This window comes from Yoonia sp., from assembly GCF_017854565.1.
Taxonomy (GTDB): Bacteria; Pseudomonadota; Alphaproteobacteria; order Rhodobacterales; family Rhodobacteraceae; genus Yoonia.
Genome location: NZ_JAFMHJ010000024.1, coordinates 1 through 53,781 on the forward strand (window position 1 = coordinate 1; position 53,781 = coordinate 53,781).

Consider the following 53,781-nt stretch of genomic DNA (forward strand, 5'->3'; position numbering starts at 1 on the left):
GCACGATGTATCGCATATTGGCCGCTCAGGGCGAAGTGGCCGAGCGCCGCCGACAGCGCACACACCCCGTCTATCAAAAGCCGGAACTTCTAGCTGAAGCCCCCAATCAGGTCTGGTCTTGGGACATCACCAAGCTGATGGGGCCGGTGAAATGGTCCTACTTCTATCTCTATGTCATCCTCGACATCTTCAGCCGCCGCGTTGTTGGCTGGCGCGTCGAGCACGCGGAGAGCGCCAGCCAGTTCAAAGAGCTGTTCATCGACGCGATGGAAAAACACGAGGTCCCACGCGATCAGCTGACATTGCATGCAGATCGCGGTGGGCCCATGAAGGCAAAGACGACAGCCCTGATGCTGGTTGATCTTGGTGTGCTCAAATCCCACAGTCGGCCCCACACCTCAAACGACAACCCGTTCTCCGAAGCCCACTTCAAAACACTGAAATATCAGCCAGAGTTCCCCAAAAACTTTGAAACCATCGAACAGGCCCGCGCGTTCTGCCGCAGGTTCTTTGCATGGTATAATCAAGATCATCATCACGCTGGGATCGGCCTCATGACACCCGACCAGATTCATTTTGGCCAAGCCCAAGAAATCTACACTGCGCGACAAGCAACACTCGACGCGGCATTCCTCACCACGCCCGAACGCTTCGTACACAAGCCACCAAAACCGCCTCAAATCCCGACCGCCGTCTGGATCAACCCACCAAAGCCAACCGAAGAAACCCAAGCCTAAATTCCAAAGGCCACTGTCTCAAAGTCGTTGACACGTTCCGCTCTGAGTTCGTCCAATTTGATCACCTAACTCTATCAACCTCGAAATCATACTGGCATAGACTCAATGCGGAAGGCAGCTCCGTGCCGCACAGCTGCCTATCAACTGTCACGAATGCTGCGCGATTCACGGCTGGCCTGTGCGGTGATGCGGCGTCAGACCACTTGGCCATGGTCCGGAATGGGCCGTTCGTGACGGCGCACAGGCCTTTGGATTTCGATGGTTTGGTGCGGATGTCTAACTTTGACCGGGCCGCAAGAAACCGACCATGACAGCCGACAGCCCCACCATGACCGCAGCAGTGCCAAACATCAGGGTCAGCCCACCGACTTGATAGGTCAGCCCCGAGAGCAGCGTGCCGGCCAATCGCCCAGCTGCGTTGGCCATATAGTAGAAACCCACGTCCATCGTCACGCGTTCGGCTTTGCTGAAGGACAGGATCAGATAGGAATGCAGCGATGAGTTCACGGCAAAGATCGCACCGAATGCCAGCAACCCTGAAACGAGCGTCAGGGTCAACCACATCTGCGGCCCGGTCGCGAACATGGAAGACAACGTCAGAACCAATGGCACCGCAGCAAGGGACCAGGCCCACCCGCGTGCAGCCGCGATCAGATCAGACTCCGTGCGGGTCCTTGCGCGCAGAATGCGCGGCGCGTTGGCCTGAATCAGACCATACAGGATCACCCACCCCGCCATGAAAATCCCGATCAGAAAGAACGCGGAGCGGTTGCCTTGCGTTGTTCCATCCGACAGCACTGCATAGAAATAGATCGGAATGCCCACGACGAACCAGACGTCGCGTGCGCCGAACAAAAAGACCCGTGCCGCACTCAGCCAGTTCACGTTGGCCGATTTGGAAAACACTTCGGAGAATTTGGTGCCCTTGCGTCCCTTCGGCAGACCCGGTGGCATGGCAAACAGGACGGCCAGCAGGATCACAGCCAGGATCGCGGCCATCCCCAGAACGGCCCATACAAACCCCAGCGTGGCCAGCAGTGCCGCGCCGACAAGAAAGCCCAGGCCCTTTACGATATTCTTGGAGCCGGTCAGGAGCGCAACCCAGCGGAAAAGCCCCCCGTCTTCCGACGGTGCCAGCAGCTTTACTGCGGATTTGGAGGACATCTTGGCGAGGTCCTTTGCAACCCCGCTGGCACCTTGCACCAGCATGACATAGACAACCGACACGCCGACCGCCCAATTCGGATCAAGCTGCGTCAACGCCAGCAGCGCCAGAATTTGCAGGCCAAGGCCGGCATAGAGTGTCGATGTCAGGCCGAACCGCACGGCGATCCAGCCAGCAGAAAGGTTGGTCACGATGCCTGCAATTTCGTAGAATACGAAAAGGTAAGCGAGCTGGACAGGCGAGAATCCAAGAGTGTGAAAGTGCAGCAGCACCAACATGCGCAGCGCCCCATCCGTGAGCATGAAAGCCCAATAGGATGCGGTGACTGCAATATAGGCCGACAGGCCCTCTGGGCGCGCGGACGTGTCGGTCACAAACTGTCTCCAACCATGCAGGCCACATCGACCAGCCGATGCGCGTAGCCCATTTCGTTGTCATACCAGACGTAAATCTTGACCTGTGTGCCATTCACAACCATGGTTGATGGCGCATCAATGATACCGGACCGTTCGTCATTGGTGTAATCGGTCGAAACCAATGGGCGCTCCTCATAGCCCAGGATGCCATTCAGCGGTCCTGCGGACGCGGCCTTGAACATGGCGTTGACCTCTTGCGCTGTTGTTTCACGCTCCACCTCGAACACGCAGTCCGTCAGCGAGGCATTAAGGAGCGGCACGCGGATGGCATGGCCGTTCAGGCGACCGGCCAGTTCGGGGTAGATCAGTGTGATGGCGGTCGCGCTGCCGGTCGTGGTCGGGATCAGGGAGTTCAACGCAGACCGAGCCCGGCGAAGATCTTTGGCGGGGCGGTCCACAATGGTCTGTGTGTTCGTCACATTATGGATCGTCGTGATGGAGCCATGCTTGATCCCCAAATTCTCGTGGATGACTTTTACGACCGGCGCGAGGCAATTCGTCGTGCAACTTGCGGCGGTCACGATGCGGTGGCGGTCAGGCGCGTAGATATCGTGATTGACCCCGTAAACGATATTTGCCGCCTCGCTGTCCTTGACAGGGGCCGACACGACCACCTTCTTGACGCCAGCATCAAAATAGGGTGCGAGCTTGGCCGCCGTTTTGAATACGCCCGTGCAATCAATCACGACATCGACACCGCTCAACGGCAGTTTGGCGATATCACCTGTGCCGATGAACGGCAGGCGCACGCCGTCAATTGTGACGCTGTCCGCGTCATGCGCAAAGTCAGCTTTCCACCGCCCATGAACCGTGTCGAATTCGAACAGATGCGCGTGCATCTCCGGATTTCCGACGGCATCGTTAATCCAGGCGATCTTTGCCCCACGGTCCAATAGTGGCCTGAGCGCGAGCTTGCCGATGCGACCAAGGCCGTTCAGGGCATATACTGTCATGTGGAGGGTCCTTCTTCTTTGGATTGGCCAATTTCATCGACGGCCTTTTGCAAGGACATGCGGTCCAGCGAAGCAAGCGGGAGGGCAGTAAAGCCGATCATGCGGTTGCGCAGCGCGCCGTAGGTCTGGTGAAACGCCAGGCTCTTTTCCGCATCCGAGCCCTCAACTTTGACCGGATCGGGAAGCCCCCAATGCGCACTGACGGGCTGGCCCTGCCATGAGGGACATTCCTCATTTGCGGCCTGATCGCAAACGGTGAAGACAAAATCGAAACACGGCGCGTTCGAAGCCTGAAACTCTGAAATATTCTTGGCGCGCAGAACCGACACGTCATGTCCTTTTTGTTTCAAGACGTCGATCGCGAACGGGTTGAGGTCCGAGCGGGGCTTTGTGCCAGCCGAATGGGCGACAAAGCGGTCACCGGAAATGTCACGCAGGATGGATTCCGCAAAGATCGAGCGGGCAGAGTTTCCCGTGCATATGAACAGGACGTTATACTTCCGGTCTGTCATCGAGCTGTCTCCGTTTGGGGTGGGATTGGCATTTGATACGCAAATATCAGGGCGCCCCCTGCAGCAGTCATGCAGGAGGTAGGCGATGGTTTCGCGCGCGGCATCAAGGTTGATGCCATAGCGAAGGGACGTTCCGACACGCTCTTGCGATATCAACCCGACTTGCTTGAGTGCGTTCACATAGGTCGAAAGCGTGTTTGGCTTTAACCCAAGCGCCTGCGCCAGTTCAGTCGCAGGAACGCGGTCAGGATAGCGTCGCATCAGCAGCCGGAACAGCGCGAGCCGTTGCGGATGACCAAGGGTTGACAGGCGGCTGGGGATCAGTGTTTCCATAATTCATGAATATATGAATTATCAACGGCTGAAAAGTGAAGTTTTTGTAAAAATCCGTCTCTCGGTTCAAGATGAGAATGGAAAGACTGACATTGCGCAAAGGTCTGTCGTGTCCGGGCTGCTGCCACAGGTGCAGATCGCAGCGAATGGCAGGCTAGGATTTGGCCCGATGTCCGTCTATTAGTAGGCAAACGAACAAGGTTACATCATGCGCTGCAACACCCTTCCTGTTATTTTGATTTTCATGCTCGTCGCCAGCTGCGGCGATCTGGCCGCTGACCGGGCGCTGGTCGCGGGGGCCGGGCCGGACGAATTGCTGAAGCTGCGGGCAGGCCCCGGGCTTGGCTATAACGTGATCCTGGGCCTGCCTGACGGAACATCGCTCAATCGCGGTGACTGCGTGACCGAAGTAGGTCAGCTATGGTGCCGGGTTTCTTTGACCGCCGCGCCGCAGATGACGGGTTACGTCTCCGCCGACTACCTTTCGGCACGCTAGCCGCGACATCTGAATGCCGCAGCGACCCGCTTGGCGGTGGCCCCCCCATCAGGTTCCCGGCGGTGGCGGCGCGCAGGACTTCGCCATTCGCACCGCATGGACCATGCAATCAGAGCCACCCCAAGCGACGCACGCAGCGTTCAGGCGCTGTGATGCCGTATCGATTCAGCCGAGGCGATAAGCGCTTCCTTGGCCGGGATGAACGTGAAATCGAATGTCGCCTCTGCCTTCGCCCCGGACACCGCCAGATTGCGGCCGACATTGGCGACGACAAGCCTTGCATCGGCCATGAAGACCGCGAGTATCCGCAACAACCAGACAGGCGCCTCTTTTGTTGCGGTTTTCAGGCTCGGGTCCCAATCCTTGAGCAGTCGGCACATGTCGACAAAGCGCAGTGTCTCAGAGGTCGCTGAAAACCTCTCGCCTTTGGCCGCCTCGAGAACGATTGCCGCGACATGCATCATCGCCACATCCCTCACGTCCACCAGCGGCAGTTGCATCGGTGGCGCGACAGGGTCCTTGCCGCTCATCATCCGTTCGACAAGTTCCAGAGACGTGCCATAGCGCGCATCCATCGCCGGCCCGAAAACCGCGCCGGGATTGATCGTCGTCAGCGCCATGTCGGGATTCTCGGCAACGAAATCCCAAGCCGCGCGCTCGGCCAGGGTTTTCGAAGCCTCGTAGGCACCCACCCAGCGTTCGTCGACCGAGGTCCAGTTGCGCTCGTCCGACGCCGCTTCCTTTGGCTTTTTCACGTCCTTGTAGATAGCAGCATTTGATGACGTCAGGATCACACGGTTGATGCCCGCGGCACTGGCCGCCTTCATTGCCCGCAACGTGCCGTCGACCGCTGGGCGAATGATGTCCTGCGGATCCTTGGGTTCGGCCAACGGAAACGGAGAGGCTGTGTGCATCAACACGTCGCAGCCCTTCATCGCATCGGCCCATCCCTCATCTTTCGACAGGTCGAGAAACGCGAATTCCATTGATGCGTCCGGGAAAAGCGCCTCAAGCTCGGCCTTGCGCGTCTCGGAACGTACAGAGGCGCGCACTGCGTAACCCTTCTCGAATAGCTCGCGCAGAATGTGCTTGGCGATGAACCCGGACGCGCCGGTCACGAAAACTTTGGTCATTTGGATAATCCTATGGAGTGACAGAGCATGTCGAATGCAAGGGCCTCGTCGTTGCCGTCGAGTGCCATTTCGATGGCAAGATCGAGGTGAAAAAAAATGAGTCGCGCAATGTAATCGACGCTTGGCCCACGGATGATGCCCCGGTCCAGCGCGTCGTTAATCCAGACCCCGAACCACGCGCCAAGGCGGTTCACCGCCGCCCGCATCGTCGGGCTGACAAGGCCCGCATCCACAAGCAGATGCATGACTTGCCGATGATGCGGATTGCCCCGCGCCCATTTCAGATAATCGCACCAGTTGCGATGCAGCGCGTCATGGGTCAACGGCGCATCGTCCGAATGGGTCAGCGCATCGAACATGCGGGTCTTTGCCGCAAGATAGATGCTGTCGATCAGGTCCTGCTTGGTTGCGAAAGCGTTGAAAAGGGTCCCGTTTGATACACTGGCAGCTTTGGCGATGGCCGCTGTCGAAACCCCCACGCCCTCCCCCAGAATAAGCGGAATCGCGGCTTCGATGATCTGGTTCTGACGGTCATTCATGACCTCAACCTAGCTAGAGTGACCAGTCAGTCAATCCCTTTCGTGGCGTGCTTGTGCCCGCAGGCTTGAGGCCCTCATGCGCGCCTACGATCGCACCGCGCCGCCGGCAAGCCCCCGCGTTATCCCCGGGGGCCCTTTCGTTTCAGAAGTCCACTTCTGTCGCCACGCCTCTTTCGATCGCCAGGTCGACAATGGCTGACGCCACGGCAAGATCCTGCAGACCCACCCCAGTGCCGTCGAAAATGGTGATTTCGTCATCGCTGGTCCGGCCCGCATCGGTGCCGTTGATCACAGCGCCCAGTTCGCGAATATCGCTTTGCTTGATCAAACCGGCGGCGATGGCATGCTGCGCCTCGCCAATGGTGACGGACTGCGCGATCTCGTCGGTAAACACCGATGCGCGGGCCAGCAGCGACGCTTCGACTTCTTGCTTGCCTTTGGTATCGGTGCCCATGCAGGCGATATGCGTGCCGGGGGTCACATGTGCATCCATCAGCGATGGCGCAAACGCCGACGTGATCGAGATGATAACGTCCGCTTCGGCCCCCATTCGTTCAAGGCTGACGGCCTCGAACGGGATATTCAGCTCTGCTGCAAGGTCGGCCAGACGCGACAGCATTTCGGGGTGGTAGTTCCAGCCGACGATCTTTTCAAAATTGCGCTGCTCGACGGCCGCGCGCAGTTGGAAAACCGACTGGTGGCCAGCGCCGATCATGCCCAGAACCGATGCGTCCTTGCGGGCCAGATGATTGATCGAAATCGCCGAGGCGGCAGCAGTCCTGAGCGCGGTCAACAGATTGCCGCCAACGACGGCGCGGCATTTGCCGGTGTCTGCATCAAACAAAAACACGGTGGACTGGTGGTTGGTCAGCCCCTTAGCCTCGTTGCCGGGCCAGTAGCCGCCGGATTTCAGCCCAAGCGCCAGACCGTCGCGATCGAAACCCGATTTGAACCCATAAAGCGCATCCGCATGGCCAATCGCCTCGCGGATCACCGGAAAGTTATAGGCGGTGCCCTTCGACATAGAGGCAAAGACCTGCGCGACCGCATGATAAGCATCAGCGCGGGTCAACAGACCTGAAATTTCTTTCTCTGGTACGATAATCATCTGTTATTCCTTGTAAAAACGGGCCGGCCCAAAAGACCGACCCCGCATTTCTTATGTCCCGAAATACTCCCCCCGGAGGGGCCGCACTCAGTAAGCTTTGCCGCGTGCCGAAACAGGCCACAGCGTTTCGACCTTGCCGTCGCGCACGCCGACGTACCAGTCGTGCACATTGCAGGTCGGGTCGCAGTGACCCGGCACCAGCTTCAGCTTGTCGTTGACCTTGAGCACGCCATCAGGGTCGGCGACCACGCCATGCTCATCGGAACATTTCACGTATTGCACGTCCTTGCGGCCATAGATCGTGGGCAGGCCGCTGTCGACCGATTGCGCCTTCAGACCGGCATCGACAATGGCTTTGTCTGCTTTTGCGTGGCTCATGACGCTCGTCAGGATGAACAGCGCATTCTCCCATTCGTTTTCGTCGATGCGGTTGCCGTCCTTGTCCAGAATACGGCCATAGTCGGCGTCCATGAACGCATAAGACCCGCATTGCAGCTCGTTGAACACGCCCGAGTTGCTTTCGAAATAATACGATCCGGTGCCGCCACCGCCGACAATGTCACATTCCAACCCGGCAGCCTTGAGCAGATCAACGCTTGTCCGGACCTGATCCACGGCAATGGCCGTCTTGGCCTGACGGTCGTCATATGAATCAAGGTGCTGCATCGCGCCCTGATAGGCTTGGATGCCTGCAAATTTCAGGCCGTCCGCCGCGTCGATGGCCAGTGCAAGATCGACGACGGGTTGCCCGAACTGCACGCCGCAACGGCCCGCACCGACGTCGATTTCCACCAGACATTCAATGGTCGTGCCGTGCTTCATCGCGGCGGCTGACAGGTCGGCCACGTTGTCGATGTCGTCCACACAACAGATCGTGCGCGCGCCCAGCTTTGGCAGCCGTGCAAGGCGGTCAATTTTTTGCAGGTCGCGGACCTGATTTGACACAAGCACGTCTTTGATCCCGCCACGGGCAAACACTTCGGCTTCGGACACTTTTTGGCAGCAGACGCCGCAAGACCCGCCCAGCTTTTCCTGCAGCAGCGCCACGTCCACCGATTTGTGCATCTTGCCGTGGACCCGGTGGCGCATGCCGTGGGCTTTGGCAAAGTCGCCCATTTTCTTGATGTTGCGTTCCAGCGCGTCCAAATCCAGCACAAGGCAAGGCGTTTGAATGTCTGCCTCGTCCATACCGGGCAGGGCGGGGACGTCAAAACCCACTTCGAGGTTCTTGAGGTTGCTCATATCGTTCATCTATTCGCTCCTTTAGCCCAGCATCCAGGGCAGTTTATCGAGGTCGACATTGCCGCCGGTGATCACAACACCGACGCGCTTGCCTTTAAATAATTCAGGGTTTTTGAGGATGGTCGCCAGCGGCACGGCACAGCTGGGTTCCATCACGATTTTCATGCGCTGCCACGTCAGTTTCATCGCGTCGATGATTTCCTGCTCTGACGCCGTCAGAATATCCGTCACATAGGTGCTGACGAAATGCCATGTCAGGTCTTTGAGCGGCACCTTCAGCCCGTCCGCAATCGTAACCGGCGCGTCATCGGCAATGATGTGTCCGGCCTTGAAACTGCGATAGGCGTCGTCGGCCTGTTCGGGTTCGGCTGCGATGATCTGCACTTCGGGGGCAATATTGGACAGGGTCAGGCAGGTGCCCGAAATCATCCCACCACCGCCGATCGGGGCGACCATCATGTCCAGACCGTCGGTCTGTTCCATGAATTCACGGCTGCAGGTGCCCTGGCCGGCAATGACGCGCGGATCATTGTAGGGATGGACAAAGTTGCCGCCGGTCTGCGCCTGCACCTGTGCGAACACTTCCTCCCGCGATGTGGTCGATGGCGCGCATTCGGTGATGATCCCGCCATAGCCGCGTACCGCGTCTTTCTTGGCCTGCGGCGCTGTGCGTGGCATGACCACATTGCACGGAATTCCGCGCCGCCCCGCAGCATAGGACAACGACAAGGCGTGGTTGCCCGACGAATGTGTGCAGACGCCTTTTGCTGCGTCTTCCGGGGATAGTCCAAAGACCGCGTTTGACGCACCGCGCACCTTGAACGCGCCCGCTTTTTGAAAGTTCTCGCACTTGAAGAACAGTTCCGCGCCTGTCAGCGCATTCAAATAGCTTGAGGTCAGGACCGGCGTGCGGTGGATATGAGGTGTGATCCGCGCGTGGGCGTCGATCACGTCTTGATAGGTTGGGATGTACATGTCGCTATGGTCTTTCATCACGCTGCGTCCTTGAGAGCCAGGCCGGTGCTGTTGCGATAGTAGTCTTGTGCCGCAGCCACGCCAGAGCCGAGTTGAATATCCAGCCCCAGATCGACCATGCACATTTCGGCTGTGGCCAGACCAGAAAGCGTCATGACATCGGTCAGGCTGCCAAGGTGGCCGATGCGGAACACCTTGCCCGCCACTTCGCCCAAGCCGACACCGAATGCCACACCGTATTTGTCGGCGGCGTGGGTCACGATGCTGGTCGCATTGAACCCTTCGGGTGTCACAATTGCGCTGACCGTATCAGAATAAAGGTCCGGTGTCGCGGCGCACAGGTTCAGGCCCCATGCATCGACAGCCGCGCGCACACCTGCGGCGATCCGGTGATGACGGGCAAATACATTGTCCATCCCCTCCTTGAGAAGCGTTTCTGTCGCCAGCAGCAGCCCGTTCATCAGACCGACCGCAGGGGTATAGGGATAGGCGTTGTTGGCGTAGCCTTTGGTCATGTCGTTGATGTCAAAGAACGTGCGCGGCAGTTGCGCGGTCCTGGTTGCGGCCACGGCCTTTGGGCTGAACCCCAGAATGGCAAGCCCGGCAGGCAGCATGAACCCTTTTTGCGAACCCGCAACGGCCACATCGACGCCCCATGTATCGAATTGAAAGTCCATCGAGGCAATCGAGCTGACACCATCGACGAACAGCAAGGCGGGGTGGTTGGCGGAGTCCATGGCGGCGCGCACAGCGGCGATGTCGGACTTTACGCCGGTCGCGGTTTCGTTGTGCGTGGCAAGAACGGCTTTGATCTTGTGTTCCTTATCAGCGGCCAGCGCCTCTGCATAGCGGTCAGCCGGGATGCCCTGACCCCATGGTGTTTCTACAATCTGGACGTTCAGCCCATGGCGCTGGCACATGTCGATCCAGCGGTGACTGAACATGCCGTTGCGTGCGGCAAGAACGGTGTCGCCCGCTGACAGCGTGTTGGTCAGCGCCGTTTCCCAGCCGCCGGTGCCGGTGGACGGAAAGATAAAGATTTCAGCTGTTTGCGACTTCAGGATCTCTTTGACGCCTGCCCGCGCGGGGTGCAGTATCTTTCCAAACAACGGTGACCGGTGGTCAATTGTCGGCATGTCGCATGCCTTGCGGATCGCCTCGGGCATGTTTGTCGGGCCGGGAATAAACACAGGGTTCTGAAAGCTCATAGCCATTTCCTCCATTGGGTTGAGCCTGTTTTGGCAGAGGTCGCTCTGGCACTCAATTTTTTTGAAATGTTTTTTCAGGGCGGCTGTATTTCAGAAAAATGTTTATTGTCAGGGGCTTGTATTTTTCATAAAGTGAAATGAATTTTCAAATGTGGAAAATATGATGGAAAATGATGCCAAACGTGGGCGTGGGCGCCCCAAGGACTGGGATGACAAGACCGCGCAGAACACAATCAAGTCGCTGGATCGTGCGCTTGAGGTGCTGGTCGCCCTGGGCGAGATGGATGGCGGCACCCTGTCAGAGGTTGCCGGCGCGTTAGAACAGTCACCCGCAACGGTCTACCGTGTTCTGACCACGTTTCAGGGTCACGGCTTTGTCGATTTCGACGATCAGAATCAGGTTTGGAACATCGGTGCGACGGCGTTTTTGACCGGTTCGCGGTTTCTGCGCCGGTCGTCACTGGCCGAGCGGGCGCGCCCGATCATGCGCGATCTGATGGAAGCAACGGGCGAGACGGCGAACCTGGGGATCGAACGGGACGGGCAGGTCCTGTTCTTGGGGCAGGTTGAAACACACGCGACGATTCGCGCCTTTTTCCCGCCGGGCACCGTGTCGGCGATGCATGCCTCTGGCATTGGCAAGGCACTGCTCAGCCGGATGGACGACACCCGCCAGCGGCGCGTGCTCGCGGCTGGACAGCTTGCGCGGTTTACACCCTATACCTTGACCGACCCCGAGGCGATGATTGCAGATTTGCATGCCGCCAAGCTGCGCGGCTATGCGATTGATGGGGAGGAACGGAATCTGGGCATGCGCTGTATCGCGGCCCCCGTTTACAACGTCTTCGGCGAAACGGTTGCCGGGATTTCGGTGTCCGGCCCCACGACCCGGATCACCGAAGATCGGATTGCGGCGCTGGCCCAGCCGGTGATGGATGCGGCGGCGCGCCTGACGCTGGCGATTGGCGGAAACGGGCGGCCCGCAGGGTAAACCCCATTGCCGATGATCCCCATCGCCGATGATCAGGTGTCATGCTGCGCAAAGGGCCCGACTGCCCCCGCAGAAGGGTGTCTTAAAGCGCAAAGCGGATGATGAAAGTATTGCATGCGGCACCTGATCGACGCTAGGGCTGATACACAAATTCATTAACAGTTGGTAAACAGTATGCATATTTTTCACGTGGTTCGTCAGGTCGGTATTCGGCAGCGCAGTGTCGTGCCGAAATTTGGGCGGGCCACCGTGCTTGCACTTGTTTTGGCGACAGGGGCTGTCGCCACACTGCCCGCAGCCGTCACGGCGCAGGATTTGTCGTGGGATACCACAGCAGGCAACACGGTCGTGGATGGCGGCACAGGGAACTGGGATGGCGCCACCGCGAATTGGACGGGCGACGCAGGTGCAACCAACGAGGTGTGGATTGCCGGAAACACCACGGCATTTGGCGGAACAGCGGGAACTGTCACCGTCGTTGGCACGCAGGAAACCGATTACATTACGGTGCAGACCGATGGCTATACGCTGCAAGGCGGTGCGCTGACGTTCAGCGCGACCGGTTCATCAGGCGTCACGGTGGAAACCGGCACCACGACGATTGCAACCGACCTGACATCCACCAACGGTTTCAACAAGGCCGGGGAAGGCACGTTGATCTTGTCGGGGACAAATTCGCTTGCCGGGGCGCTGAACGTATTGCGCGGCGATCTTGTTGCCACGAACGCAGATGCGCTGGCCGATATCAGCAATCTTTACATTCAGGCTCCGGACCTTTCGCCTGTGACTGCCGATCTGGGTGGTGGCACCGTCAGCATCAGCAACTTCATCGTACAGGGAAACGGGGCGACCGGCATCAGCAATGGCACAGTATCGTTCACCGGTCTGGGCCAGATAGGCAATGCAATTGTCGACACGACACTAACCGGCACTGGAAATCTGTCTGCAGCCGGTGGCGGTCGGGCGACTTTGAACGCGGTAAACACCTATTCTGGTACAACAACAATTTCCGCTGCAACACCTTCCAGCTCTGCCAATAATGTAGTCGTTTCTGCAACTGGCGCTATCCGCAACAGCGCGATCATCACGAACAATGGCACGCTGAATGTCAACGGTGGCGGCGGCAACGCGATCGGCGATACCGCCACGATCAACAACAGCGGCAACTTCATCCTGACCGGCAGCGATGAAACCGTGGGGTCGGTCTTTGGCGCTGGCAATATCAACCTCAACGCCAATACGCTGACGACCGGCGATGCGACCAACGTCGAGATTTCGGGCGTGATTTCGGGCGCTGGTGATCTGGTCAAGCAGGGCACAGGCACGCTGACCCTGTCGGGAACGAACACCTATGCGGGCGGCACGGCGATCAATAACGGTGTGCTGACGACCAATAACACGACAGCGCTGGGCACCGGGACCGTTGCCGTCAATGGCGGGACGCTGAACCTTGGATCGGCCTTGACGATTGGCGCGCTGACAGGTGCAGGGGATGTGACACTGGGTGCAAACCTGCTGACGACGGGCGGCAACAATGCGTCCACCACCTATGCGGGCGTCTTGTCCGGTACGGGCGGACTGGCCAAGACCGGCAGCGGCGAGATGACCCTGACCGGGACAAATACCTATAGCGGGGAAACCGCCGTTTTTGACGGTACGCTGACGGCTGGCACTGCGGATGCCTTTGGAACTGGGGGCACGTTGCGCCTTGGTGGGGGCGATGTCGATCTGGGTGGTTTTACGATCACCAAGAATTCCCTGATCGCGCAGAATGGCACGCTGCGCAATGGCACGCTGAATATGACGGCATCCGGTCAGTTCCAGAACGCGACGATCGATGCGGTTCTGACCGGCGTTGGCGGTGTCACCAGTGCCGGTGCCGGAACCACTGTCTTGTCGGCTGCGAATACCTTTACCGGGGATATCATCGCTAATAGCGGGACGTTCGACATTACAGGGTCCACCGTTTCGACCACCGTCAATATCCGCAACAACGGCGCTGGCATCATCGTTCGCGGCAACTCGCTGGCGGATACAGCGGCTGTGACAATTTCGAACAGCGGCGTGCTGACGGTGGCGGCGGATGAGACGATCGGGTCACTTGCCAGTGCATCGGCGACGGCTTCGGTCGTGCTGAACGCGGATCTGACGACGGGCGACGCGGGCGATGATATCTTTGCGGGCGTGGTTTCAGGCGCGGGCGATCTGATCAAGCAGGGCGCTGGCACCTTTACATTAAGCGGGGTCAGCACCGGCACCGGCACGCTGGTCAATAATGCGGGCACTGTCGACTTGACCGGCACCTGGGCCGGAGATGTGGACAACACGGCGGCGGGCACATTCACGACGACGGGAACTGTCAGCGGCGCGGTGACGACTGCAGGCATCATGAACGCCAATAGCGGCGCCAACCTGAACGGGCTTGTCACCGTGACTGCGGGAACGCTGAATGCCAATGGGGCCCTGTTCAACGCTGGCCTGACGGTTGAAAGCGGCGGTACGCTTGACCTAGATGCCGACACGGATGTCACTGGCACGGTCAACCTGTCCGGTGCAGTCACCAATACCGGTGGTGGGAACAAGGTGCTTGCCGGTGGCCAGATCGATGCGGGCGGGACGATTGCGGCCGGTGCCGGAAACACCGTGACGCTTGAGGCGGGCCTGATCGTGGTCGGCAACGGCTACAGCATCCTGAACGGTGGCGTCATCTATGATGGCGATCTGCGCAACGCGATCACGACCGGCCCATTCACCCTGAGCGGGGCAATGCTGGGCAATGTCTATACCGCAGCAGGTGCAACGACGCAGTTCACCGCCAATACGAATTTCGGCGGCTTTGATCTTGATGTCGAGGCGGCAACCGCGAATGTCGATATCGACGCCGGTGTCGCCGTGTCGAATGTGGGCCAGTTCATCAACACCGGCACGACCGATATCGGGGCTGGCGGTAGCCTGACCGCCGTGTCCCTGTCCAACGAAGGTGGCGCGATCATCAACCTTGGCACCGATGCGACCCTGACGGGCACCGGAAACACCACCGATAACGCAGGCACCGTCAACGTGGCTGGTGGCGGCGCATTGGTCGAGGTGACAGGCGATTACAACAACCTGACCACCGGGATCGTGAATTTCAACGACGCAGCGGCCAAGGATTTCGACGTGCAAGCCGGTGTCATCACCAATGATGGCACGCTGAACTTCAACGCAGGCACCACGGTCGTGAATTCCGGTGGCGGCGCGATCCAGAACACCGCGACCGGCGACATCAATATCGCAAATAATGCGACGATGGATGCGACGGGTGACACCATCAACAACGCGGGCACCATCGACATGCTGGGGGGCGGGTCGGTCCTTACAGTGGATACGCTGACCAACACCACAGGTGGCATCGCGAACGCGCAGGGCGCGCTGAATGCCGATGTGGTCAACACCGGCACCGGCGATTTCAACGCCTTGGGCACCCTGACCGGGATCGGGTCCTTCGCCAACGAAGGCACTGCGACATTCGATGTCACCAGCATGGCCATGGCCACGGTTGATAGCCTGACCAATACCACGACCAGCGGAACCGGCACGACAATTGCGACATTCGGCACGCTTTACGTGAACGGCGCGATCGAGAACGGTGTCGCGGGTGGCACGGCGGCATCGCTGATCTCCAATAGCTGGAACCTGATCGGCGGCGGGATACTGATCAACCACGCGGGCGCCACGCTGGACTCGGACGCGATCGCCAGCACGCTTGCCGCAACTGATGTGACCAACAACGGCACCATGAACATTCAGGGCCGTATGGATGTGGACAGCATCACCAACAGCGGCTCCGGGGCGACCTTTATGGTCGTCGGCAATACCTATGGCGGTGGCGCGCCGTCGGGTACGTCGCCTTCGCCGACGCCGGTCGGGACGTTCCTGAACCAAGATGGCGCCACCATAAACATCACCGACGGCGAGATCGAACTTGCTACATTCACCAACACGTCAGCCGGAACCGGCACGACCCTTGCCACAGCGGGCGTGCAGGTCGCGGCGACAGGGGTGCTGGATGCCAGCACTGTTGCGAACAACGCGATGGGCACGATCAACAACGCCGGGGTGATCCGCGCGACGACGATCACCAATGCCGCGACGCTGACCAATACCGGCACGCTGACGACATTCGCGGCAACAGGCACGGGCATTTCCAACGTCGCCGGGGCGACGCTCGATAGCACGGGCCGGATCAATGCCGCAGCAAGCGCGGATGCGGCCGCGTTCCTGAATGCCGGAACAGCCAGGGTTTCAGGCACTGGCAGCAATGGCATTGTCGGGAACGTGACGAACACGGGGACGTTTACGGCGACCGGCGCTTTGGCCGTTACGGGCGCAGTCGTGAACGCAAACGCCGGTGTGATGATCACGCAGGCGGGTGACACGACTGTCACAGGCAGTTTGACCAACAACGGCACCGGCACGGGGAATGCGATCACGACGGCGGGTGTGCGGGTGAACGCGGCGACGACGTTGCAGGCGCTGGACATCATCAACAATGCCGGCGCGACAATGGCCGTTGCAGGCACGCTGGATTCAACGTCTGGCGCGGTGAACGCGATCGGCAACGCCGGCACGCTGACAATCGACAGCACCGGCGTGGTGCTGGGTGCGGTGAATAACACCGGTACGCTGATCTCGGTCGGGCAGATCAACGAAGGTCTGGTGAACACGGGCGGCGCGACGGTCAGCAATCAGGTGCTGGGTGCCATACAGAACAACGCAGCCGGGCAGTTGACCGTTGACGCCGATCTGGCGCTGAACAGCACGCTGACCAATGCCGCAGGTGGGTTGGTCGATGTGGATGCGGGCACGGTCACCGGGTTGACCACGCTGAACAACGCGGGTCAGGGCGCAGGCTCCGGGGCAGCTGCTGCCGGGTTCGAGATTGCGGCCAGTGCCGCGGTCAATGCAACCGACGTCGATAACACCGGGACGATGTATGTTGCGGGCACGTTGAATGCCGCCAATCCGATCACCAATAGCGGCACGCTGACCGCGACAGGCGCGATCAGTGGCGGTCTTGCCAATAGCGGCACCGCAAATCTGGCGGGGATTTTTGACGGGAATATCGTCAATGATGGCGGCATCACGACCATCACCGCCAATCTGGCTGGCACCGGTGGTGCTGCCAGCGGTAACTTTGACAACCAAAATGGCGCTGTGATCACGTTGTCGCCTGCGGCGGCGTTTACGCTGGGCACGCTGGACAATGATGCGACGTCGCAGGTCAATCTGAATGGTGGCACGATTGACGGCGCCGTCACCAACGCGGGCACGGTGATGCAATCGGGCACCGTGACCGGGGCGTTTACGAACAACGGCGTGGTTGACCTTGTCGATGATATCACCGGGGACGAAGTGCGCGCCCAAGGCGGTCTGATCAGTGCGGGCAGCTACAACCTTGATGTTGATCTGGCCATTGGCACGCAGTCCGCAGATTTTCTCACGATCACAGGCGCGACGACTGGTAATCTTTTGCTGCAGTTCAACCTGTTGCCCACGACGCCGGGCTTGCTGACCGACGCATTGCTGGTCGTTGATGTCGATGACGCAGCGGCGAACGACTTCAGCTTTTCCAGCACGGGGCTGGATTTTGATGCCGGTCCGGTGTCGATCTTCGTAGCGCAGCAGGTGCCCAACGGCGATGTTACGATCCAGACCGGCGCAAGCCTGACCCTTGGGTCGATCCTCGAAGGTGTGGCCCAGCTCGAGGCGTTGACCAGCCAGCAAAGCAGGCGGTTGGTGCCGCACACCGCTGATATATGCGGGGGCGCCGGCGCATGGGGCCGTGTGGTCGGAGGCGAGGCCACGACGACCGCCACAATCGACAACATGGGCCAGCAGGGCACCGTCGATGTGGTTAGCAGCTACAACGGGTTTCAGGTTGGGGCCAATCTGGGCTGTGCCAGTGAACTGGGCGGTTGGGATATGACATATAATGTGCTGGCCGGGATGCTCAGCGGATCATCGGCGCAGGACATGACCCGTGACGGCACGGCGACGGCGATCACCACCGCGATGGACTTTGACCAGATATACGCGGGTGTCAGTGGCACCGCGACGAATGGTGCCGTTACGGCAGATGTGCAGTTGCGGTTCGCGCAGACCGACTATGACATTGATGACGGGATCGGCACCTATGCTGCGGATCTTGGCCTGACGGATTCTGCATTTGCGACACAGACGTTCAGCTTTGCAGGAACGCTGAACTACCGGATGCCAGTCGGTCAGAGCGGCTTTGCCGTTGTGCCGGGCGGTGGCTTGATGTTGGCCAAAACGACGGTTGATGATCTGCGCTTTGCCACGGATCACGTGTTCAGCACCGATGACTATACGACAACGACCGGGTTCGCGGGCGTGACCGTCAACTATGAAAACGCCAGCGACGACGGCGCCACGACGCTGCATTCCTTTGTTGCCGCTAACTACTACACCAGTCTGAGCGTGGGGCAGAATGCATCACTGGTCGAAGCGAGCGGCGCGTCAGCCGCGCTTAGCACATCAGGTGTCGATGGGTACGGCGAGCTGAGCGTTGGCTTTGGCTATAACCAAATCATTGATCCAAACCGCCAGTTCAATGCCAGCCTGCGCGCCGATACCCGTGTGGCCGATGGTGTTGAAGGCTACAACCTCGCGCTTGAAATCGGCCTGCGGTTCTAGGGGGCTTTGCCGATCATGGGGCGCGCCGACTGTGCGCCCCATGATCGGAAAATCGTCACAAAAGGTTCTTGTTGCTGATACAAATCTGAAAACTGAACCTGTCAAATAGCCGCTAACCTCAGGAGGGTAGCGATGCTGTTGATAGATAATCTGACCAAGTCGTTTGGTGGGAGCCCCGCCGTGAAATCCGCGACAATCGCGGTGAGTGAACCCGCGATGATCGGGATCATTGGCCGCTCCGGTGCCGGCAAATCGACGCTGCTGCGGATGCTGAACCGGCTGACCGATGCGACCTCCGGGGCCATCACATTCGAAGGCCGCGACATCACCAACCTGCGGGGGTCGGCCAAGCGTCAGTGGCAATCGCAATGCGCGATGATTTTTCAGCAATTCAATCTGGTGCCGCGAATGGATGTCGTGTCCAACGTGCTGCACGGTACATTGAACCGCCGGTCCACCATGGCGACGATGTTCAACCTGTATCCGACCGACGATATCCACCGCGCAATCGAAATCCTTGATCGGCTTGGCATCGCGCAGCATGCCCCGAAACGCGCCGAGGCTTTGTCCGGCGGTCAGCAGCAGCGCGTCGCGATTGCACGCGCATTGATGCAGGACCCCAAGATCATTCTGGCGGATGAACCCATCGCATCGCTTGACCCGATGAATGCGCAGGTCGTGATGCAATCACTGCGCCGGATTCACGAAGAAGACGGGCGCATGGTCATCGCAAACCTGCACACGCTCGATACCGCCCGTCGGTATTGTGACCGGGTGATCGGGATGCGCGATGGCAAGATCGTGTTTGATGGCACGCCTGCCCAACTGACGACCGGTGCCGCGCGCGACATCTACGGCGCCGACGACACGTTCTCAGAGGCGGCGACATCGACCGAAATCGAAACGCTGGATGCGGCAACTGTGCTGATCCGGCAGGCCGAAACTGTCTGACAACCCAAGATTTAACCCTGCGCCCCGCTGCTCGGGGCCGCATAACGAGAGAGAAGACAAATGAAAAACCTGATTGCTGCGGCACTTGCCACGACCGCGCTGACTTCGGCCGTCGTCGCAGAGGGCCACGCCGTGACGGAATTCCGGATCGGTATTCTGGGCGGTGAGAACGCACAGGATCGTATGAACTCCCACGAGTGTCTGCGCGCCTACACTCAGGCCGAACTGGGCGTCGAGACGCGTCTGTTTGCCCCTGCCGACTATAACGGTGTGATCCAGGGCCTGCTGGGCGGGACCCTTGATATGGCTTGGCTGGGGGCATCGTCTTATGCCGCCGTCTATCTGCAGGACCCCGAAGCGGTCGAGCCGGTTTTGGTCAAGATCAACCTTGATGGATCTTACGGCTATCATTCCATCGGGTTCGCCCGTGTCGACAGCGGCGTCACATCGCTGGCTGACATGCAGGGCAAGGTGTTTGGCTTTGGTGATCCGAACTCGACGTCGGGCTATCTGATCCCGTCGATCGAAATTCCGCAGGCTGCTGCCAGTATCACGATGGAATCGGGCGAATATTTCGGTGAGGTCAAGTTCACCGGCGGTCACGAGCAGACCATCGTAGCCGTCGCCAATGGCGATATTGACGGCGGCGTGACATGGGCCGACGGTCAGGGCGCATGGGAAGACGGCTATAACTCCGGTGCGCTGCGCAAGGCGGTTGATGCGGGTCTGGTCGATATGAATGATATCGTGGAAATCTGGCGGTCAAAGCCGATCCCAGAGGGTCCGGTCGTGCTGCGTACATCCCTGCCACAGGACGTCAAAGACCGCATGACAACGCTGGTCGATGGTCTTTTCGAGGCCGATCCAGAGTGTGCGTATGGTGTGGCCGCCGGTGACAGCCTTGGCTTTGATCCCATCACGCATGAAGCCTATGTGTCCATCGTCGAAGCGCGCCGCGCAAAGTCGAATTGATCCAAGTAATTTCATAACGGTCTGCAGGTCCCGGAGTGTGTTCCGGGGCCTGTAATTTTATGTGGGGACACGACGATGGCAGAGTTGCAAAGCGCGGGCGACATCAAGACTGAATATTTGGCGCAGATGCGTTCAAAACGGGTGATGAACCTGATTTTGCTTCTCGTTTTCGTGGCGCTGATGCTGGCGGGCTTTCAGACCGCGAATGACCGCAATGCGGGCGGGTTCTGGGATGGGCTGCCCAACATCTTTGATTTCCCCGCCGATGTCATTGGCGAAGCGATCGCGCGCGCGCCTCTGCTGCCGGGCTATTTCGTCAAATACTTCCCTTCGCTGATCGAGACGATCAATATCGCCGGTGCCGCGACCCTGCTGGGGGCGATGATCGGCTTGGTGATGTCGCTTTTGGTGACCCGGGGTCTGGCGCCGGTGCCGTGGCTGGTTGGCCCGTTGCGCCGGATTTTGGATATCTTGCGCGCCGTGCCCGAAATCGTGATCGCGCTGGTCCTGATCTTTTTGCTGGGCGGTGGTCCGGTGCCTGCGATGATTGCAATCGCGCTGCATACAGTGGGCGCGCTGGGCAAGCTGTTTTCGGAAGTGAACGAAAACGCATCGCTCAAACCCATTGAGGGGCTCGCGTCGGTTGGGGCGGGCTGGGTGCAGCGGATGTGGCTGGGCGTCGTGCCGCAGGTCGCGCCCAATTACCTGAGCTATGCCCTGTTGCGGTTCGAGATCAACATTCGCGCTTCGGCCATTCTGGGGTTCGTCGGCGCGGGTGGTATCGGCTACGACCTGCGCAACACGATGAGCTGGGGACAGGGCAAGTTCGACGAGGCGGCGGCGATCTTCTTGTTGCTGTTTGGCACGATTGTCGTGGTCGATCAGGTTTCAAGCTTCTTACGCAACCGCCTGACTCACGGCGCAAAAAACCAAGAGGCGCACCCATGACCGTTATGCTTTTGCAGCCGCAGACAATCGCCCGGTTCCGCCGCAAGCGGCTGACCGCCATGGCCGTGCCGGTGGTGATTATTGCCTATTTCACCTACATCTTTGTGGCATTCGACATGGCCGGTCTGGCGGACCGGGTCAGCGTGGAGAATGCCCGCACGTTGGTGTCCGACATCTATAGCTACAAAACCCATGTGGCCCGCGACAACCGGACCGGCGACGTAATCGTGTCGATCGAAGGCGAACGCAAGGGCGAATACCCGCAGGGCAGCGCCCCTGACTGGGTCACCTTGGGCGATGATACGGTGATTGATCTTGGCGCCGGCCATGTCGTGACATTTGGCGCGCAGGTGACGTATGACGTGCCGGGCTACGGGCGTATCGTGACCACACCGGGCAGCAGCGGCGTGAATGCGGTGCTGCCTGCGGGTGATCTGCCTGACTGGATCAGCGCGTCCAAGAACCGGATATCCGTGACCACCGATGCGGGCCGCGTCACCGTCACCCGCAACCGTGCAGAGGTGTTTCGCTATGCGCTGGGATGGGAGTTGTTCTTTTTCACGCTCGACAGCCCCTACTACGGCCTCAGCCTTGGCGAGGTAACCAGCCGGGCATTCACCGGCGAGGCGGGCGCGATCTGGGATGCGTTTTGGTCCAACAAGATGTGGCGCCACGGCGATGTTGCCTGGGCCTTGGTCGAGACGATCCTGATGGCGTTTCTGGGCACGTTCGGCGCGGCGATCGTGGCCTTGCCGCTGGGGTTCCTCGCGGCCAAGAATTTCACCCCATTGGGCAGCTTGCGGTTTGTGGCGCGGCGGCTGTTTGATTTTCTGCGCGGCGTTGACGGGTTGATTTGGACAATTGTGTTGTCGCGCGCCTATGGCCCCGGCCCATTGACGGGGGCGCTGGCGATCCTGCTGACCGATACCGGGTCCTTCGGCAAGATGTTCTCCGAGGCGCTGGAAAATGTGGATGACAAGCAAATCGAAGGGATTACCTCGACAGGGGCCAAGCCGTTGCAGCGCTATCGCTTTGGGGTGATCCCGCAGATCACGCCGATATTGCTCAGTCAGGTTCTGTATTATCTGGAATCCAACACGCGCTCTGCGACGATCATCGGCGCCATCACGGGCGGTGGCATCGGCTTGCTGCTGACGCAGGCGATCATCACCCAAAAGGACTGGGAAGAGGTGACGTATTACATCGTCCTGATTATTGTGATGGTCATGATGATGGACACCTTTTCGGGGTGGCTGCGGCGCAAGCTGATCAAGGGCAAAGAGGGTGGACACTGACCATGGCGCGATTAACCAAAGATGCACCGTTCGTGCATCCCGACTGCGATATCACCGACAGCACATTTGGCCGCTTTACCGAAGTCGGGCGCGGGACCCGGATGGCGCATGCGCATATGGGCGACTATTCCTATTGCGACCGATATGCCGACATTGCCAATGCCGATATCGGCAAGTTTTCGAATATCGCCAGCTATGTGCGTATCGGGGCCACGGATCACCCGATGGACAAGGCAAGCTTGCATCACTTTCACTACCGCTCGGCTGATTATTTTGATGATTCGGCGCAGGACACGGCATGGTTCGCCCATCGCCGCAGCCGGCGTTCCGTCATCGGCCATGACACGTGGATCGGCCATGGCGCGCAGATCCGGCCCGACGTGACGCTGGGGCATGGCTGCGTCGTGGCCGGTGGCGCGATCGTCACCAAAGACGTGCCGCCCTACATGATCGTGGCGGGCATTCCGGCGGTGCCGCTGCGCGCGCGGTATCCGGACGGTATTGCCGACCGGATGATGGCGCTGGCTTGGTGGGACTGGTCGCACGACCGTTTGCACGCGGCGCTGGATGATTTCCGCGCGCTGGAGGCCACGGCCTTCCTTGAGAAATACGCCTGATTATTCTGCGGCAAGCCGAAAGTCTTGGTGCGTCTGGCAAAGCCGGTGGGCCACGCCTGCTGCCAGATACGACCAGCAACCAGCGACCATGGTCCCTTCGATCTGGCGGGTCTGTGCGTTCACAATGACCAGATCCGCGCGCCGTCCGGCGGCCAGCGTGCCCCGATCCTTCAGGCCCATGATCCGCGCCGGATTGGCGGATATCATCGCCCATGCCTGCGCAAGATCAATCACCCCGGTGTCGGCCAACACAAAGGCCGCCTGTGCCAGCGTTGGGTAATGATAGTCCGACACCAGCACATCGCACAGCCCGTCCCGAATCAACGTGCTGGCCGCGATATTACCCGCCTGCGATCCGCCTCGCACGACGTTTGGCGCACCCATGATCACCGGATCACGCCATGTCTTGGCAAGAGCGGCCGCACTGCGGTGGGTCGGGAATTCGCATATCTTGGCGCCGATCATCGCGTAATATTCACGCGTGCGCCCGTCCGCATCGTCATGGCTGCCATAGCGAACGCCCAAGCTGTCAAAGGCGCTGGCAAGGTTGCACAGATGGCGGGGCACCTGCGGCGTCAGGTCCTGCGCGGCGGCGACCAGCGCCATATGCGCGGCCAGACTGCGGCCCGTGCGCGCGGCCCAATGCGCCGCCCGTTCTGGATGGGTGCGCGCCATATCGACAGCTTCATCAAGGTGGTTGTTGAAGATGACATAGTCGATGCCATAGGTCCGTATCGCGGCGATCAGCCGATCCTGGGTATCGACGGTATGGGTTTCACAACGAATTTGCACCCGCAGGTCGGTCAACATTAGGGCCTTGTAGGCCTGATGCGCCGCCAGAAACGTTTCCGCAAAATCGGGCCCGCGCGTGCCGCCTTCCCATGACCAGCTTTGCGCCATCCACGCCGTTGTCACCCCATTGGCGGCAGCATCACGGTCAGTGCCCGCCAGACCCAGCGAGATCGGAAAAGGGGCGGTCGGGCGCGGCGCGATATGATGTTCGAACGCATCGCCATGCAGGTCGATAATCCCCGGCAGGACGTAGTAGTCGGTCAGATCAAGTTGCGTGTTCGCCGCGGCAGGGTCGTCACTGACGTAGCCGCCCGTGACGGTAATATCGCCCGCTGCGATCTGACCACCGCGCAAGACCTGTGCGCCGGTAAAGGAAAGTTGGGAAATCGGATAAGTCATTTGAATGGCCACCTGAGAATTCTTTCAGGTTGTATGCCAGCGCGATGTATCGCCCTTGTGACAGTGCCGTTTACTGTTCGTTAACAATAAGGCTCACCCTGTCGCCGGCAAACCATGTGTGGCCGTATTCGACAGGCGCGCCGTCGGGATCAATGTTGATGGCGACTGTGCGCAAGATCGGTGCGTGTTCGGCGATCCGCAGGTGCAGCGCCTGCGTCGCGGTGGCCAGTTTCGCGGTCAGCCGTGTCGTGATGCGAGTATAATCCGATACCCCCTGACGCGCCAGCGCCGCCGTCACCGATTTTGTCTCGTCAAGATCGGCCAGCAGTCCGGGGAAACGTGCCGCAGGGAAAATACTGCGAAAAACTGCGATGGGCTGCGCATCGGCGAGCGACAGACCCTCGCAGGCATGCACCTGCGCCCCAGGTGCCAGGGCCAGGGCATCTGCTTCGCGCGTGTCGGCGGTACGGGTTTCCAGCGTCAGAATCGTTTTCGCGGCAGTGCGCCCGGCGGCGGCAAGGTTCTGGTGAAACCGCACCCGCCGTCCGATAGGGTAATCTGTCGGCGTCTGCGCCACAAAGACCCCCGAACCGCGCCGCGCGTGCAGCAACCCATCGTCGGCCATCGCCCCCAAGGCCCGGCGGACCGTATGCCGGTTCACGCCGAAACGATGCGCCAACTCTGCCTCGGTGGGCAGTTTGTCGCCCGGCCCATACCGCCCTTCGGCGATGTCGTGGGTCAGGGTGGCGGCGATGGATGTCCAGATTGCGGTGCGGGCCATGGTGTCACGAAAACTTCACACTAAGGGGGATTGCGGCGGCGGGGTCTTACGCTCTAAGAGTTGTCTAGTTGTATATTAAAGTAGACAAACCTGCAAGGTGTCTAGATGAACATGATGATTGATCCAAATACCGACCGCAAAGCCTGGATGGGCCTGTTGGCCAAAGCCTGCGCCGCCGATCTGGCCCGCTACTGGGAAAGGTTCGGCGCGATGCCGGACCATGTTCTCTTGCGCGCCCCTGAAATTGGCGGCGTCATGGTGCGTGGCCGCGCCGGTGCCGTAGGCGCCGCATTTAATCTGGGCGAAATGACCGTCACCCGCTGTTCGGTCAAACTTGCCGATGGCGCGGTAGGCCATGCCTATGTGCAGGGGCGCGACAAGGACAAGGCGCTGCAGGCCGCGTTGATTGATGCGCTGATGCAAACCGCCGCCGCACCCCAGATAGAGGCCCGGATACTGGCGCCGTTGCGCGACACTATTGCCGCCGTCAAGGCGACGCGGGCAGCCAAGGCGGCCGCGACCAAGGTTGAGTTTTTCACGATGATGCGAGGGGAAGACTGATGCAAGTCACAGCACTTGAAGGTGGATTTGGCAACGCGCCTATTGATTCCGCCCACGCATTTCGGGGCGTGATGAATGCCATGGCGCGACCCGGCACGATCCATGATCTGGCTGGCGCGACCCCACCGGCCCCTTTGTCCGTCGCCGCTGGCGTGGTGTTGCTGACGCTCTGCGATCCCGATACGCCGGTCTTTCTGGCCCCAAGCCGCGACACGCAGGCGTTGCGCGACTGGATCACCTTTCACACAGGCGCGCCGTTTTCGGGGCCGGATCAGGCCGTCTTTGCCGTTGGCGCATGGGACGAACTGCCGTTGACCAGCTTTCCGATCGGCACATCGCAATACCCCGACCGGTCCACGACCCTGATCGTCGAGCTTCCTGCGCTGGATAACACCGGTGCAACCCTGCGCGGTCCGGGCATCGCAGAAAGCGCACAGCTTTCCTTGCCTGATCTTGCGCCACTTCAGGGCAACGCGACGCTGTTCCCGCTGGGGCTTGATTTTATGTTCACCTGCCAAAGCCGCCTTGCCGCTTTGCCACGCACGACAAAGGTGTCTTGATGTATGTTGCGGTAAAGGGTGGCGAAAAGGCCATCGACAATGCCCATGCGTGGCTGGCCGAGGAACGGCGCGGCGATACCGCCGTGGCCGCATTATCCGTCGCGCAGATCCGGCAGCAATTGGCGCTGGCTGTGAACCGTGTCATGGCCGAAGGCTCGCTTTATGATCCTGATCTTGCCGCCTTGGCGATCAAACAGGCGCGCGGTGATCTGATAGAGGCGATCTTTTTGATCCGGGCGTATCGGACGACGCTGCCCCGGTTTGGCGGCTCTGCCCCGGTGGATACGGATGCGATGGTTTGCGACCGGCGCGTGTCCGCGACGTTCAAGGATGCGCCGGGCGGTCAGGTTCTGGGGCCGACATTTGACTACACGCACCGCCTGCTGGATTTCAAACTGGCCGCTGATGGCGAGGTGCCTGCAGTGCCGCAAGCCCCGATTCAAACCGCGCCGACGCCGCATATCATGTCATTTCTGGACCGCGAGGACCTGATTCAATCCGAACCCGTCGGTCCCGAAACTCCACCGGATCTGACCCGGACACCGCTTGAACTGCCAGCGGACCGGGCGTTGCGGTTGCAGGCGCTGACGCGCGGCGACGAAGGGTTCATCCTTGGCATGGCCTATTCAACCCAGCGCGGTTATGCGCGCAACCATGCCTTTGTCGCCGAGCTGCGGATTGGCGCGGTCGCGGTTGAAATGGACATCCCTGAACTGGGCTTTGCCATTGAAATCGGCGAGGTGACGTTGACCGAATGTGAAACCGTGAACCAGTTCCAAGGCTCGAAAACACAGCCGCCGCAGTTCACACGCGGATACGGGCTGGTCTTTGGGATGACCGAGCGCAAGGCGATTTCGATGGCGCTGGTGGACCGCGCCCTGCGCTGGAAGGAACTGGGCGAAGACAACCTTGGCGCGCCGGCACAGGACGAGGAATTCGTGCTGTACCATGCGGATAATATTCAGGCGACAGGGTTTCTCGAACACATCAAGCTGCCCCATTATGTCGATTTTCAATCGGAACTGGAACTGATCCGCAAACTGCGCCGCGAGGCACAGACCATGCAGGAGGCCGCACAATGACCGACTATAACTTTGCCTATCTGGACGAACAGACCAAACGGATGATCCGGCGTGCGATCCTCAAAGGGCTGGCGATCCCCGGCTATCAGGTGCCGTTTGCCAGCCGCGAAATGCCCATGCCCTATGGTTGGGGCACCGGTGGCGTGCAGGTCAGTGCGGCGGTATTGACCCCCGATGACGTGTTCAAGGTGATTGACCAAGGCGCAGACGACACGACGAACGCGGTGTCCATCCGGCGGTTCTTTCAAAAGACCGCAGGCGTTGCCGTGACCGAGGCCACGACCGAAGCCAGCGTTATCCAGACCCGCCACCGCATTCCCGAAGAGGCGCTGCGCGAGGATCAGATTATTGTCTATCAGGTGCCGATCCCCGAACCGCTGCGTTTTCTGGAACCGTCCGAGGTGGAAACCCGCAAGATGCACAGTCTGGAAGAATACGGGCTGATGCACGTGAAGCTATATGAAGATATCAGCCAGCACGGGGCGATTGCCACATCCTACGCCTATCCGGTCAAGGTTGAAGGGCGCTATGTCATGGACCCGTCACCGATCCCGAAATTCGACAATCCGAAACTGGAAATGGCCGGGATACAGTTGTTTGGTGCCGGGCGGGAACAGCGGATATATGCGCTCCCACCTTATACCAAGGTGGTCAGTCTGGACTTCGACGACTTCCCGTTCGAAGCAACCAAGGCCGACCATGCCTGTGACTTGTGCGGGGCCGACGACAGCTATCTCGACGAATTGATCGTCGATGACGCAGGCGGGCGCATGTTCATGTGTTCCGACACCGATTATTGCGGCAAGCGTCGCAAGGATGGCCATGTGGGTGCCCAAGGTGTCCCCTATCAGGAGGACGCGGCATGACCCCGCTTTTGCAAGTCAGCAATATTGCGAAATTCTATGGGCACCGGATTGGCTGCACGGATGTGTCATTCGATCTGTACCCCGGCGAGGTGATGGGCATTGTCGGCGAAAGCGGATCGGGCAAATCTACCTTGCTGAATTGTCTGGCGGGGCATCTGACCCCCGACACCGGCGCTGTGCGTTTCGACACGCGCACCGATGGTCTGCGCGATACCGTCACAATGAGCGAACCCGAGAGGCGCATGTTGTCGCGCACCGACTGGGCGTTTGTTCATCAACATGCGCGTGATGGGCTGCGGATGAACGTTAGCGCGGGCGGCAATGTGGGCGAACGGCTGATGGCCGTGGGCGCACGCCACTACGGTGATATTCGCGCGACCGCGACGGACTGGCTGGGCCGGGTCGAGATCAGCGAAGACCGGATTGACGACCGCCCGACCGCATTTTCCGGCGGCATGCAACAGCGGCTGCAGATTGCGCGCAATCTGGTCACGGGGCCGCGGCTGGTGTTCATGGATGAACCCACGGGTGGTCTGGATGTCAGCGTTCAGGCGCGGCTGCTTGACCTGTTGCGCGGTCTGGTCCGCGAGATGAACCTGAGCGCGATCATCGTCACCCACGATCTTGCCGTTGTACGCCTGCTTGCGGATCGGCTGATGGTCATGAAAGACGGTCATGTGGTTGAAACCGGCCTGACGGATCAGGTGCTGGATGATCCGCAACACGGGTACACCCAACTTCTTGTTTCCTCTGTCTTGCAGGTTTAAGCTTATGATCTCTGTCGAAAATGTCTCGAAATCCTTTACGCTGCACAATCAGGGCGCGGCGGTTATTCCGGTAATGCGGGGTGCGTCGCTACAGGTGGCGCGCGGTGAATGTGTCGCGCTGGTGGGCGCGTCCGGTGCCGGGAAATCGACGCTGATGCGGATGATTTACGGTAATTATCTGGCCGCCGCCGGGCGCATCATGATCGGCGATGTGGATGTGGCGGTGGCCCAGCCGCGCGATATTCTGCAACTGCGGCGCTATACACTGGGCTATGTCAGCCAGTTTTTGCGCGTCGTGCCGCGTGTGCCGACGGTCGCGGTCGTGGCCGAACCGCTGCTGGCGACAGGCACCCCACGGGATGCGGCGTTGGCGCGGGCAGAAGTGCTGCTGGACAGGCTCAATATCCCGCAGCGGCTTTGGTCGCTCAGCCCGACGACCTTTTCTGGCGGCGAACAGCAGCGGGTCAACATTGCACGCGGTTTTGCCTATGATTATCCGGCGCTTTTGCTGGACGAACCCACCGCCAGTCTGGATGGGACCAACCGCGAGGTTGTGATGTCGATGATCGAACAGGCCAAGGCGCGCGGCGCGGCGATCATTGGTATCTTCCATGACGAGGCGGCCCGCGCGCGCGTCTGTGACCGCGAAATCGACGTGACCGGCTTTACCCCCAAGGCCGCCGCGTGACGGGGCGCTTTATCGCTGTTGTCGGCCCATCGGGTGTTGGCAAAGACAGCGTCATGGCGGCCATGGCCAAAGCCGAGCCGCGCCTGACGCTGGCCCGCCGGGTGATTACCCGCCCGTCCGATGCGGGCGGCGAAGATTTTGATGGCGTGACGGTGGACCAGTTTGCGCGGATGCGCAGCGCGGGGTTCTTCGCGCTTTCATGGCCTGCGCATGGGCTGTCCTACGGCATTCCGCTCTGCGTCGAAACATGGCTGAATGCCGGCCAGGATGTGTTGGCCAACCTGTCGCGCACTATGCTTGGGGCCGCAAAAGCGCGGTTTGCGCGCAGCGAGGTCCTGATGTTGACCGCATCGCATGACGTGCTTGCGGCGCGGCTGGTCGCGCGGGGGCGGGAAGATACCCACGACGTCGCCCGCCGCCTGAAACGCGCGGACTATGCCTTGCCCGCCGATATCATGGTCCATGTGATCGACAATGGCGGCGCACTGGACGACACGGTGCGACATGCGCTGGACCTGCTTTATCCGGCCAACGCATAGCGATGGATTTCATGGAACAAACCCGCCGTGTCCTGACCCAGAAGCGTCAGGTGATCAATGACAAAGGGCTGTGGGATCAGCGGCGTCAGGACCGGCGTCAGCTGGTCTGCAACGGACTGCGCCGTTGCGTCGTCGACGCGCCCGGTCAGCGTCATGTGAAACGCGAAGTCGTCCATCACATAGGGATAGCCCCACTGGATCAGGTTCAGGTCCTGCTGCGGCGTCAATCCGCGCCGCCGTCGCTTGGCAATATCGCTGGGCTTGGCCGGTGCGCGAAACGGATCAAGGTCGCGCACGATACATGCGGCCAGCGCGCGCAGCGCGGGCACATCGCCGACCGGGCGGATCGCCATGAAGCCATGATGCTGCTGCAATGTCATCTGTTGTACGGTGACCGGCGCAGTGCGGGCAGCCAATCGCGTGATGGCCGCAGACAGCCCATCGGCGGTTGTCCCGCTGTGCAGCCCAAAGGGCGCCTTGAGCGTTGCATGAAACCCGTATTGACGCGGTACATCCGTCAGGGCCGCGACATCCAGATCGCCCACTGCCGGGTGATCGACCCTGCGGCTTTGGTGACTGTCCCAGCCCAACCAAGCCGCGCAGAAATCAGCGAAAGCCCCAGCTGGCGGTGTGTAGAAAACTGCATATCTGATAAACATAGCACCCCTTGCCAAGACAGCGTGACAAAGCCATGACACAAGACATTATTTTCGCCAATGCCCGGATTATTCTACCTCAAGAGGTGGTTCAGGGCAGTTTGCGCGTTCGCGACGGCGTGATTGTCGACATCGCCGCAGGCGGCAGTGTTCCGCAGGGGGCCATGGACTGCGAAGGCGACTTTGTCAGTCCGGGACTGATCGAGCTGCATACCGACAATCTGGAGCGTCACATGGCGCCGCGACCCAAGGTGGATTGGCCGCATCGCGCGGCGATCATCGCGCATGACCGTGAACTGGCGGGCACCGGCATTACGACGGTGTTCGATGCGATCCGGGTCGGGTCCATCGTGTCTGACAATGGCAAACGTTATGGCAAATACGCCCGGCAGATGGCCGACGAAATTCTGGGTATGCGCGACGCCGGGGCGCTCAAGATCAGCCACCACATCCACCTGCGCGCCGAAGTCTGCTCGGAAACGCTGGTCGATGAACTGGCCGAGTTTTCACCGGCGGATCGGATCGGGATTGTATCGCTGATGGACCACACACCGGGCCAGCGCCAGTTCACCGACCTGCAAAAGTTCGAAGATTACGTTTGCGGCAAACACGGGATGGATCGGGTCAGCTTCACCGCCTATGTGGATTTTCTGTACGGCCTGCAGGATCGGCTGGGGGCCACACATGAGACCGCAACAGTTGCCGCCGCGCACCGCTATGGCGCGGCATTGGCCAGCCACGACGACACGACCGCCGCACAGGTCGCGGCCAGTCATGCGCATGGGATAACGCTGGCCGAATTTCCCACGACGGTGGCGGCCGCCGATGCGTGCCACGTGTCGGGTATTGCCACGATCATGGGGTCGCCGAACCTTGTGCGCGGCGGTTCGCATTCCGGCAATGTGGCGGCGCATGAATTGGCGGCGCTGGACCGGCTTGATATATTGTCATCCGACTACGTGCCGGCGTCATTGCTCTTGGGGGCGGTGCAGTTGGGTGACATCTGGGGCAACCCCGCGCGCGGCATTGCGGCTGTCACGGCGAACCCCGCACAAAAGGTGGGGTTGACCGACCGGGGCACCGTGGCGATTGGCAAGCGCGCCGATCTGATCCGCTTTGCGCGCCGCCATGACGTGCCGATAATACAGTCGGTCTGGTCGGCGGGTAGCCGGGTTGCATAGCGTCCAAGGGCGGGATCGCCAAAAACCTTGCGCGGCGTTCACTGTTTTGATGTAACAATACCCCACGGGCCGCATGGGCCGCGCATGGTACGGGCTGGCAACCCCGATGCGATTGCCCCATATCTGTTACGAAAGCGCCATGTCGTGGCCTTGGCGTGGCAAAGGATATGGTGTGACCCAGACAAACTTGACGGCAGAATGGATCGAACGGTTTCCGGGCCTCTCCCGGCTGAAACCGGAGACCAAGCAACAGCTTTTGCAGCGCAGCGCGATTGTGAACGTGGCGCGCGATACGGTTGTATTCGGCCCCGGAAAGTCGCCTGAAAACATGTTGTTCCTGCTTGATGGCACGGTGCGGGTGCAACAGGTGTCCGACACTGGCCGCGAGATTGTCCTGTACCGGATTCATGCCGGCGAAAGCTGCGTGCTGACCACGGCCTGCCTGCTGGCCTATGATGATTATTCCGCCGAAGGCATCGCCGAAACCGACGTGCAGGCCGCCGCCGTGCCCCGCGACGTGTTTGACGATCTGGTCGCGCAGTCGAAATCATTTCGCAGCTTCGTGTTTGCCGCGTTTTCCAAGCGGATCACCGATCTGTTCTTGATGGTCGACGAGGTGGCGTTCCAACGTATCGACGTCCGTCTGGCGCACAAGCTGATCGAACTGTCCGAAGGCCGCGACACGATCGCCACCACACACCAGAAACTGTCCGTCGAACTGGGTACGGCGCGCGAAGTGATTTCGCGGCAGCTACAGGAATTCCAGCGACGCGGCTGGATCGAACAGTCCCGTGGCACCGTTGCCATTCTCAGCCGGGCAAAGCTGGAAAATCTGGCCGACAAAAACCTGTAACGCTTTCTTCTTGGCTCGGTGACAATGTCACCGACGCTGCGACTCATTATGTGTAGTAAGGTCGCAGAGTTTTGAGGAGTAGCAGAAATGACCGTAGATATCGGGCCGCTTGACCGCTTTGTCCGGCTGACGCTTGGGCTTGTGTTGATCATGCTGCCGCTGGCAAGCGGCGCGGCGGTGTTCGCAATGACATGGATCAACTACGTGTCTATCGCCGGGGCTATTGTGATATTGGTAACTGCAGCGACGCAGTTTTGTGTCATTTATCGAATTTTTGGCATTCAGACGTGTAAGGAACGATGATGGAAACTTTATTTACGCCTTGGCAGTCCTTGGGCGGCGGCGCCTTGATCGGCGTGGCTTCCGTGCTTTTGATGGCGACGATGGGCCGGATCATGGGTGCGACCGGCATTCTGGCGGGGCTTTTGTATCCGGCGGGCTGGTCTGACTGGTCATGGCGTGCTGCCGTGCTTGCGGGCATGGCCAGCGGGCCGTTGGCGGTGTCGCTGCTGACGGGGCACATGCCTGTCGTGCAGGTGCCGGTATCCACGCCGATGTTGATTGTCGGCGGCTTTATCGTCGGCGTTGGCGTGACCTTTGGGTCGGGCTGCACGTCCGGGCATGGGGTTTGCGGCATGGCACGGCTTTCGCCGCGGTCAATTGCGGCTGTCATTACATTCATGATCACGACGGGCCTGACGGTCTATGTCGTGCGTCACATCATCGGAGGGTAAGCCATGCGTCTTGTCATATGCTATATCATCGGTCTGGTTTTCGGTGTCGGCATCTCTATCTCCGGGATGGCCAACCCTGCAAAGGTACTGAACTTTTTCGACGTTGCCGGAATCTGGGACCCCAGCCTGATCTTTGTGATGGGCGGGGCGGTTGTTGTCACCTTCATCGGCTACCGTGTCGTGCTGCGCCGTCCGGCCCCGTTGCTGGGGCAGGGGTTTCAACTGCCGACGCGGCGCGACCTTGATCTGCCGCTGATCGGTGGCTCTGCGGTCTTTGGTGTGGGCTGGGGTATTGCCGGGTTCTGCCCCGGTGGTGCGTTGCCGGTCCTTGGCACCGGACGCTCAGAGGTGTTCGTGTTCGTTGCGGCACTGCTGGTGGGTATCTTCGCGGTTAATACTCTGCGCCGCTCGTTGGCTGCGCGCAGTGCAACAGTATGATTTTTAGGGAAAAGAGGAACTGAAATGACATATCCAGTCAACATGGACGTCAAACCCGACGTTTCGGCCCATTTCGACGAGGCCACAAATACCATCAGCTATATCGTCAAGGACCCGTCCAGCAATCATTGCGCCATCATCGACAGCGTGATGGACATCGACTATGCCGCTGGCCGCATCACCTATGACCATGCCAATGCGCTGATCGCCGAGATCGAGCAGCGTGGCCTGACCTTGGACTGGATCATCGAAACCCATGTCCACGCCGACCACCTGAGCGCTGCGCCCTATATTCAGGAAAAGCTGGGTGGCAAGATCGGCGTCGGCGACAAGATTATGGTCGTGCAGGAAACCTTTGGGAAAGTGTTCAACGAGGGCACAGAATTCCAGCGCGATGGGTCGCAATTCGATGCGCTTTTCAAGGAAGGTGATACCTACAAGATCGGCAATATGGACGCCTTTGCGATGTATACGCCGGGCCATACGCCGGCCTGCATGGTCCATGTGATCGGCGATGCGGCCTTTACGGGTGACACGCTGTTCATGCCTGACGGCGGTTCGGCCCGTGCCGATTTCCCCGGCGGCGACGCAGGCGAGCTTTACGACAGTATCCAAAAGGTGCTGTCCCTGCCTGACGATATGCGTCTGTTCATGTGTCACGACTATGGCCCCAATGGCCGCGATATTCAGTGGGAAACCACGGTCGCTGATGAAAAGGCGCACAATATCCATGTGGGCGGTGGCAAGACCCGCGAAGAATTCATCAAGTTTCGCACCGAACGCGATGCCCAACTGGACATGCCCCGGCTGATTATCCCGTCGTTGCAGGTGAATATGCGTGCCGGTGCCGTGCCGACGGACAAAGACGGCAAGCCGATGCTCAAGGTGCCGGTCAACGGCCTATAATCGCAAACTGGGATACGCAGATGGAAATCAAGACGCTCACCTCTGGCCTGTCGGTCAGTCCGCAAATCACGGTCGCCGATATGCAGGCGATCAAGGATAAGGGGTTTCGCTCGGTCATCTGCAATCGCCCGGATGGCGAAGGCGCCGATCAGCCGGGCTTTGAAGAAATCGCCGCTGCGGCCAAAAAACTTGGGCTGGAGGCGGATTATCTGCCAATCGTCGCCGGTAAAGTCGGCGACGATGATGCGGTGGCCTTTGGTAAATCCCTGTTGGATTTGCCGGGGCCGACGTTGGCCTATTGCCGGACCGGGACCCGCTCGGCCACGCTTTGGTCGTTGGCCGAGGCCGAGACACGCAGCGTGTCCGATATCCTCGCCATCACCAAGGCGGCGGGCTATGACATGGGCGGGGTCGTGCGCCGGATCGCCAATGGCGGCAAGACACCTACCGACCGCGCCGATGCCAGCTACGAGGTTGTGATCGTGGGGGCGGGGGCCGCCGGGATCGCGGTTGCCGCCAGTTTGAAGGCGCGCAAGCCGGGGCTTGAGATTGCGATCATTGATCCTGCCGATATCCATTATTACCAACCCGGCTGGACCATGGTCGGTGCCGGTGTTTTCGACGCCCCTGAAACGGCGCGCACGATGGGGTCGCTGATCCCGCGCGGCGTGCATTGGATCAAGTCGGCCGTCGCCGCGTTTGAGCCAAAGGACGACGCGGTCATTCTGGATGGCTGCCGGGTCGTGAAATACAAACGTCTGATCGTCTGTCCGGGGCTGAAGCTGTATTGGAACAAGGTCGAAGGTCTGGTCGAGACGTTGGGCAAAAATGGTGTCACCTCCAACTATCGCTATGATCTTGCGCCCTACACATGGGAATTGGTGCAAGGCCTCAAAAAAGGCCGGGCGATTTTCACCCAGCCGCCGATGCCCATCAAATGTGCCGGTGCGCCGCAAAAGGCGATGTACCTGTCCGGCGATGCATGGTCCCGGCGCGGTGTTCTCAAGGATATCGACATCCACTTCAACAATGCCGGTGGCGTGCTGTTCGGGGTCAAGGATTACGTGCCCGCGCTCGAGCAATACGTGGAAAAATATGATGTCACGCTGAATTTCTTCCACAATCTTGTGGCGGTGGATGGGGATGCCAAAAAGGCGTGGTTCGATGTGATCAGGCCCGACGCGCCGGTTGAACGGGTCGAGATGGCGTTTGACATGATGCATGTCTGCCCACCCCAGACCGCACCTGATTTCATCCGTGTCTCGCCATTGGCGGATGCGGCTGGCTGGATTGACGTCGATCAGGCCACGCTGCGCCATAAAACCTACGAAAACATCTGGTCGCTGGGCGACGTGATGAATGCGCCCAACGCCAAAACGGCTGCCGCGGCGCGTGTGCAGGCACCGGTTGTGGCCGAAAACGTGGTCGCTGACATGCGGGGCCGCGCCCCTGTGGCGCAGTACAACGGCTATGGTTCGTGCCCGCTGACGGTCGAGCGCGGCAAGATCGTTCTGGCCGAATTCGGCTACGGTGGCACGCTCTTGCCCAGCTTCCCCAAGTTTCTGGTCGATGGCACAAAACCCAGCCGCGCGGCGTGGTTCCTCAAGGAAAAAATACTGCCACCGATCTATTGGAAGGCCATGCTAAAGGGCCGTGAATGGATGGCCAAACCGGAAAAAGTGACGGTTGACTAAACCGTGTGTCCCGCCTCTGCCCGGTCCTGCGGGCCGGGGCCAACAATCACCTCACAATAATCGAGCCTGTCATGTCGGCATATCTTTCGCGTTTTCTGCCCATCCTGTCTTGGGGGCGTAGCTACAACGCTAGGTCATTTGGCAATGATATGGTCGCGGCTGTCATCGTCACGATCATGTTGATCCCGCAATCGCTGGCCTATGCGCTGCTGGCGGGATTGCCGCCAGAGGCCGGGCTTTATGCGTCCATCGCGCCGATCATTCTTTACGCGGTGTTCGGCACCAGCCGCGCGCTGGCGGTGGGTCCCGTCGCGGTGGTGTCGCTGATGACCGCCGCCGCCTTGGCCAATATCGCCGAGCAGGGGACGATGGGCTATGCCGTGGCCGCGCTGTCGCTGGCGGCGCTGTCGGGTGTGATGTTGCTGGCCTTGGGGGTGTTCCGTCTGGGCTTTATCGCCAATTTCCTGTCGCATCCGGTCATTGCGGGTTTCATCACGGCGTCCGGGATCATTATCGCGGCCAGCCAGTTGAAACATGTGCTGGGCATCAATGCAGAGGGTCACAACCTGTTGGAGATCGGCGGATCGCTGATCACACATCTGACGCAAATCCACTGGATCACGGCCCTTATCGGCGTCAGCGCCACCGCATTTCTGTTTTGGGTCCGCAAGGGGCTGAAACCATTGCTGCGCCGGATGGGGCTGGGGGCGGGTGCCGCCGACGTGATCGCCAAGGCCGGCCCTGTTGCGGCGGTCGTTGCCACGACCCTCGCCGTCTGGGGGCTGGATCTGGCAGCGCGCGGCGTGAAGATTGTCGGCGATGTACCCCAAAGCCTGCCGCCGCTGACCCTGCCGTCCTTCTCACCCGAACTTCTGGGGCAGTTGTTGCTACCCGCGTTCCTGATTTCGATCATTGGCTTCGTCGAATCCATTTCCGTTGCCCAGACACTGGCCGCCAAGAAGCGTCAGCGCATTGACCCCGACCAAGAGCTGATCGGCTTGGGTGCCGCAAATATCGCCGCATCCCTGACCGGCGGTTTCCCGGTGACGGGTGGCTTTTCGCGATCCGTGGTGAATTTTGACGCCGGCGCCGAAACGCCTGCTGCCGGTGCGTTCACCGCTGTCGGTCTGGCCATCGCCGCCGTCGCACTGACGCCGCTGATCTTCTTTCTGCCCAAGGCCACGCTGGCCGCCACGATTATCGTCGCCGTGCTGAGCCTTGTGGACTTCAGCATCCTCAAACGAAGTTGGGCGTATTCGAAGGCGGACTTTTCTGCGGTTCTGGCGACAATTCTGCTGACCCTTGGTGTCGGTGTCGAAGCAGGCGTTTCTGCGGGCGTCGCCTTGTCGGTGCTGCTGCATCTCTATAAATCGTCACGCCCTCACATTGCCGAAGTCGGCTTGGTGCCGGGTACCGAACACTTTCGCAACGTCTTGCGTCACAAGGTGCAGACGGATCCGCATGTGCTGACCCTGCGGGTGGACGAAAGCCTGTATTTCGCCAATGCCCGCTTTCTTGAAGACAGCATTCACGACCGCGTCGCCGCCAACAAGAATATCCGCCATGTGATCCTGCAATGTACGGCGATCAATGAAATCGACCTCAGTGCGCTGGAATCGCTCGAGGCGATCAACAACAGGCTGGCCGAGATGGACGTGAAACTGCATCTGTCCGAAGTCAAAGGCCCGGTGATGGACCGGCTGCAACGATCGCATTTTCTTGACCAGCTGACCGGCAAGGTTTTCCTGACACAGTTCGAAGCCGCAGGGGCGGTCAGGGCCTACACCGCCGCCGTCTGATCGGCTTTCCCAGGCGCGCCCGTTGCCCCGGTACATGCACACCGCGCCGGCGCTGTTGTCTTGCAAACCCGGTCTCGGGCCACGCCAAACGACAATGCGATTTGCGTGCAGACGTACGTACGCAGTCTGTACGGGTTGTGGACAGGTTCCGGCTGTGCATTTGTGACGTTTTCCCAAGGTTTCAGCGCGTTTTTACGTCATGGCCCGCGAAACCGTCGCCAGCCCCCACCGCGCGTTGCGCCGCCCTCTTGATCCGCCCGGTGCATCCGTCTATACGCCGCTGGTCGGAGGTCATAAATCCGACTCATATGTAACGCCGTGTTTGGCCGCTCCCGTCGCTGGGGGCCAATTCCGGCAGTAGGAGAAGCGACATGAAACTGAATGAACTGTCTGACAACCCAGGCGCCACCAAATCCCGCAAACGCGTTGGCCGTGGTGCCGGTTCGGGCATGGGTAAAACCGGTGGCCGTGGTATCAAAGGTCAGAAATCCCGTTCCGGCGTTGCCATCAAAGGCTTCGAAGGCGGCCAGATGCCCCTCTACCAGCGTCTGCCAAAGCGCGGCTTTAACAATATCAACCGCAAGACGTTTTCCGTTGTTAATCTGGGCCTTATCCAGAAATTCATCGACGAAGGCAAAATCGACGCCAAGGCCGACATCACCGAGGATGCACTGATCGCATCAGGTCTGGTGCGTCGCAAAAAGGACGGTATCCGCGTTCTTGCCAAGGGCGATCTGACAGCGACAGTCAACATCATGGTTACCGGCGCCTCCAAGGGTGCGGTCGATGCTGTGGCAAAGGCTGGCGGCTCTTTGACGGTCACAACACCGGCAGCGGCTGAGTAAGACCTTGTGAGCGGCGGCGCCGTCGCTTACATACCTCCTCAAGTTTACCCAAACGCCGCCACTCGGGGAACCGTCTGGCGGCGTTTATCATGAAAAGAGACCCAAATGGCTTCAGCAGCAGAGCAAATGGCATCCAACATCAGTTGGAGCGCGTTCGGCAAAGCAACTGAACTGCGTCAGCGCATCATGTTTACGATCGGACTTCTGATCGTCTACCGCCTTGGCACATTCATTCCCGTCCCCGGCATTGATGGCACCGCGCTCAAGCAGTTCATGGATGAAGCGGCGTCCGGGATCGGTGGCATCTTGTCGATGTTCACCGGTGGCGCGCTGTCGCGTATGGCGATTTTCACGCTTGGGATCATGCCGTACATTTCGGCGTCGATCGTTGTGCAACTGCTTGGCTCCATGTGGGAGCCGTTGAAAAACCTCAAGAAAGAGGGTGAGCAGGGGCGTCGAAAGATCAACCAATACACCCGCTACGGCACCGTGGTGCTGGCGACGGCGCAGGCCTACGGTCTTGCTGTCAGCCTCGAGGCTGGGGGTCTTGCCGCCGATCCGGGCCTGTTCTTCCGCGTGGCTTGCGTCGTTACGATTGTTGGCGGCACGATGTTCCTGATGTGGTTGGGCGAACAGATTACCGCGCGCGGTATCGGCAACGGCATCTCGCTGATCATCTTTGTGGGCATCATAGCCGAAATCCCTGCTGCTGCGGCACAGTTCTTGTCCCAAGGCCGCTCTGGCGCGATCAGCCCGTTGGTCATCATCGGCATCCTTGTCATGGTCGCAGTGATACTGACTTTCGTGGTCTTCATGGAACGATCATTGCGCAAGATACACATCCAATACCCGCGCCAGCAGCGTGGCATGAAGGTCTATGATGGGTCCTCCAGTCACCTTCCGATCAAGGTGAACCCCGCTGGCGTTATCCCTGCGATTTTCGCCTCTGCGCTTTTGTTGTTGCCCACGACGATCAGCACATTCAGCGGCGGAACCTCGGGTCCCGTCATGTCGACTATTCTGGCGCTTTTTGGGCCAGGTCAGCCGCTTTACCTGATTTTCTTTGGCGCCATGATTGTATTTTTCACATATTTTTACACGCGTGAAGTCGCCTTCAAAACCGAAGATGTCGCCGAAAACCTCAAGAACCAAAACGGCTTTGTGCCGGGTATTCGTCCGGGCAAGAAAACCGCCGAATATCTGGACTATGTGGTGACCCGCATTCTGGTTCTCGGCTCAGGGTATCTGGCACTTGTGGCGCTGCTGCCGGAAATCATTCGGGCACAATTGTCGATACCGTTTTACTTTGGCGGCACATCAGTTTTGATTATCGTGTCCGTTGGGATGGACACGATCCAACAGATACAGTCACATCTGGTGGCGCATCAGTACGAAGGTCTGATTGAAAAGTCGCAGCTGCGCGGTAAGCGGAGTGCAACCAAACGTAAGGGGCCAACGCGTCGATGAATATTATACTGCTGGGGCCGCCGGGGGCGGGCAAGGGAACACAGGCGCGCAAGCTCGTGGAAGAACGTGGCATGGTGCAGTTGAGCACCGGCGATATGCTACGTGCCGCGCGCACAAGCGGCACGCAGATGGGCAAGGTCGTAGCGGATGTCATGGACCGCGGCGAACTTGTGACAGATGAGATCGTGATCGGTCTGATCCGTGAACAGTTGACCAGTGGCAATGCCGCAGGCGGCTACATATTTGATGGTTTTCCCCGCACGCTGGCACAGGCTGATGCCTTGGGTGATTTGCTGGCAGAGCTGGGCGAAACGCTTGATTGCGTGATCGAAATGCAGGTTGATGATGAGGCGCTTGTCACCCGGATCACCGCGCGTTCGACATGCGGTGCCTGTGGCGAAGTCTACAACGACAACACAAAACCAATCCCTGCTGATGGCAAATGCATCAAATGTGGCGCATCTGATTTCCAGCGCCGTGCGGATGACAACGAAGATAGCCTGCGGACGCGGCTGATGGCCTACTATAAGCAGACCAGCCCTCTTGTTGGGTACTACTATGCCAAGGGCGATCTGAAAACTGTAGACGGTCTGGCAAGCGTCGATGAAGTCGCAGCATCAATCAGCGCGGCACTGAAATAGACAGCCATCGCCTGTTGGGACCGGCGTCGGGCAGATGGATTTTCCAGAAAGTTCATCGCGGCCTTGTGGGAGTGTTGACCATTCCCTGAATGCCCCCTAAACAGCGCCATCCCTAAAGGGAATCGCTTCATGATGAAGGGGTCGCCCCCCGAAATCATTGATCACCTCGATATGACGCAGCCCGGCGCTCAACGCTCCGGGCTTCCGTTGTGAAAAAAGGGTCTGGTATGACGGACCCGCAACGAAAAGGAATTGCACACGTGGCACGTATTGCCGGCGTAAACATCCCGACTGCAAAGCGGGTTCCAATCGCCCTGACTTACATCACCGGTATTGGTAACACCAAAGCCGAAGAAATCTGCGAAGCTGTCAAGATTGACCGCGCACGCCGTGTTAACGAACTGTCCGACGCAGAAGTGTTGGCCATTCGCGAATACATCGACGCGAACCTGACCGTCGAAGGTGACCTGCGTCGCGAGACACAGTTGAACATCAAGCGCCTGATGGACCTTGGTTGCTATCGTGGTCTGCGCCACCGTCGGAACCTGCCGGTTCGTGGTCAGCGGACACACACAAACGCACGCACACGCAAGGGCCCTGCAAAGGCCATTGCCGGCAAAAAGAAATAAGGAGGGTCTGACAGATGGCACGCGATACCAAACGCACCAAAAAGAAGGTCTCCAAGAACATCGCCGCAGGCGTTGCTCACGTGAACTCTTCGTTCAACAACACAAAAATCCTGATTTCCGACGTGCAGGGCAATGCCATTGCATGGTCATCCGCAGGCACCATGGGCTTCAAAGGGTCGCGTAAATCGACACCTTACGCGGCACAGATGGCGGCTGAGGATGTGGGCAAGAAAGCACAAGATCACGGCGTCAAGACGCTTGAAGTCGAAGTGCAGGGTCCCGGGTCCGGTCGTGAATCGGCGCTGCGTGCGCTGGCTGCTGCTGGTTTCAACATCACCTCGATCCGTGATGTGACACCAATGGCGCACAACGGCTGCCGCCCACCAAAGCGCCGTCGCGTTTAATTACCACCCAAACGCTTTGGGGTCGCGCAATTTTGCACGGCCCCAATCCGTCATTTTGAAACCTCGGGCGTTTGCCTTTCGGACATGAAGGCAGACAGGAATGGAGGGACGCATGATCCACAAGAACTGGGCTGAATTAATCAAGCCAACACAACTGGACGTCAAGCCGGGCAACGACCCGATGCGTCAGGCAACTGTGATTGCCGAACCGCTTGAGCGTGGCTTTGGCCTGACGCTTGGCAACGCGCTGCGCCGCATCTTGATGTCGTCGCTGCAAGGTGCCGCCATTACGGCTGTGCAAATTGACAACGTGCTGCACGAATTTTCCAGCGTTTCCGGTGTGCGTGAAGACGTCACCGATATCGTGCTGAACCTCAAAGGCGTCGCCATCCGTATGGAAGTCGAAGGGCCAAAGCGTTTGTCCGTTCAGGCCAAAGGCCCGGGCGTTGTGACCGCTGCTGACATCTCCGAGACCGCCGGCATCGAGATCCTGAACAAGGACCATGTGATCTGCCACCTCGACGAGGGTGCCGATCTGTACATGGAACTGACGGTGAACACCGGTAAGGGCTATGTCGCCGCTGAAAAGAACAAGCCAGAAGATGCGCCCATCGGTATGATGGCCATTGACGCGATATATTCGCCTGTCAAAAAAGTCAGCTACGACGTGCAGCCAACCCGTGAAGGTCAGGTTCTGGACTATGATAAGCTGACCATGAAAGTTGAAACCGATGGGTCGCTGACACCTGACGATGCTGTGGCGTATGCCGCGCGCATTCTTCAGGATCAGCTGTCGATTTTCGTCAACTTCGATGAACCTGAATCAGCGACCGCTGGTGCAGACGATGATGGTCTGGAATTCAACCCGCTGCTGCTCAAGAAAGTGGACGAGTTGGAACTGTCTGTCCGTTCGGCAAACTGCCTCAAGAACGACAACATCGTCTATATCGGCGATCTGATCCCGAAAACCGAAGCAGAAATGCTGCGCACTCCGAACTTCGGCCGCAAATCTTTGAACGAGATCAAAGAAGTGCTGTCCGGCATGGGTCTGCACCTTGGCATGGACGTCGAGGACTGGCCACCGGACAACATCGAAGATCTTGCGAAGAAATTCGAAGATCAGTTTTAAGACAATGTAGGGCGGGGTTTTCCCCGCCTTGCCGCACGACCCTGGGCAATCCTGCCCCAATAATACGGCTGGCACGCATCAGACCGTTGGACAAAGTATAATTCTTTAGGAGACTACAAAATGCGTCACGCAAGCGGTTATCGCAAGCTGAACCGGACCCACGAACACCGCAAGGCGTTGTTCGCGAACATGGCTGGTTCCTTGATCGAACACGAACAAATCAAAACAACGCTGCCAAAGGCCAAGGAATTGCGCCGGATCGTTGAAAAGCTGATCACACTTGGCAAGCGCGGCGACCTGCATGCCCGTCGTCAGGCTGATGCGCGTCTCAAGCAGGACATTCACACAGCAAAGCTGTTTGAAGTGCTTGGCCCACGCTATCAGGACCGTCAGGGTGGCTATGTCCGCATCATGAAGGCCGGCTTCCGTTACGGCGACATGGCGCCGATGGCGATCATTGAATTCGTCGACCGCGACGTCGACGCCAAAGGCGCGGCTGATAAGGCACGCTTGGCCGAATACGAAGCCGCCGAGGATTGATCCCGACGCCACTTCGCTAAAGTTTTGTAAAGCCTCGCTACACTAGCGGGGCTTTCGCTTTTCCAAACAAGGCATATGTTGACCCCATGGCCGATCTTTTCGACACTGGACCCGCGACTGCACCGACAGGCTCCCGCCCGTTGGCCGACCGTTTGCGCCCGGCGAAGATCGCGGATGTCATCGGTCAGGACCAAGTTTTGGGGCCTGACGCACCACTGGGCACCATGTTGGCATCCGGTTCGCTGTCATCGCTGATCTTCTGGGGGCCACCCGGCGTCGGCAAAACCACAATCGCGCGTCTTCTGGCCGCGGAAACTGACCTCCATTTCGTCCAGATCAGCGCGATATTCACAGGCGTTCCTGACCTGCGAAAGGTGTTTGAGGCTGCCAAGATACGCCGCCAAAATGGCAAGGGGACGTTGCTGTTCGTCGATGAAATCCACCGCTTTAACAAGGCGCAGCAGGACGGTTTTCTACCCTACATGGAGGACGGCACGATCCTTTTGGTTGGTGCCACGACGGAAAACCCCAGCTTTGAATTGAACGCCGCCGTATTGAGCCGGTCGCAGGTTCTGATCCTGACCCGGTTGACGCTTGTCGATCTGGAGCGTCTTGCGCAACGTGCCGAAAAAGAGCTGGACCGCCCACTGCCGCTTGAAGGTTCTGCTCGCGAGACACTGCTTGACATGGCCGACGGCGACGGGCGCGCGCTGCTGAACCTGGTCGAACAGATCATGGCCTGGAAGATGGACAAGAAGCTGACGACCGATGACCTGACCAAACGCCTGATGAAGCGGGCAGTCAAATATGATAAATCTGGCGACGAGCATTATAACCTAATCAGCGCGCTGCACAAATCCGTGCGCGGGTCTGATCCGGACGCGGCCCTTTACTGGTTCGCGCGGATGCTGGCAGGCGGCGAAGACCCGCGGTATCTGGCGCGCCGGATCACGCGGATGGCTGTCGAAGACATCGGCTTGGCCGACCCGCAGGCCCAAGCGGTTTGCCTGCAATCGTGGGAAACATACGAACGGCTTGGCAGCCCCGAAGGTGAACTGGCGTTGGCCCAAGCCGTCACCTATCTTGCGCTCGCGCCTAAATCGAATGCGGCTTACGTGGCGTATAAGGTCGCCGTTGTTGCGGCTAAACAGACCGGATCAGAACCACCGCCCAGCCATATTCTGAATGCGCCAACGAAGTTGATGAAGGAACAGGGGTTTGGCGCGGGCTACAGCTATGATCATGACGCCGAAGATGGATTTTCAGGGCAAAACTATTTTCCGGAAACCATGAAGCGCGGGGTCTATTATCTGCCCGTGGACCGTGGCTTTGAACGCGAGCTGAAGAAACGGGTTGATTTCTTTGCGGGCCTGCGGGCCAAGCGTCAGAGTTGACAACAGCCCGTCGTCGGGCGATGGCAGGCCCTATGTATATGACCTTTCTTTATGTGGCTCTGGGTGGTGCAATCGGTGCCTCCGCGCGTTTGGCGACCGGCATGGCGCTGATGCGCGCGTTCGGCGCGGGGTTTCCTGTGGCGACACTGTCGATCAACGTGATCGGTTCGTTCCTGATGGGGGCTGTTGTCAGTTACGGCACCGCGCGCGACATCGGGGTTCTGCAACCGCTGGTGATGGTTGGTATTCTTGGCGGCTTCACGACGTTTTCGGCGTTTTCGCTTGATGCAGTGCGGCTGCTGGAGCGCGGGCAATACTGGGAAATGGGCGCATATATGGTCCTGTCGGTCGTTTTGTCGGTTGCGGCACTGATCGCGGGCATGGCTCTTATTAAGGTGATTTACTCATGAGTGGCGTACAAACACGTATTATCGGCCCGGACGACGGCGACCAACGGGTCGACCGTTATCTGCGCCGCCTGTTTCCACATCTGACCCAGGGGCGCATCGAAAAGCTGTGCCGCAAGGGCGAAATACGCGTCGATGGCGGGCGGGTGAAATCCGCGACCCGGCTTGAGGTCGGCCAAAAGGTGCGAATCCCGCCGCTGCCCTCGGAAGAAGAAGTCGCGGCGCAGACAAGTCTGGCCAAATCTGGTGTGACCAAGGCGGATGCCAAGCTGATCCAATCTTGCGTGATCTACCGCGACGATCACATCATTGCGATCAACAAACCGGCTGGGCTGGCCACGCAGGGCGGGTCCAAAACCACCCGCCACGTTGATGGCATGGCCGAGGCCCTGACGTTTGACTACGATGAAAAACCGCGTCTTGTGCATCGGCTGGACAAGGACACTTCTGGTGTTTTGCTGCTGGCCCGGACCCGGACGATGGCCAAGCAACTGACGGAAAACCTAAAGCATCGCGAGACGCGCAAGATCTATTGGGCCGCCGTTGCCGGTGTGCCGCATCCACGCGCCGCCACGATCAAATACGGTCTGGTCAAGGCGCCGGGCCACGGCAAAGGCGGCGAGAACGAAAAGATGCGCTGTGTTCACCCACGCGAGGTGGACAGTACCGAAGGCGCCAAGCGGGCAACGACGGATTATGCCGTCATGGATACACTGGGTTCGCGGGCGTCATGGTGCGCGTTGGTGCCGATCACGGGCCGCACCCATCAGCTGCGGGCACATATGGCCGAAATCGGGCATCCGATCATTGGTGACGGGAAATATGGTGGTTCTGGTCAGGAAAACCTTGGTGACGGGTGGGGCGCTGGTATGGGCGGCGAGATTAGCCGCAAGATGCATCTGCACGCGCGTTCACTGACCATCGAACACCCTGTGACCGGAGCGACCCTGCACCTGACCGCGCCGCTGCCAGAGCATATGCAGAACACTTGGGACTATGTAGGTTGGGTCGTGGGGCATGCGCCCGTCGATCCGTTCAATATGCCAGATGCGTGATTTGCGTCTGGTAATCTTCGATGTCGACGGCACGCTGGTCGATAGTCAGGCCGAGATTATGGCAGCGATGATCTTTGCCTTTGGGGCCAACAGCTTGGCGGTGCCGGAACGCGCGGCTGTGTTGTCCATCGTTGGGTTGTCGCTGGACGAAGCTTTTGTAAAATTGTGCCCCGAGGCGTCGCCGCCGGCGCGCGCCCTGCTGGTGCAGGCCTACAAAGACGCGTTCAATGATCTGCGCGGCGCCGACGGGCAGGGGGAACGCAGCCCGCTGTTTCCCGGCGCCCGCGATGCGCTGGCGTTGCTGCAGGCGCAGGATCATACGTTGCTCGCCGTGGCCACAGGAAAATCGCGGCGTGGCTTGGACAAGATGCTGGAAAAGCATGGGCTGACCGGCATGTTTCACAGTGAGCAGGTGGCCGATCACCATCCGTCCAAGCCGAATCCTTCGATGATCCTGACTGCGCTGAATGAAACCGGTATCGCGGCGCGCGCGGCGATCATGCTGGGCGATACGACCTATGACATGGATATGGGACGTGCCGCAGGTGTGCGGACCATTGGTGTCAGCTGGGGCTACCACCCCGCCGAGGCTTTGCAGCCCGATATTCTTATTCACGACTTTGCGGCGCTTGGTGGTGCCGTTGATCAACTGACAGGATCACAGCCATGAGCGATTGGAAGCCAAAACGGTTTTGGAAAGCCGCAACACCTGTCCCTTGCGACGGGGGACATACCGTGCAGTTGGATGGCCGCCCGGTCAAGACCCCGGCCAAGGCGGCGCTGGTGGTTCCGACGCTTGCCATGGCCGAAGCGATTGCAGCCGAATGGGACGCACAAACCACGCTGGTTGACCCCCGCACGATGCCCGTCACACGTGGGGCCAACGCAGCAATCGACAAGGTCCGGACGCAGCGCGAAGAAGTGATCACGCTGTTGGCCGAATATGGTGACAGCGACCTGCTATGCTACCGGGCCGAAGGGCCCGATGGGCTGATCGAACGGCAGGCTGGCGCATGGGATCCGGTTCTTGAATGGGCAGCCGAAGCGCTGGACGTGCGGTTGAGCGTGGGCGTCGGCGTTATGCATGTGACACAGGATCCGGCGGCGCTGGCACGTCTCACGTCCGAACTTGCGACGCTCGATGATTTTGCACTGGCGGCGGCACATGACCTAATTAGTATTACAGGGTCACTGATTCTAGCCTTGGCTGTGACCCGCGCGGCGCGTCCGCCAGAGGAAATCTGGCTACTGTCGCGGATAGATGAACACTGGCAGATCGAGCAGTGGGGCGCGGACGACGAAGGTAGCGCTAACGAAATGATCAAGCGTGCCGCATTTTTGGACGCCGCGCGATTCTATAGGTTAGCGCTAGCATGAAAAAATCGGCGTGCTTTATTTTGCCTGCCGAGATTTCTGCACTTTTATTGAGCATTTACACTTTGTTTTGCAATTGGTGGCCTTGACGTTGTAGACGGATTGCGCACATTCTACGCGCGTTAGGGCGGGCTCCCGCCTATACATAAATGACTGTCGTAAAAGGCAGGACAAAAATTGGCCGTCTCCGAATCGGAGATGGAAACTCAGGAAGAGGTAAAAATGAATAAAACCGTATTCTTCGGCGGGCTTGCTATTGCTGGTTTGGCTGCTGGTGTGGCTTCGGCTGCAACGCTTGATGACGTAAAAGCGCGTGGCTCGCTGAACTGCGGCGTGACCACTGGTCTTGTCGGCTTCGCTGCACCTGACGCGAACGGCGTCTGGGCTGGTTTCGACGTTGACATGTGTCGCGCTGTTGCCGCCGCCATTTTCGGCGACCCAACCGCAGTTGAGTTTGTGCCAACAACAGGCCAGACTCGGTTCACGGCTCTTGCGTCCGGTGAAATCGACCTTTTGGCACGCAACACGACTTGGACATTCAGCCGCGATACCGACCTTAAGTTCGACTTTGTCGGCGTGAACTACTACGATGGTCAGGGCTTCATGGTCCCTAAGGCGCTTGGCGTGACATCTGCCAAGGACCTGGACGGTGCGACGATATGTATTCAGACCGGTACAACAACAGAGCTGAACCTGGCAGATTTCTTCCGTACCAACAACATCAGCTACGAGCCAGTTCCGATCGAAACCAATGCTGAAGCACAGCAGCAGTACCTAGCAGGCGCTTGTGACGTGTTCACAACAGACGCGTCTGGCCTGGCTGCGACACGTGCGACTTTTGAAGTTCCGGGCGATCACGTTCTGCTTCCCGAAATCATCTCCAAAGAGCCACTCGGCCCGCTTGTTCGCCACGGCGACAACGAATGGGGCGACATTGCGATGTGGACGCTGAATGCGCTGGTCGCAGCCGAAGAGCTGGGCGTGACATCGACCAACGTTGCTGAACTTGGTGCAGCTGCAACCGACAACCCCGAAGTGAACCGTCTGCTGGGCACCGAAGGCGAACTGGGCGCAATGATCGGTCTGTCAGCAGACTGGGCTAAGAATGCGATTGCTGCTGGTGGTAACTACGGCGAGCTGTTCGAGCGGAACATCGGTGAGAACACACCAATCGGTCTGGCCCGTGGCCTGAACGCAATGTGGACTGAAGGCGGCTTGGTCTATTCGCCACCTTTCCGTTAAGTTCTAAAATAGATGAAGGGCCCGACATTGTCGGGCCCTTTTTCCAATAGCTTTCACGCTACCAAAAATGCGCATCCCGCGTCAGTTGACATTCGGACCAACCGAAGCGCTGGCAGATCGAACGGGAGCCACGGGGAGAATTATATGTCGACGTTGACCGACCCGCCGAGAGCTTCGTTCCGGCTGAGCCAACTAATCTATGATACGCGTTATCGCTCGATTACCATTCAGGTTGTTGCGTTTATCCTGATCCTTGCAGGGTTTGCATGGCTCATTAATAATACGGTCCAGAACCTTGCGGCCCTAGGCAAAGATTTTAACTTTGGCTTTCTGAGCAGTGCAGCGGGCTATGACATCAACCAGATGTTGATTGAGTATAACAATCAGATGTCGCACGGACGCGCGGCGCTGGTGGGTATTTTGAATACACTGCTGGTCGCATTTCTGGGCTGTATCACCGCGACGCTGCTTGGCGTCATCGCAGGGGTGCTGCGATTGTCCAAAAACTGGGTCGTGAGCCGCCTTATGGCCGTTTATGTCGAAGGTTTTCGCAACGTACCGCTGCTTTTATGGATCATCCTGATCTTCGCGATCATGACCGAAAGCATGCCGCAACCCAATCAGTTCCGTGGTGCCGAACCCACTGCCAGCATGATCCTTGGTGATCATGTTGCCGTAACAAACCGGGGCATCTGGATACCGCGGATCGGTTTCACCAGCTCGATCAGTGGCAACGAATCGGTTGCACCCATTGATGGGGCGGCCCCCTTGGCCACGGGCGGTTTGGACTGGTTGCTGATCTTTGGAACGCTCGCGCTCAGCCTTATCACAATCCGCTTTGTACGGCGCCGCTCGGACCGCATTCAGGAAGCAACCGGCGTGCGACCGAAGACATGGTATCAGCAGGTCGCAATTCTGGTAATTCCCGTCGGCGTCGTGCTGATCGCGCTCGGAGTGACAGTTGTTGCACCCTACCTCAAAGGCTTCAACTTTATCGAAGGCACTCATCTGCGCAACTCCTTGATCGCGCTTTGGATCGCTCTGTCGCTCTATACCGGGGCGTTCATCGCCGAGATTGTACGTGGCGGTATTCTGGCGATTTCAAAGGGTCAGTCTGAGGCGGCCTTTGCGCTTGGCCTGCAACCGGGCCGGACGATGAGCCTGGTGATCCTGCCGCAAGCGATGCGGGTCATCATTCCGCCGCTGATTTCGCAGTATCTGAACCTGACCAAGAACTCTTCGCTGGCGATTGCGGTGGGCTATATGGATGTGCGCGCTACGCTGGGCGGCATTACCATCAACCAAACCGGACGCGAGTTGGAGGGGATGCTGCTACTCGGTAGTTTCTATCTGCTGTTGTCGCTGGTGATTTCCGGGGCGCTCAACTTCTACAACCGATCAACCCAGCTGCAGGAGCGTTAAGATGTCAGATACACACGCACAAACCGTATCTTACGTCCGCGATACGATGTTGCCGCAGCAGGCCCCGCCACTGACCGAAGTCGGGGTCATCAAATGGATACGTGAAAACCTGTTCCCAACACCACTCAATGCAATTCTGACATTCCTGTCACTGTTTGTTGTCTATTGGGTGGTCAGCCATATCGGGCCTTGGCTGTTCAACGGTATCTGGAACGCGGATTCTCTGTCGGAATGCCGTGAAATTCGCAACGCGACGCTGGGTCCGGATGCATCGGCTGCATGCTTTGCCGTCATTACAGAGCGGTGGCCACAGCTGATCTTTGGGTTCTACCCAAGTGATGCATACTGGCGCCCTGTGGTGGCATTGATGGTGTTCTTCGTGGGTATTTCGCCAGTCTTGTTCGACAAACTGCCGCGAAAAATGCTGATTGGCACGCTTGCCGCACCCTTCTTGATGTACATGCTGCTTTGGGGTGGGTCGATCTGGGGGCCAGTCGTGATTGGCCTTGGGTTCGTTGTGGGCTTGGTGGGATTCAAATACCTCGCTCCGATCAATTCGCTCTTGGCAACCCTGAGCGCAATTATCCTGCCCATACTGTTCTGGTTGGTTCTGGCGGGACCTATCATCGGGGTGTTGAACGCAATCGCGCCGATCGGCTTTGAGTTCATTCAGTCCAAGGACTTTGGTGGTTTCACATTGTCGGTCGTCATTGGTATCGCTGCGATTATCCTGTCGCTGCCATTGGGTATCTTGTTGGCTTTGGGTCGTCAGTCCGACCTGCCGATCATCAAATACTCGGCTGTGGTCTTTATCGAGGTGATCCGGGGCGTGCCGTTGATTGTGTGGCTGTTCACAGCGTCATTGCTGTTGAACTACTTCCTGCCACCGGGCACAAACTTTGACCTTATGCTGCGGGTCATCATCATGGTGACACTGTTCTCGGCGGCCTATATCGCCGAGGTGGTCCGGGGTGGCTTGGCCGCCCTGCCAAAGGGCCAGTATGAGGCGGCCGATGCGCTTGGCCTTGATTACTGGAAATCCATGCAGCTGATCATCCTGCCGCAAGCCCTCAAAATCTCGATTCCGGGGATCGTCAACACCTTCATCGGTCTGTTCAAGGACACGACACTGGTGGTGTTTATCGGTCTGTTCGACCCTATTGGTCTGGCCGGTGCGATCCGTGCCTCGACTGAATGGAACGGCATTTATTGGGAACTCTTCCTCTTCATCGGCGTCATGTTTTTCATCTTCTGCTTCAGCATGGGCCGCTACTCACTTTACCTGGAGAAAAAACTCCAGCGTGAACACCGTTAAGGAGCCAGTGATATGGTTGAAATGACAAACGAACGCACCGTTGACCGTAGCCAGATGAAAGTCTCGGATGAGGTTGCCATCGAAATCCACGATATGAACAAGTGGTACGGCACCTTCCATGTGTTGCGCGACATTAACCTGACGGTGCAACGCGGTGAACGGATCGTGATCTGTGGCCCCTCCGGGTCCGGCAAGTCAACGCTGATCCGTTGCATTAACCGTCTGGAAGAACACCAGCAGGGTCAAATCATCGTGGACGGGACTGAACTATCCTCGGATCTAAAAAACATCGACAAGATACGTTCAGAGGTTGGCATGTGCTTTCAGCACTTCAACCTGTTCCCGCATCTGACGATCCTCGAGAATTGCACACTGGCCCCGATTTGGGTGCGCAAAACGCCCAAAAAGGAAGCCATCGCAACGGCGATGCATTTCCTGGAGAAGGTAAAAATTCCCGAGCAGGCTGACAAATACCCGGGCCAGCTATCGGGCGGTCAGCAGCAGCGTGTTGCCATCGCCCGGTCGCTCTGCATGAAACCGCGCATCATGCTGTTCGACGAACCGACATCGGCGCTTGATCCTGAGATGATCAAAGAGGTGTTGGATACAATGATCGAACTGGCCGAAGAAGGCATGACCATGCTGTGTGTCACGCATGAAATGGGCTTTGCGCGTCAGGTTGCCAACCGGGTGATCTTTATGGACCAAGGCCAGATCGTTGAACAGAACGAGCCAGAGGAATTCTTCCTTAATCCGCAGTCCGAGCGGACACAGCTGTTCCTGAGCCAGATCTTGGGTCACTAAATCACATAATGCCCCGACATTGCGCCGGGGCATTATGCTTAATCTGCGTCCCGCCCGGCAGTGCCGATCAGGTCGCGCGGAACGACGAACTCCACACATTCCCCCTGATGGTGCCGTAATGCAGACCAATCGTCGATCGCAAAGTCGATAACGGTTGTCGCGCAGGTTGGGTAGCCGCTGAACCTGTGATGCTGTGGGGCCGTTGCGACCAGTTCATTTGCCAAGGTTCCGATGCCAGGATTATGGCCAATGACGGCAATCGTTTCAGCCGTCTCGCGGCGTAGCATATCCAGGACCGTGTCTGGGGCGGCATGATAGATCGCACCAGACAGCCGCAGCATCGTTTCGCCAAGCAGCATAGGCATAATCAGTTCTGCTGTCTGCTGGGTCCGTATGGCGTCTGAGCATAGCATCAGGTTTGGTATGTATCCGTGCAACGCGAGCCAGTCACCAACAGCGACAGCAGACGCCTGGCCCCGGGCGTTAAGAACACGTGCATGGTCGTCCTCGAAGGGGTCATCCCAGCTGGA

Annotated in this window: 53 protein-coding genes; 40 read left to right on the forward strand and 13 right to left on the reverse strand. The window is 59.1% G+C overall.

From position 1 onward, the window contains the following. Window positions 1-737, forward strand: a 737-nt coding sequence (locus tag QZ196_RS10800; RefSeq protein WP_296426291.1) for a DDE-type integrase/transposase/recombinase, incomplete at its 5' end; no start/stop codon positions are given. 276 nt (window positions 738-1,013) lie between these two features. Here QZ196_RS10800 and arsJ read toward each other — a convergent pair. Genes arsJ through QZ196_RS10815 form a run of 3 tightly spaced genes read right to left on the reverse strand, consistent with a single transcriptional unit; the run spans window position 1,014 to window position 4,116 of the window. Beyond that, window positions 1,014-2,276 (reverse strand): organoarsenical effux MFS transporter ArsJ, encoded by a 1,263-nt coding sequence (gene arsJ, locus QZ196_RS10805; RefSeq protein ID WP_296426292.1) that lies wholly within the window; start codon window positions 2,274-2,276, stop codon window positions 1,014-1,016. Then, the gene (locus tag QZ196_RS10810; protein WP_296426293.1) at window positions 2,273-3,271 is read right to left on the reverse strand and encodes an ArsJ-associated glyceraldehyde-3-phosphate dehydrogenase; all 999 of its coding nucleotides are present in this window, start codon (window positions 3,269-3,271) and stop codon (window positions 2,273-2,275) included. Before QZ196_RS10810 ends, arsJ begins: the two co-directional genes overlap by 4 nt. Then, window positions 3,268-4,116: a helix-turn-helix domain-containing protein gene (locus tag QZ196_RS10815; protein ID WP_296426295.1), complete on the reverse strand. Its 849-nt coding sequence runs from the start codon at window positions 4,114-4,116 to the stop codon at window positions 3,268-3,270. The genes QZ196_RS10810 and QZ196_RS10815 overlap by 4 nt, the downstream gene beginning before the upstream one ends. 244 nt (window positions 4,117-4,360) lie before the next feature. On the opposite strand from QZ196_RS10815, the gene QZ196_RS10820 reads away from it, so the two are divergent. After that, entirely contained in the window at window positions 4,361-4,612 is a 252-nt protein-coding gene (locus tag QZ196_RS10820) for an SH3 domain-containing protein (protein ID WP_296426378.1), read from the forward strand. Between the two features lie 140 nt (window positions 4,613-4,752). On the opposite strand, the gene QZ196_RS10825 is transcribed toward QZ196_RS10820, so the two are convergent. From QZ196_RS10825 to bhcA, 6 genes are all read right to left on the reverse strand, one after another. After that, window positions 4,753-5,745: an NAD-dependent epimerase/dehydratase family protein gene (locus tag QZ196_RS10825; protein ID WP_296426297.1), complete on the reverse strand. Its 993-nt coding sequence runs from the start codon at window positions 5,743-5,745 to the stop codon at window positions 4,753-4,755. Continuing rightward, complete coding sequence (locus QZ196_RS10830; RefSeq protein WP_296426300.1) at window positions 5,742-6,284, reverse strand: TetR/AcrR family transcriptional regulator; 543 nt, start codon at window positions 6,282-6,284, stop codon at window positions 5,742-5,744. The genes QZ196_RS10825 and QZ196_RS10830 overlap by 4 nt, the downstream gene beginning before the upstream one ends. 142 nt (window positions 6,285-6,426) lie before the next feature. Continuing rightward, window positions 6,427-7,392, reverse strand: a complete 966-nt coding sequence (bhcD, locus tag QZ196_RS10835; protein WP_296426302.1) for an iminosuccinate reductase BhcD — start codon at window positions 7,390-7,392, stop codon at window positions 6,427-6,429. An 87-nt stretch (window positions 7,393-7,479) separates the two neighbouring features. Beyond that, window positions 7,480-8,643: a 3-hydroxy-D-aspartate aldolase BhcC gene (gene bhcC / locus QZ196_RS10840; protein ID WP_296426304.1), complete on the reverse strand. Its 1,164-nt coding sequence runs from the start codon at window positions 8,641-8,643 to the stop codon at window positions 7,480-7,482. 12 nt (window positions 8,644-8,655) lie between these two features. Beyond that, on the reverse strand, window positions 8,656-9,627 hold the full coding sequence (gene bhcB, locus QZ196_RS10845; RefSeq protein ID WP_296426305.1) for a beta-hydroxyaspartate dehydratase BhcB: 972 nt from the start codon (window positions 9,625-9,627) through the stop codon (window positions 8,656-8,658). Next, window positions 9,627-10,817, reverse strand: coding sequence for an L-aspartate--glyoxylate aminotransferase BhcA (gene bhcA, locus QZ196_RS10850; protein ID WP_296426307.1), 1,191 nt, complete (start codon window positions 10,815-10,817; stop codon window positions 9,627-9,629). Before bhcA ends, bhcB begins: the two co-directional genes overlap by 1 nt. Before the next feature lie 163 nt (window positions 10,818-10,980). Here bhcA and bhcR point away from each other — a divergent pair, with 163 nt between their 5' ends. The 7 genes from bhcR (at window position 10,981) to QZ196_RS10885 (ending at window position 23,287) form a co-directional block, all read left to right on the forward strand. Then, on the forward strand, window positions 10,981-11,808 hold the full coding sequence (bhcR, locus tag QZ196_RS10855; RefSeq protein ID WP_296426309.1) for an HTH-type transcriptional regulator BhcR: 828 nt from the start codon (window positions 10,981-10,983) through the stop codon (window positions 11,806-11,808). A gap of 174 nt (window positions 11,809-11,982) precedes the next feature. After that, on the forward strand, window positions 11,983-18,504 hold the full coding sequence (locus tag QZ196_RS10860; protein WP_296426311.1) for an autotransporter-associated beta strand repeat-containing protein: 6,522 nt from the start codon (window positions 11,983-11,985) through the stop codon (window positions 18,502-18,504). A gap of 132 nt (window positions 18,505-18,636) precedes the next feature. Further along, complete coding sequence (gene phnC, locus QZ196_RS10865) at window positions 18,637-19,455, forward strand: phosphonate ABC transporter ATP-binding protein (protein WP_296426313.1); 819 nt, start codon at window positions 18,637-18,639, stop codon at window positions 19,453-19,455. A gap of 60 nt (window positions 19,456-19,515) precedes the next feature. Beyond that, window positions 19,516-20,427 carry a phosphonate ABC transporter substrate-binding protein gene (gene phnD, locus QZ196_RS10870; RefSeq protein WP_296426315.1) on the forward strand — a complete coding sequence of 304 codons (912 nt, stop codon included), beginning with the start codon at window positions 19,516-19,518 and terminating at the stop codon, window positions 20,425-20,427. A 75-nt stretch (window positions 20,428-20,502) separates the two neighbouring features. Continuing rightward, a complete protein-coding gene (phnE, locus tag QZ196_RS10875) occupies window positions 20,503-21,375 on the forward strand; it encodes a phosphonate ABC transporter, permease protein PhnE (protein WP_296426317.1) in 873 nt (290 codons plus the stop codon). Next, a complete protein-coding gene (phnE, locus tag QZ196_RS10880; RefSeq protein ID WP_296426320.1) occupies window positions 21,372-22,670 on the forward strand; it encodes a phosphonate ABC transporter, permease protein PhnE in 1,299 nt (432 codons plus the stop codon). Before phnE (QZ196_RS10875) ends, phnE (QZ196_RS10880) begins: the two co-directional genes overlap by 4 nt. A gap of 2 nt (window positions 22,671-22,672) precedes the next feature. Further along, complete coding sequence (locus tag QZ196_RS10885; RefSeq protein WP_296426321.1) at window positions 22,673-23,287, forward strand: chloramphenicol acetyltransferase; 615 nt, start codon at window positions 22,673-22,675, stop codon at window positions 23,285-23,287. On the opposite strand, the gene QZ196_RS10890 is transcribed toward QZ196_RS10885, so the two are convergent. Next, a complete protein-coding gene (locus QZ196_RS10890) occupies window positions 23,288-24,478 on the reverse strand; it encodes an alpha-D-ribose 1-methylphosphonate 5-triphosphate diphosphatase (protein ID WP_296426322.1) in 1,191 nt (396 codons plus the stop codon). Between the two features lie 70 nt (window positions 24,479-24,548). Then, window positions 24,549-25,259 carry a phosphonate metabolism transcriptional regulator PhnF gene (phnF, locus tag QZ196_RS10895; RefSeq protein WP_296426324.1) on the reverse strand — a complete coding sequence of 237 codons (711 nt, stop codon included), beginning with the start codon at window positions 25,257-25,259 and terminating at the stop codon, window positions 24,549-24,551. Window positions 25,260-25,364: 105 nt separating this feature from the next. On the opposite strand from phnF, the gene phnG reads away from it, so the two are divergent. From phnG to phnN, 7 genes are read left to right on the forward strand one after another with little or no spacing between them, the layout of a single operon-like run. Then, window positions 25,365-25,820, forward strand: coding sequence for a phosphonate C-P lyase system protein PhnG (gene phnG, locus QZ196_RS10900; RefSeq protein WP_296426325.1), 456 nt, complete (start codon window positions 25,365-25,367; stop codon window positions 25,818-25,820). Then, entirely contained in the window at window positions 25,820-26,380 is a 561-nt protein-coding gene (phnH, locus tag QZ196_RS10905) for a phosphonate C-P lyase system protein PhnH (RefSeq protein WP_296426327.1), read from the forward strand. The genes phnG and phnH overlap by 1 nt, the downstream gene beginning before the upstream one ends. After that, a complete protein-coding gene (locus QZ196_RS10910; protein ID WP_296426330.1) occupies window positions 26,380-27,462 on the forward strand; it encodes a carbon-phosphorus lyase complex subunit PhnI in 1,083 nt (360 codons plus the stop codon). Before phnH ends, QZ196_RS10910 begins: the two co-directional genes overlap by 1 nt. Further along, window positions 27,459-28,328 carry an alpha-D-ribose 1-methylphosphonate 5-phosphate C-P-lyase PhnJ gene (locus tag QZ196_RS10915; protein WP_296426332.1) on the forward strand — a complete coding sequence of 290 codons (870 nt, stop codon included), beginning with the start codon at window positions 27,459-27,461 and terminating at the stop codon, window positions 28,326-28,328. The genes QZ196_RS10910 and QZ196_RS10915 overlap by 4 nt, the downstream gene beginning before the upstream one ends. Further along, complete coding sequence (gene phnK / locus QZ196_RS10920) at window positions 28,325-29,095, forward strand: phosphonate C-P lyase system protein PhnK (protein WP_296426334.1); 771 nt, start codon at window positions 28,325-28,327, stop codon at window positions 29,093-29,095. Before QZ196_RS10915 ends, phnK begins: the two co-directional genes overlap by 4 nt. A gap of 4 nt (window positions 29,096-29,099) precedes the next feature. Then, entirely contained in the window at window positions 29,100-29,783 is a 684-nt protein-coding gene (gene phnL / locus QZ196_RS10925) for a phosphonate C-P lyase system protein PhnL (RefSeq protein ID WP_296426336.1), read from the forward strand. Beyond that, window positions 29,780-30,322: a phosphonate metabolism protein/1,5-bisphosphokinase (PRPP-forming) PhnN gene (phnN, locus tag QZ196_RS10930; protein WP_296426338.1), complete on the forward strand. Its 543-nt coding sequence runs from the start codon at window positions 29,780-29,782 to the stop codon at window positions 30,320-30,322. The genes phnL and phnN overlap by 4 nt, the downstream gene beginning before the upstream one ends. On the opposite strand, the gene QZ196_RS10935 is transcribed toward phnN, so the two are convergent. Next, window positions 30,304-30,981, reverse strand: a complete 678-nt coding sequence (locus tag QZ196_RS10935) for a DUF1045 domain-containing protein (protein WP_296426340.1) — start codon at window positions 30,979-30,981, stop codon at window positions 30,304-30,306. The genes phnN and QZ196_RS10935 overlap by 19 nt on opposite strands. A gap of 32 nt (window positions 30,982-31,013) precedes the next feature. Here QZ196_RS10935 and QZ196_RS10940 point away from each other — a divergent pair, with 32 nt between their 5' ends. The 24 genes from QZ196_RS10940 (at window position 31,014) to QZ196_RS11055 (ending at window position 53,251) form a co-directional block, all read left to right on the forward strand. Continuing rightward, window positions 31,014-32,159 (forward strand): alpha-D-ribose 1-methylphosphonate 5-triphosphate diphosphatase, encoded by a 1,146-nt coding sequence (locus tag QZ196_RS10940; RefSeq protein ID WP_296426342.1) that lies wholly within the window; start codon window positions 31,014-31,016, stop codon window positions 32,157-32,159. Between the two features lie 187 nt (window positions 32,160-32,346). Continuing rightward, window positions 32,347-33,012 carry a Crp/Fnr family transcriptional regulator gene (locus tag QZ196_RS10945; protein WP_296426380.1) on the forward strand — a complete coding sequence of 222 codons (666 nt, stop codon included), beginning with the start codon at window positions 32,347-32,349 and terminating at the stop codon, window positions 33,010-33,012. 87 nt (window positions 33,013-33,099) lie between these two features. Further along, window positions 33,100-33,315: a DUF2892 domain-containing protein gene (locus tag QZ196_RS10950; RefSeq protein ID WP_296426344.1), complete on the forward strand. Its 216-nt coding sequence runs from the start codon at window positions 33,100-33,102 to the stop codon at window positions 33,313-33,315. Then, on the forward strand, window positions 33,315-33,746 hold the full coding sequence (locus QZ196_RS10955) for a YeeE/YedE thiosulfate transporter family protein (RefSeq protein WP_296426345.1): 432 nt from the start codon (window positions 33,315-33,317) through the stop codon (window positions 33,744-33,746). Before QZ196_RS10950 ends, QZ196_RS10955 begins: the two co-directional genes overlap by 1 nt. A gap of 3 nt (window positions 33,747-33,749) precedes the next feature. Next, window positions 33,750-34,184 carry a DUF6691 family protein gene (locus QZ196_RS10960; protein WP_296426346.1) on the forward strand — a complete coding sequence of 145 codons (435 nt, stop codon included), beginning with the start codon at window positions 33,750-33,752 and terminating at the stop codon, window positions 34,182-34,184. 24 nt (window positions 34,185-34,208) lie between these two features. Beyond that, window positions 34,209-35,090: an MBL fold metallo-hydrolase gene (locus QZ196_RS10965; protein ID WP_296426347.1), complete on the forward strand. Its 882-nt coding sequence runs from the start codon at window positions 34,209-34,211 to the stop codon at window positions 35,088-35,090. Window positions 35,091-35,110: 20 nt separating this feature from the next. Then, complete coding sequence (locus QZ196_RS10970) at window positions 35,111-36,784, forward strand: bifunctional protein tyrosine phosphatase family protein/NAD(P)/FAD-dependent oxidoreductase (protein ID WP_296426348.1); 1,674 nt, start codon at window positions 35,111-35,113, stop codon at window positions 36,782-36,784. 71 nt (window positions 36,785-36,855) lie between these two features. Beyond that, window positions 36,856-38,583: a sulfate permease gene (sulP, locus tag QZ196_RS10975; protein ID WP_296426350.1), complete on the forward strand. Its 1,728-nt coding sequence runs from the start codon at window positions 36,856-36,858 to the stop codon at window positions 38,581-38,583. A gap of 371 nt (window positions 38,584-38,954) precedes the next feature. After that, window positions 38,955-39,428 (forward strand): 50S ribosomal protein L15, encoded by a 474-nt coding sequence (gene rplO, locus QZ196_RS10980; RefSeq protein ID WP_296426352.1) that lies wholly within the window; start codon window positions 38,955-38,957, stop codon window positions 39,426-39,428. Between the two features lie 126 nt (window positions 39,429-39,554). Beyond that, window positions 39,555-40,895 carry a preprotein translocase subunit SecY gene (secY, locus tag QZ196_RS10985; protein ID WP_296426382.1) on the forward strand — a complete coding sequence of 447 codons (1,341 nt, stop codon included), beginning with the start codon at window positions 39,555-39,557 and terminating at the stop codon, window positions 40,893-40,895. Then, entirely contained in the window at window positions 40,892-41,536 is a 645-nt protein-coding gene (locus QZ196_RS10990) for an adenylate kinase (RefSeq protein WP_296426354.1), read from the forward strand. Before secY ends, QZ196_RS10990 begins: the two co-directional genes overlap by 4 nt. Before the next feature lie 260 nt (window positions 41,537-41,796). Next, a complete protein-coding gene (rpsM, locus tag QZ196_RS10995) occupies window positions 41,797-42,165 on the forward strand; it encodes a 30S ribosomal protein S13 (protein WP_296426356.1) in 369 nt (122 codons plus the stop codon). A 14-nt stretch (window positions 42,166-42,179) separates the two neighbouring features. Next, the gene (gene rpsK / locus QZ196_RS11000) at window positions 42,180-42,569 is read left to right on the forward strand and encodes a 30S ribosomal protein S11 (protein WP_296426358.1); all 390 of its coding nucleotides are present in this window, start codon (window positions 42,180-42,182) and stop codon (window positions 42,567-42,569) included. A 112-nt stretch (window positions 42,570-42,681) separates the two neighbouring features. After that, window positions 42,682-43,698, forward strand: coding sequence for a DNA-directed RNA polymerase subunit alpha (locus tag QZ196_RS11005; RefSeq protein ID WP_296426359.1), 1,017 nt, complete (start codon window positions 42,682-42,684; stop codon window positions 43,696-43,698). Window positions 43,699-43,818: 120 nt separating this feature from the next. Next, window positions 43,819-44,238, forward strand: a complete 420-nt coding sequence (rplQ, locus tag QZ196_RS11010) for a 50S ribosomal protein L17 (protein ID WP_296426360.1) — start codon at window positions 43,819-43,821, stop codon at window positions 44,236-44,238. An 86-nt stretch (window positions 44,239-44,324) separates the two neighbouring features. Further along, window positions 44,325-45,632, forward strand: coding sequence for a replication-associated recombination protein A (locus tag QZ196_RS11015; RefSeq protein WP_296426361.1), 1,308 nt, complete (start codon window positions 44,325-44,327; stop codon window positions 45,630-45,632). Window positions 45,633-45,664: 32 nt separating this feature from the next. Further along, the gene (locus QZ196_RS11020) at window positions 45,665-46,042 is read left to right on the forward strand and encodes a CrcB family protein (protein WP_296426363.1); all 378 of its coding nucleotides are present in this window, start codon (window positions 45,665-45,667) and stop codon (window positions 46,040-46,042) included. Further along, a complete protein-coding gene (locus QZ196_RS11025; RefSeq protein ID WP_296426365.1) occupies window positions 46,039-47,094 on the forward strand; it encodes an RluA family pseudouridine synthase in 1,056 nt (351 codons plus the stop codon). The genes QZ196_RS11020 and QZ196_RS11025 overlap by 4 nt, the downstream gene beginning before the upstream one ends. Next, entirely contained in the window at window positions 47,087-47,764 is a 678-nt protein-coding gene (locus QZ196_RS11030; RefSeq protein WP_296426367.1) for an HAD-IA family hydrolase, read from the forward strand. Before QZ196_RS11025 ends, QZ196_RS11030 begins: the two co-directional genes overlap by 8 nt. Then, complete coding sequence (locus tag QZ196_RS11035; RefSeq protein WP_296426369.1) at window positions 47,761-48,471, forward strand: ATP12 family protein; 711 nt, start codon at window positions 47,761-47,763, stop codon at window positions 48,469-48,471. The genes QZ196_RS11030 and QZ196_RS11035 overlap by 4 nt, the downstream gene beginning before the upstream one ends. Before the next feature lie 219 nt (window positions 48,472-48,690). After that, the gene (locus QZ196_RS11040) at window positions 48,691-49,710 is read left to right on the forward strand and encodes an amino acid ABC transporter substrate-binding protein (RefSeq protein ID WP_296426383.1); all 1,020 of its coding nucleotides are present in this window, start codon (window positions 48,691-48,693) and stop codon (window positions 49,708-49,710) included. Window positions 49,711-49,854: 144 nt separating this feature from the next. Next, entirely contained in the window at window positions 49,855-51,132 is a 1,278-nt protein-coding gene (locus QZ196_RS11045; RefSeq protein WP_296426371.1) for an ABC transporter permease subunit, read from the forward strand. Window position 51,133: 1 nt separating this feature from the next. Further along, window positions 51,134-52,447 (forward strand): amino acid ABC transporter permease, encoded by a 1,314-nt coding sequence (locus QZ196_RS11050; RefSeq protein WP_296426372.1) that lies wholly within the window; start codon window positions 51,134-51,136, stop codon window positions 52,445-52,447. A gap of 12 nt (window positions 52,448-52,459) precedes the next feature. Next, the gene (locus QZ196_RS11055) at window positions 52,460-53,251 is read left to right on the forward strand and encodes an amino acid ABC transporter ATP-binding protein (protein WP_296426374.1); all 792 of its coding nucleotides are present in this window, start codon (window positions 52,460-52,462) and stop codon (window positions 53,249-53,251) included. Window positions 53,252-53,289: 38 nt separating this feature from the next. Here QZ196_RS11055 and QZ196_RS11060 read toward each other — a convergent pair. Next, window positions 53,290-53,781, reverse strand: a 492-nt coding sequence (locus QZ196_RS11060; RefSeq protein WP_296426376.1) for a histidine phosphatase family protein, incomplete at its 5' end; no start/stop codon positions are given.

Coding starts and splice junctions, on each gene's coding strand:
- QZ196_RS10810 (WP_296426293.1), bottom strand. CDS start 3,271: ATGACAGTATATGCCCTGAACGGCCTTGGTCGCATCGGCAAGCTCGCG.
- QZ196_RS10815 (WP_296426295.1), bottom strand. CDS start 4,116: ATGGAAACACTGATCCCCAGCCGCCTGTCAACCCTTGGTCATCCGCAA.
- QZ196_RS10820 (WP_296426378.1), top strand. CDS start 4,361: ATGCTCGTCGCCAGCTGCGGCGATCTGGCCGCTGACCGGGCGCTGGTC.
- QZ196_RS10825 (WP_296426297.1), bottom strand. CDS start 5,745: ATGACCAAAGTTTTCGTGACCGGCGCGTCCGGGTTCATCGCCAAGCAC.
- QZ196_RS10830 (WP_296426300.1), bottom strand. CDS start 6,284: ATGAATGACCGTCAGAACCAGATCATCGAAGCCGCGATTCCGCTTATT.
- bhcD (WP_296426302.1), bottom strand. CDS start 7,392: ATGATTATCGTACCAGAGAAAGAAATTTCAGGTCTGTTGACCCGCGCT.
- bhcC (WP_296426304.1), bottom strand. CDS start 8,643: ATGAACGATATGAGCAACCTCAAGAACCTCGAAGTGGGTTTTGACGTC.
- bhcB (WP_296426305.1), bottom strand. CDS start 9,627: ATGAAAGACCATAGCGACATGTACATCCCAACCTATCAAGACGTGATC.
- bhcA (WP_296426307.1), bottom strand. CDS start 10,817: ATGAGCTTTCAGAACCCTGTGTTTATTCCCGGCCCGACAAACATGCCC.
- bhcR (WP_296426309.1), top strand. CDS start 10,981: ATGGAAAATGATGCCAAACGTGGGCGTGGGCGCCCCAAGGACTGGGAT.
- QZ196_RS10860 (WP_296426311.1), top strand. CDS start 11,983: ATGCATATTTTTCACGTGGTTCGTCAGGTCGGTATTCGGCAGCGCAGT.
- phnC (WP_296426313.1), top strand. CDS start 18,637: ATGCTGTTGATAGATAATCTGACCAAGTCGTTTGGTGGGAGCCCCGCC.
- phnD (WP_296426315.1), top strand. CDS start 19,516: ATGAAAAACCTGATTGCTGCGGCACTTGCCACGACCGCGCTGACTTCG.
- phnE (WP_296426317.1), top strand. CDS start 20,503: ATGGCAGAGTTGCAAAGCGCGGGCGACATCAAGACTGAATATTTGGCG.
- phnE (WP_296426320.1), top strand. CDS start 21,372: ATGACCGTTATGCTTTTGCAGCCGCAGACAATCGCCCGGTTCCGCCGC.
- QZ196_RS10885 (WP_296426321.1), top strand. CDS start 22,673: ATGGCGCGATTAACCAAAGATGCACCGTTCGTGCATCCCGACTGCGAT.
- QZ196_RS10890 (WP_296426322.1), bottom strand. CDS start 24,478: ATGACTTATCCGATTTCCCAACTTTCCTTTACCGGCGCACAGGTCTTG.
- phnF (WP_296426324.1), bottom strand. CDS start 25,259: ATGGCCCGCACCGCAATCTGGACATCCATCGCCGCCACCCTGACCCAC.
- phnG (WP_296426325.1), top strand. CDS start 25,365: ATGAACATGATGATTGATCCAAATACCGACCGCAAAGCCTGGATGGGC.
- phnH (WP_296426327.1), top strand. CDS start 25,820: ATGCAAGTCACAGCACTTGAAGGTGGATTTGGCAACGCGCCTATTGAT.
- QZ196_RS10910 (WP_296426330.1), top strand. CDS start 26,380: ATGTATGTTGCGGTAAAGGGTGGCGAAAAGGCCATCGACAATGCCCAT.
- QZ196_RS10915 (WP_296426332.1), top strand. CDS start 27,459: ATGACCGACTATAACTTTGCCTATCTGGACGAACAGACCAAACGGATG.
- phnK (WP_296426334.1), top strand. CDS start 28,325: ATGACCCCGCTTTTGCAAGTCAGCAATATTGCGAAATTCTATGGGCAC.
- phnL (WP_296426336.1), top strand. CDS start 29,100: ATGATCTCTGTCGAAAATGTCTCGAAATCCTTTACGCTGCACAATCAG.
- QZ196_RS10935 (WP_296426340.1), bottom strand. CDS start 30,981: ATGTTTATCAGATATGCAGTTTTCTACACACCGCCAGCTGGGGCTTTC.
- QZ196_RS10940 (WP_296426342.1), top strand. CDS start 31,014: ATGACACAAGACATTATTTTCGCCAATGCCCGGATTATTCTACCTCAA.
- QZ196_RS10950 (WP_296426344.1), top strand. CDS start 33,100: ATGACCGTAGATATCGGGCCGCTTGACCGCTTTGTCCGGCTGACGCTT.
- QZ196_RS10955 (WP_296426345.1), top strand. CDS start 33,315: ATGGAAACTTTATTTACGCCTTGGCAGTCCTTGGGCGGCGGCGCCTTG.
- QZ196_RS10960 (WP_296426346.1), top strand. CDS start 33,750: ATGCGTCTTGTCATATGCTATATCATCGGTCTGGTTTTCGGTGTCGGC.
- QZ196_RS10965 (WP_296426347.1), top strand. CDS start 34,209: ATGACATATCCAGTCAACATGGACGTCAAACCCGACGTTTCGGCCCAT.
- QZ196_RS10970 (WP_296426348.1), top strand. CDS start 35,111: ATGGAAATCAAGACGCTCACCTCTGGCCTGTCGGTCAGTCCGCAAATC.
- sulP (WP_296426350.1), top strand. CDS start 36,856: ATGTCGGCATATCTTTCGCGTTTTCTGCCCATCCTGTCTTGGGGGCGT.
- rplO (WP_296426352.1), top strand. CDS start 38,955: ATGAAACTGAATGAACTGTCTGACAACCCAGGCGCCACCAAATCCCGC.
- secY (WP_296426382.1), top strand. CDS start 39,555: ATGGCATCCAACATCAGTTGGAGCGCGTTCGGCAAAGCAACTGAACTG.
- QZ196_RS10990 (WP_296426354.1), top strand. CDS start 40,892: ATGAATATTATACTGCTGGGGCCGCCGGGGGCGGGCAAGGGAACACAG.
- rpsK (WP_296426358.1), top strand. CDS start 42,180: ATGGCACGCGATACCAAACGCACCAAAAAGAAGGTCTCCAAGAACATC.
- QZ196_RS11005 (WP_296426359.1), top strand. CDS start 42,682: ATGATCCACAAGAACTGGGCTGAATTAATCAAGCCAACACAACTGGAC.
- rplQ (WP_296426360.1), top strand. CDS start 43,819: ATGCGTCACGCAAGCGGTTATCGCAAGCTGAACCGGACCCACGAACAC.
- QZ196_RS11015 (WP_296426361.1), top strand. CDS start 44,325: ATGGCCGATCTTTTCGACACTGGACCCGCGACTGCACCGACAGGCTCC.
- QZ196_RS11020 (WP_296426363.1), top strand. CDS start 45,665: ATGTATATGACCTTTCTTTATGTGGCTCTGGGTGGTGCAATCGGTGCC.
- QZ196_RS11025 (WP_296426365.1), top strand. CDS start 46,039: ATGAGTGGCGTACAAACACGTATTATCGGCCCGGACGACGGCGACCAA.
- QZ196_RS11030 (WP_296426367.1), top strand. CDS start 47,087: ATGCGTGATTTGCGTCTGGTAATCTTCGATGTCGACGGCACGCTGGTC.
- QZ196_RS11035 (WP_296426369.1), top strand. CDS start 47,761: ATGAGCGATTGGAAGCCAAAACGGTTTTGGAAAGCCGCAACACCTGTC.
- QZ196_RS11040 (WP_296426383.1), top strand. CDS start 48,691: ATGAATAAAACCGTATTCTTCGGCGGGCTTGCTATTGCTGGTTTGGCT.
- QZ196_RS11045 (WP_296426371.1), top strand. CDS start 49,855: ATGTCGACGTTGACCGACCCGCCGAGAGCTTCGTTCCGGCTGAGCCAA.
- QZ196_RS11050 (WP_296426372.1), top strand. CDS start 51,134: ATGTCAGATACACACGCACAAACCGTATCTTACGTCCGCGATACGATG.
- QZ196_RS11055 (WP_296426374.1), top strand. CDS start 52,460: ATGGTTGAAATGACAAACGAACGCACCGTTGACCGTAGCCAGATGAAA.